The organism is bacterium, from assembly GCA_023228325.1.
Lineage (GTDB): Bacteria > Auribacterota > UBA6266 > UBA6266 > UBA6266 > UBA6266.
On record JALOBK010000001.1, the window covers coordinates 922743 to 969538 of the forward strand.

Sequence of the window (46796 nt, forward strand, 5' to 3'; positions counted from 1 at the left end):
GCGCCATACTGCTCATGAGACACGGCGTATTAATAACCGAAGCAGCTATCATGTTGTTTGCAATAATAGCGTATTGGTTTATAATGGTCGTCGAAAACAAACCTGCGGGCGGGAGACCGGAAGTATAAATGAAAAAAACAAAAAAAGGCCTTAATACACAGTGCCTGCACGCCGGCCAGGAAGCCGATGCTTCAACGGGCGCCAGAGCTGTGCCCATATACCAGACAACATCTTATGTGTTCAAAGATACGGAACATGCCGCCGGACTGTTTTCGCTTGATGAAGTGGGGCATATATACACCCGGCTTTCCAACCCGACAACCGACGTATTTGAAAAACGTGTCGCGGCAATAGAAGGCGGAACCGCCGCCGTGGCAACCGCAAGCGGAATGGCCGCTATCAGCCTGGCCCTTTTAACGATAACATCGCCGGGAGATGAAATAGTTTCCGCCGACAATCTTTACGGCGGGACCTATCAGCTTTTCCACTACACATTTCCAAAGCTCGGCAGAAAAGTGACTTTCGTTAATTCCGACAAGCCGGAGGGATTCAAAAAAGCCATTACCGGAAAAACGCGGGCTATTTACGCGGAAACTATAGGTAACCCGAAATTAAACGTCCCGGACTTTGAAAAAATAGCAAAAATCGCGCATGCCGCGGGAATTCCCTTTATCGTCGATAATACGTGCGGGATAGCTCTTATAAAACCTTTTGATTTCGGGACGGATATAACGGTGTTATCCGCAACCAAATTCATCGGAGGGCATGGAACGTCTATAGGCGGCATTCTGGTGGATTCGGGCAATTTTAAATGGGATAGCGGAAAATTTTCCGAATTCATCAAGCCGGACCCGAGTTATCACGGGGTTAACTACTGGAAACAGTTCGGCAACACAAAGGAATCGGGCAACATAGCTTTTGCGGTTAAAGCACGGGTACAGCTCCTGCGGGATCTGGGGGCCTGTATCAGCCCGTTTAACTCATTCCTCTTCCTCCAGGGCCTGGAAACATTGCCGCTGCGCGTTAAAAAACACAGTGAAAACGCTTTTGAAATCGCTGAATTTTTAAGCCGCCACAAAGCTGTTGCATGGGTCAATTATCCTGGGCTTAAAAACAACATTTATCATCCAATCGCATCCAAATATTTAAAAGAAGGTTTCGGGGCTTTAGTCGGATTCGGGATCAAGGGTGGTCTCAGTGCCGGAAAAAAATTCATCAACTCCGTAAAACTGTTGTCACACCTTGCCAATATAGGGGATGCGAAAACGCTGGTAATCCACCCGGCTTCCACCACTCATCAGCAGTTGACAGCGGAAGAACGGAAACGCACCGGCGTTACTGATGATTTTATAAGGTTATCTGTAGGTCTCGAAAATATCGACGACATAAAAGAAGACATTAACCAGGCGCTGGAAAAAGCTGCCCGTTAATCAGCCACCGTGAATATATTCTTTTAAGTGCCTGTTCTCAAATTCAATATCTTCAAGCTGTGATTTGACCAGGTCCCCCAGAGATACAATGCCCAGTATCCTTTCTTTTTCCATAACCGGAAGATGTCGCATTTTGTTCTTGGTCATAATCCCCATGGAATATTGCACTGTATCTTCCAGAAGTCCTATAATCAGGTCTTTGGACATAGCTTCCTGCACAAGTTTTTTCGTTAGTTTTTCCACATTTTCGGCGCATTCCCTTAAAATGTCTCTTTCCGTTATTATCCCCGCAAGTTTCCTGTCGTCGCCCAATACAAGTAAAGCCCCTATTTTATGCTGACGCAAAAGTTTAGCGGCTTCATATACCGTGCTCCGGCTTCCTATGCTGACTACATTCCCGCTCTTTTTCTCAATAATATCCTGTAATTTCAAAACAAACCCTCCTTTTCGTTCTATTCAAAGCTTATCGCTTTACCGGAACTGTCGCAGCGCTGCGTTACATTGACGCTCGAAAGTACTTCTCCCGTTTCTATATCAATAAGTTTCTTTGAAAGCATGTCGCTGAATCCATTATATCCGGAAGGGAAGCGACTGAATTCCACAATAAGAAAATGTGTTGCCCCGGTGAGCTTTCCTATTTCAAGTCTCGCCCGCTCTGAAACATAACCTGTTGTCTGGAAATTCAGTTCGTCAAGAAGGCTTCTTATCCTGCTGCGGTCAACCACCGAGAAATTTTCCACCCCTGTGCACTGTGTATAAACAGCGGCGCATTCACTCTCCAATTGAGCCGTTATGGCGTTTTTCCATTCGTTAAGGTTCGCATTGGGAGGAAGCGCAACCGTATTCGATACGCGTCCAACCGCAATAACAAGGGCAACTCTTTTACCGCTGATAAGTTCTTGCGCGATAACATCTATTTCGGGAGTAAAATTCTTCCCTGTTACCACATTGTAAGTTCTGTCCTGGCCGTTTCTCTCAATCAGAACAGGTATTCTGGTGTTCGGCTGTATGTCCCGTAAAACCCTATCAACATCCTGCCGGGTAGAAACCGGCCGGTTATTCACCGCCTTGATAATATCGCCCAGCCGCATCCCGGACTTTTTCGCGGGGCTCAACCTCTCCTGTCCGGAAACATGCGAAAATTTTGTCACCGACATAGTCTCATTGTCAAGCGACACGCCTATACCGCAGTCCGCAAAAGAGAATAATGGCAGAAAAAAAATCAGAAGAAAAAAAATACTCGCCGTCATATTAACTGTTTTATATTTGCCGGCACTCATGATTATAGAAAAATTTTAACATGATTTTAACAGAGTGTAAATCTATTAGATTGGGCCCGTCACAAAGCATAGGCGCCGGCTGGCTGGCAAGGGCCTTGCTATGCTCGGTTAATTTTCTCCACAGCTCAAAGAAGAGTAAAGGCCGAATGAATACCCAATCGATACTGGAAATAGAACAATTAGACAATAGACCGCAATTAAGTTTTTTTGTTTTGTCTCTGGGATTGCTTTTGAACAATAGAGCAATCGGAAATAGATCACAATTGAAAATCTTGTTTTATCTATATCTATTGTTCTATTGCTCGATTTTCAATTGTTCTGCCATTCCGCCACAGGCGGAATGGCGGAGAGGGGGGGATTTGAACCCCCGGTACGGGTATTAGCCCGTACAACGGTTTAGCAAACCGTCGCCTTCGGCCACTCGGCCACCTCTCCGCGAAACTGTAACTTATGGAACGAAGTAAACATAGGCAAATTCGCATATATTATCTGAGAATAGCCCCTGTGTCAATAAAGACCGGCTAATCAATATACTCAAGCCCGCCCATATAAGGTTGCAATACTTCCGGGACAGCAATTTTGCCGTCTTCCGTCTGACAATTTTCAAGTATTGCGATAAAAGTTCTGGGAAGGGCGACGCCCGAAGCATTCAGCGTATGGACATACGCTGTTTTCCCGCTCTTAGCGCGGTAGCGTATGTTAGCTCTGCGAGCTTGAAAATCTTCAAAGTTACTGCACGAAGACACCTCAAGGTATTCATTGCAGCCGGGTGAATAAACTTCTATATCATAACACTTAGCCGCGGCAAAGCTCATATCTCCCGAAGCCAGCAGCCTTACCCTGTAATGAAACCCAAGCTTCTGAAGAATTATCTCCGCATTGTTTAACAGTTTCTCGTGTTCTTCATAAGAATTTTCCGGTAATACAAATTTAACCAGTTCAACCTTATCAAACTGATGAACCCTTTTCATGCCGCGGGTATCTTTTCCGTATGAACCGGCCTCTTTTCTAAAACACGCGGAAAAGGCAACATGATAAAGCGGCAGTTGCTCTTCAGAAAATATTTCACCGGCATACAGGTTTGTTACGGGGACTTCCGCCGTAGGAATTAAATAGAGGCTTTCCTTATCAACCGGGTACATATCTTCCTTAAGATTGGGAAGCTGCCCCGTTCCTGTCATTGACGCCTCATTAACCAAAAAGGGAGGAATAACCTCTTTATATCCGTGTTCCCTTATATGGATATCAAGCATAAAGTTTATCAGGGCCCTTTCCAGCAAAGCCCCCTTGCCTTTAAAAACAATAAAACCCGCGCCTGATATTTTGGAGGCCCTTTTAAAATCAACCATGTCTAATTTTTCACATAACTCCCAATGGGTCAGCGGGTTAAATTTAAAGTGTCTTTTCTTCCCCCATTCCCTGACAGTTTTGTTATTTGCTTCCGACCCCACCGGCACAGCTTCGTTGGGGATATTGGGGACGGAAAGCATAAGAGCGGTGATTTTTTGGTTGGTTTCCTCCACTTTTGAATCAATATCTTTGATTTTTTGGGAAAACACTTTCATTTCAGCCGATTTTTGAGAAATATCCTCCCCCTTGGCTTTGATTGTGCCCAATTCCTTAGATATGCGATTTCTATCCGCTTTCATAACCTCGACTTCTTTAAGCAATCCTCTTCTTACTTCATCCAATTGAAGAATTTCATCGAGGTCTGCTTTTGAATTTTTCTTCTTAAGCCCTTCTTTTACCTTTTTAATGTTTTCCCTGACAAATTTTAAGTCCAGCATAATCTCGTCCTTCGTTTTGTTTTCCGTACTTCGTGTTTTGTATTTCGGTATTAGTATTTAGAATTTTTCTATATTATCCTTTTATAACCCCGATTGGCCTCAACCTCGCAATTTTATCCGCCAACTTTGCTTTTACCACAACTTCAACCACTTTATCAATATCTTTATACGCCTCAGGCGCTTCTTCAGCTAACACTTTCATCCCTTTTGCCCTTACACTTATTCCCTTTCTCTCAAGTGATTCGCATAGCTTCCTGCCGTCTATATTTTTAAGAGCCCGGGAACGCGACAACATCCTGCCGGCACCATGACAAACAGACCCGAAACTTTCCTCCATAGATACCGCTGTCCCCGCCAAAAGATACGAGCTTGTCCCCATAGAACCCGGAATTATAACCGGCTGGCCTGTTTTCCTGTAAATCCGCGGCAGGGAATCATGTCCTGCGGGAAAAGCTCTTGTCGCGCCTTTTCTGTGGACACACAGTTCAACCGGCTTCCCGTCGATCTTGTGTGTTTCCATTTTTGCTATGTTGTGGGCAACATCATAAACCAGCCGCAACCCAAGTGTTTTTTCTCCCAAATTTAAACTTTTCGCAATGGCTTTTTCTGTAAGGCTCATCAATATCTGCCTGTTAGCCCATGCATAGTTGGCCGCCGCCGACATAGCGGAAAGATATTCCTGTCCCTCAGGGCTTGAAACGGGCGCGGAAACAAGTTGCCTGTCCCTGACACTAATGCCGTATTTACCCAAAGAGCGCGCCAATTTCTTTATAAAATCATCGCAGACCTGATAACCCAAACCCCTGGAACCCGAATGAATCATCACGGCAAACTGGCCTTTAAAAAGCCCGAATTCATTCGCGACTCCGGGATTATATATATCCGTCACTTCCTGAATTTCAATGAAATGATTCCCTGAGCCAAGTGTGCCGAGTTGAAACTCTCCTCTTTCATAAGCTCTTTCGCTTAGCGCTTCCGGGTCGGCAATTGCTATCGAACCCTTTTCTTCAGTCCTGTCAATATCTTCAGCGCATCCGTATCCACTTTCAACAGCCCACCCGGAGCCCTTTTTCAAAACCTTGCTCAAAATATTTCTCGGCGCCCTGATTGAGCCTTCGGATCCAACACCCAAAGGCACGCTTGCATAGAGAGTATTTACAATATCTTCCCTTTTATCCCTTAAATCTTTTACCTCAAGCGCTGTAACCGCCAGCCTTACTCCGCAGTTAATATCAAAACCTACGCCTCCCGGGGAAACCACGCCGTTTCCGGAATCAAATGCGGCAACACCGCCTATCGGGAACCCATAACCCCAATGTATATCAGGCATACCAAGAGCGTATTTTACAATTCCCGGAAGACAGGCTACATTCACAAGCTGTTTCAAAGCATCCTCTTTGATAATCTGCCCCAGCATCTCCCGCGATGCATAAAACCTCACCGGCGCATTCATTCCGGAATCATAATCACGCGGGATTTCCCACGTGAAGTCATTCACTTTTTTCAGTTCCTGTTCCTGAAAAGCCATTTTTACCTACAAATCAAAGAATATTCTTGTATAATACCCATGCCTGTCTTTTTTTATGCTTAAATCATGATAGGTCGCGGCTTTAACCTCCGTGTTAATATCACCCTCCGATAATTTCAGTTCCGCTTCAAGCCTGTTGCCCTCTATCGAAAGCCCGGGCCCATCAATAACGATTTTTTTCTTCTCCGCCAGAAATATTAATTCATTAAGCCATAAAACAAGAAGCTCCTCTATCGAAGGAGCTTCAAGTGAAATCTTCTTTAAAATAAAATCTCTGTTTTTGTGTTTCGGTTCTATCAGAATGTAGAGCGCCTTTAAAGAATTTAAAAACAGCTCCTCAATATTCCTGCCTTTTATTATGAAGCCCGCATCTGCCGTGTGCTCTATGGGCTTTATCCGGTTCCCAGGGCAGTCGTTCCTTTTAGGATTCATCAAACAATATTATTTTTACCTTTTTCCGCTTTTGGGGAATTTTCCCGCCTGTTTTTACTGCTTCTTCTTTCCTTCCCTGCTCTTCTTTCTTTCTTTGCATACTGTTTTTCGGAAACCCGCCGGTCCATGCCGCTTCTTCTTTCGCCTTTTCTTCTTTCTTCTTCCTCTGTTTCAGCCTGTTTTTCAACTTCTTCTTCGTTTTTAGGCGTAATAATCTTTGATACGCCTACAAGAAGGTCTCCCGCGCTTAAATTTATTACTCTGACACCCTGTGTATTTCTCCCGGTAATCCTTATCCCTTTCACCGGAGTCCTAACCATCTTGCCGCCTTTTGTCATAAGCATTATTTCGTCGTCATCAACAACAACGAGAACCCCCACAACTTTCCCGTTCCTGTCTCCGGCTTTTATGGCAATAATGCCTTTTCCTCCGCGCTTCTGGAGCCGGTACTCGTCAAATTCGCTTCTCTTGCCGTAGCCTTTCTCGCAAACAATTAAAATAGTCTTATCTCTGCCGACAACTTCCGCGGTGACAACGATATCTCCTTTTCTCAGATTTATGCCCTTAACGCCTCTTGTCGCCCTGCCCATGCTTCTTATATCGCTTTCCTTAAACCTGATGGAAATACCGTTTCTGGTAACAACAATGAATTCATCATTTGCTTCCGTCATATTAACGCTTTTCAGGGTATCCCCTTCATCTATCTTAATCGCTATAATCCCGCCTTTTCTCGGGTTGCTGAAAGCCGCCAGCGAAGTTTTCTTGACTGTCCCTTTTTCTGTAATCATCATCAGATGGCTGCCTTCTTCAAACTTGCTGACCCTTATAAGCGCCGCGACATTTTCGTCTCCTCTGATATCAAGAAGGTTTATAATCGCTTTTCCTTTGGAAAGCCTTCCTCCCTCGGGAATATCATAAACTTTCTTCCAGTAACATTTACCCATAGAGGTAAAAAACAGTATATAATCATGAGTTGAAGCGGTGAATACCCTCTCGACAAAATCCTCATCTTTCATTTCCATGCCGGTAACGCCTTTTCCTCCGCGCCTCTGCTGCCTGTAGGTGGCCACCCTGCAGCGCTTGATATACCCTGTGTGGGATATCGCTATGATGCAGCCTTCATTCGCTATCATATCCTCGATGGAAACTTCTCCCTCTTCAGCCACTATTTCAGTCCTTCTGCTGTCTCCGTATTTGTCTTTTATTTCTTTAAGTTCCTGAGCGATTATATTCAATACCATCCTCTCGCTGGATAATATATTTTTCAGATACGCGATCCTCTTTATCAATTCCTTGTATTCGCTGTCTATTTTTTCCCTCTCAAGCCCGGTTAACTGATACAGCCTCAGTTCAAGTATTGCGTTTGCCTGTGTATCCGAAAGCTTGAACTTTGAAACCATGGTTTTTTTGGCTTCATCTCTGTCTTTGGATTTTCTGATTATCTTTACAAATTCATCTATGTTGTCTAATGCTATCTTAAAACCTTCCAGTATATGCGCTCTTTCCTCGGCCTTCCTCAGCTCGAATTTCGTGCGCCTTATTACAACTTCTTTCCTGTGCTCTATGTAACATTCCATTATTTCCTTAAGATTCATAACTCTCGGGCGGTTTTTATCAAGCGCAAGAAGTATGGCGCCAAAAGTGGTTTCCATCTGTGTGTGCCTGTAAAGCTGATTCAATATCACCCTTGATATCTCTCCGCGTTTGAGTTCTATTACTATCCTCATCCCATCCTTATCGGATTCATCCCTGATATCCGATATGCCCGTGATTTTCTTGTTGTTCACAAGCCTTGCGATATCTTCTATAAGATTGGATTTGTTGACGTTGTAGGGTATCTCCGTTATTACAATGCTTTCTTTCCCGCCTTTAAGCGGTTCGATTCCGGCCCGGGCTTTGAGTTTCAATTTCCCGTAACCCGTCTCATACATACTTTTTATCGGGGCCTTGCCGCAAATAATACCAGCTGTAGGGAAATCAGGGCCTTTTACAAACTTGCACAATTCTTTGATGGTCGCTTCCGGGTTATTGATAAGATGAATTATCCCGTCTATAATCTCGGAAACATTGTGCGCCGGTATATTTGTCGCCATCCCGACGGCAATTCCCGAGGAGCCGTTAATCAAAAGGTTCGGTATCTTGGACGGAAGTATTGTCGGTTCCAGGAGAGATTCATCAAAGTTCGGAGAAAAATCAACCGTTTCCTTGTCTATGTCTTCAAGCAATTCCTCTGCAATACGCTCCATTTTCACTTCGGTATATCTCATTGCGGCCGCGGCATCGCCATCGATAGAGCCGAAATTTCCCTGCCCATCTATAAGAGGATACCTCAACGAGAAATCCTGCACCATTCTTACCATTGTGTCATATACCGCGGTGTCGCCGTGAGGATGATACTTGCCGAGAACTTCCCCGACGATTCTCGCCGACTTTTTATAGGTGCTCCTGTGTGTAATCCCAAGGTCTTTCATCGCAAAAAGGATCCGCCTGTGAACAGGCTTCAGCCCGTCCCTTACATCCGGCAATGCCCTTCCCACAATAACGCTCATCGAATAATCAAGATATGAATTTTTCATTTCCAGGCTTATCGACCTTGAAATAATTTTTTCGTTTTCCGTATACATCTACTCGCTCCTTACACAAATCTATTGATGAGTTATTTACGTTTTAAACATCGAGATTCTTGACTTCCGGCGCAAATTTCTCTATAAACGCCCTTCTGGGAGCCACCTGGTCCCCCATAAGAGTTGTAAACATCCTGTCCGCTTCAAATGCATCCTCAAGGATGATCTTTACAAGCGTTCTTTTATCGGGATCCATTGTTGTTTCCCACAGCTGTCCCGGATTCATTTCTCCCAGGCCTTTATACCGCTGAATCATAAGGCCTTTCTTTCCCTGCTCTTTCACATAGTTTAACACCCCGCTCAGGGTCTTCAGTTCTATGGGGTTTCCTTCCGCCGGTATGATCTCATAATTCACTTTTGAGGAATCTCTTTTCTTGCCGGTATCTATCAGCCCTTTTCTTTCCAGTTCCCTGACTATCTTGGTCAGTTCCCGGGCTTCATAAAGCTCCCTTACATCAATAGCTGAAGTAACGGGTTCCTTCTCTTTATCCCCGTTTTCAACAACTATTTCCATCTGTCCCCCTTTTTCCTTTTCCGCTCTCTTGCTGACCTCAACCAACTCTTTGTCGTTATACAGAAAAATTTCCTCCTCTTCAATCCTCACCCTGTATATGGGAAATTCTCCCGTTTTTTCATTTCTCAGCGCCATAAACGCGTCAAATTCTATACCTTTCCTGTGAAGCAGTCCGGCAATCCTTTCCAATCCCATAATTAACTCAAGTATTTCCATAAACTGTTTGGAATTGTATTCATTTTTATTGGATAGTTTTCTGAGTTTTAAATCTTCCGTTCCCAGTTCGAGAATCATTTTATTCATCTCTTTATCGCTCTCGATATAAGACTCTTTTTTCTTTCTCTTTATCTTATAAAGCGGCGGCTGGGCTATATAAATATACCCTTTTTCTATAAGAAGCGGCATCTGCCTGTAGAAAAACGTGAGGAGAAGCGTTCTTATATGAGAACCGTCTACATCGGCATCGGTCATTATCACTATTTTCTTATATCTGGCTTTGTCAATTTTAAAATCTTCTTCGCCTATGCCGGCGCCGATAGCTGTAATCATAGTCCGTATCTCATCGTTGTTTAATAATTTGTCGAGCCTCGCCTTTTCGACATTCAATATCTTTCCCTTAAGGGGCAGTATCGCCTGATATCTGCGGTCTCTGCCCTGTTTTGCAGACCCGCCGGCAGAATCTCCTTCGACAAGGAACAATTCGCACAGGTCGGGTTCTTTTTCGGAACAATCCGCCAGCTTTCCCGGGAGAGAAGCCGTATCAAGCGCTCCTTTTCTTCTTGTTAAATCCCGCGCTTTCCGCGCCGCCTCGCGGGCTCTGGCCGCCGTAAGGCATTTATCTATTATCTTCCTCGCTATCGCCGGGTTTTCCTCAAAAAATATTCCCAGCTGTTCATTCACTATAGACTGCACTATCCCGTCAACCTCTCCGTTCCCCAGTTTCGTTTTTGTCTGCCCCTCAAACTGGGGATTCATCACTTTACAGCTTATTACCGCCGTCATCCCTTCCCTGATATCCTCGCCCTGCATGGATATATTATCCTTTTTAAACAGTTTGTTATCCGACGCGTATTTGTTTACAGACCTTGTAAGCGCGGTTTTAAAGCCGCTTAAATGTGTCCCGCCTTCTATGGTATTTATATTATTCGCAAAAGAAAAAATGTTTTCCGCGTAAGACCCCGTATACTGCAGCGCGAGTTCCACCTCAACATCTTCCTTCTCGCTGTGCATATACATGACTTTGGAATGTAAAACATCTTTATTCGTGTTCAGATGTTTCACGAATTGAACGATTCCGCCTTCATACTTAAAATAGTTCTCGCGATCGGAATCCTCCTCTTTTATTTTGATTTCAATGCCTTTATTAAGGAAGGCCAGTTCTCTGAGCCTTTTTGATAATGTTTCAAAACTGAATTCTATTTTTTTAAATATTTCCGGGTCGGCCTTAAACGTTATTTTCGTCCCGTTGCCCTTCGATTTCCCTATAACCGCAAGAGGAGATACTGTTTTCCCCCTCTCAAATCTTATATGATAGACTTTCCCGTCGCGCTTGACCTCGGCTTCCATCCACTCCGACAGAGCATTAACACATGAAACGCCCACGCCATGCAGTCCGCCGGAAACTTTATATGATTCATGGTCGAACTTGCCGCCTGCATGCAAGGTCGTCAAAACAACTTCGACCGCGGGTTTCTTCTCTGTGGCATGAAGATCCACGGGTATTCCCCTGCCGTTGTCACTCACGGAAACACTCATGTCGGAATGTATGATAACTTCAATTTTGTCGCAGGCCCCGGCAAGAGCTTCGTCTATGCTGTTATCCACAACTTCGTAAACAAGATGGTGAAGCCCCCTTTCGCCGGTATCCCCTATATACATAGCCGGCCTTTTTCTTACAGCTTCAATTCCCCCTAATACCTTAATGGTTTTCGCGTCATACTTGTGCTGTTCGATTTTTTTCATCTATCTTCCATCCTCTTTCGTTCCAAAATCCGCAATCCTGAATTTTATATCTTTTATCTTCTTTAAACCCGTATGTTTTTTCAGCGAGCTTAACATCTTTGCTTTAAAAAAAGTATTCAGTTCCGCCATCCACGCCGAATTATCAACTTTTATATATAAAACATTCTTATAAACTTTGTCGGGAAAAGCATGCTTTGATATTTCTTTTCCCACAATATCATCCCATTTCTCAAACACCGTGGCCTCGTCAAGCCTCTTCTCGAGATCCAGGTCTTTCAGGACATCCCTTACGATGTCCTTTATGGGTTTATATCCTCTCTCCTGCAACATTTCCGTTAAACACCCTGAAAATTTTAGCTTTAGCGCCGATAGACTCTATCTCTTTCTTGTCGGTACAGGTAATAAATATCTGCGCGTTTCCCTTCAGCGACGGCAAAAAAGCTCTTTTTCTTTCCCTGTCCAGAACAGGCAGAACATCATCCGCCAATATCAACGGGGTCTCGTTCGTTTCCTGTTTCATCAATATAAACTCTGCGTTTTTAAGAGATAAAACAGCGCTTCTCTGCTGGCCTTCCGAACCAAACAGCCTTACATCCTTGCCGTTTATAAAAAAATCGATGTCATCCCTGTGCGGCCCTGTCGTCGTACACAATTTCTCGGCGTCTTTTCTCCTGTGCTTTTCGTAATGGATAAATATTTCTTTTTTACTTATTTCTTTTACTTTTATCGACGGCCTGTATTCGATGCGCAACCGTTCTTTCCCGCTTGTTATATCTCTGTGATATTCATCGGCTTTTTCCGCGAGCCTTGCTATAACCTTTTCCCTTTTGCCCATTATAAAAGCGGCGCTTTCCGCCAGCTGCTCATCCCATAAAAAAGAGTTGTTCTTATTCCCGTATTTCCTTACAGCAAAATTACGCCTTATAAGCACCTGTTTGAATTTTTGCAGAACGCCTACATACTTTCTGTCAATCTGAGAAATACATATATCCAAAAACCTTCTTCTCTTGAAAGGGTTACCCTTTAAAAGAAAAATATCCTCGGGGGTAAAAATAACCACCCTTAAAATCCCTATCAAGTCCGAGAGCTTGCTTACCCTCTTGGAATTTAAACTGACTTTTCTTTCTTTTTGGGAAAACAGTATTCTTAATTTTTTTTCGGTACCGTTGGAGATTCTGCATCCCAGTAAAAACTTATCGCTATCCCAGGATATCAGGCTTTTCCTTTCGAGTGTCCGAAACGATCTCGCTGTGGCAAGAAAATATATTGCTTCCAGTATATTTGTTTTGCCCTGGGCGTTCTTTCCCCATAAAACATTTATGTCATCGGAAAAATCAATTTTAAGCGACTTATAATTTCTAAAATCCCTGAGTTCAAGGGACTTTAACCTCATTAAGAAATCCTCATCGGCATTATCACATATATAAAACTATTTCCTGATTTAACAACCCCGGGGTTTAAAGAATCGTTGAATTCAAATGTTATTTCTTCTTCTTCCAGGCTCTTAAGCACATCCGTTAAAAAATCAGGGTTGAAAGCCATTTTAACTTCCTCGTCTTTATAACCGAGCGGTATTTCCCCTTTGTACTCCCCTACGTCAGGGGCATTGGACTCAACCAGAAGTTGTCCTTTTGAAAAAGTAAGTTTTACGGATTTGGATTTATCACTGGTTATCAACGATGCTCTTTTTATAACAGCCAGTATTTCCTCTCTCGATATTTTAACCTGCTGTTTTGATTTTTTCGGTATTACCTGTTCATAGTCGGGAAACCTTCCCTCTATAAGCTTAGAAACCAGAATAATGCTGTCAAACTCAAACATTATCTGGTTTTCTGAAATTTTAATCTTGATTTCATCGTCTCCGGTTAACATTCTCATAAGCTCGTTTATCGCCTTTGACGGCACAATGACACCATCCCTGTTTTCACCGTCATCCGATGTAACCGCCGATGCCAGCGCCAGCCTCCTGCCGTCCGTGGCGACCATTGTCATATATCCATCCTTAACCATAATATAAATTCCGTTCAGCGTATACCTGGTCTCTTCCTGTGAAACGGCGTATGATGTTTTTTTGATAAGGTCTTTTATCGCGCTCTTCTTCATTGTAATAGCGCCGCTGTCCTTAAAAATAGGTATTTTGGGGAAGTCATCCTTAGATAAACCCATTATCCTGAAATTATCTTTTTTTGATGTGATTGTGGCAATATTATTTTCCGTTATGTCTATCTCTATAACATCGCCGGGAAAGTCTTTTACTATACCGAATAACCTTTTTGCGGGCAGTGTCGTTCCTCCTTTTTTCTTAATCTTCGCCTCAACCCTGCTTTTTATCCCTATTTCAAGGTCTGTCGTAGAAAGAGAAACCGACTCGTCTTCTGTTTCAATCAAAACGTTGAGTAAAATCGGCAAAGCGCCTTTTGTGCTTACAATGCTCTGAACGCTCTGTAATCCATTTAAGAGAGCATCCTTTGAGCATGATATCTTCATTACATCCTCCTTTTTCCACAGTACTATTAATACTTTATATTATATAGTTATTAAATAATACTAGTAATAGATTGTTAGTATATCAAACAAGTATACTTTTTCCGAGTAAAAAAATACTTTTAACAAGTTGTGAAAAAGATGTGTATAACAGGCCGCTTATCAACATATTATCTTTTTATTCACATTTATTAACAACGCATTAACATCCGGTTCACAGGTTATTCTTTTATCTTTTTTATTATCAAATCCATATTTCTTGAAAAAGATTTATCTTTATCTATTTTTTTCTGAATCTGGCTTACGGCATACATTACGGTAGTATGGTCTCTTCCGCCGAATGAATTCCCTATTTCCGGCAGCGAAGCTTTTGTGAGAAGCCTTGATAAATACATAGCGACTTGTCGCGGGAAAGCTATTTGTTTCGGTTTTTTCTTGCTCTGCATGTCTGCGACGCGGATATCATAATATTCCGCCACCTTTTTCTGTATGAGCTCAATATTGATACTTTTTTCTTCTATATCCGTGAGGAGGTTTCCGAGAAGTTGTTCCGCTACATCTACGCTGAGATCCGAATGGCCTTCAAGAGAAAGATAAGCCACCACTCTTTTTAAGGCGCCTTCAAGTTTTCTTACATTTGATTTAATTCTTTCCGCGATAAATCCTATTATCTCATCGCTGATTTTCACTGAAAAGAACTTTCTCTTCTCCCTGAGAATGGCAATCCTTGTTTCCAGATTAGGGATTTGTATGTCACCCAGAAACCCCATTTCAAACCGGTTGACAAGCCGGTTTTCCAGGTTGGGTATTTCTGTGGGCGGCCTGTCACTTGATATGACTATCTGTTTGCTTGCGTCATAAAGCGCGTTGAAAGTATGGAAAAATTCTTCCTGCATCATCTCTTTTCCGCCGAGAAACTGCACGTCATCTATCAGCAGGACATCGATTTTTCTGTATTTATCCCTGAATTTATCCATTGTTTTTCCCTGAATAGCTTCTATCATCTCGTTCCCGAAGTTTTCACTGGGAGTATAATATACGCGCGCCCGTTTCTTGTTTTTCAGAACGGCATTCCCTATCGCGTGAAGAAGATGTGTTTTTCCGAGGCCCACCGTTCCATATATAAAAAGAGGGTTGTAGGCCGTTCCGGGAGACTGCGCTACCGCTGTGCATACCGCATGCGCAAGCCGGTTACTTTCGCCAACGACGAAACTCTCGAATGTAAAAGATTCATGAATATTCGTCTCGAAATCCCTATTTTTACTTACAAATAAAGGAACAAGTTTCTTTTTATGGTCATTTTCCTTAAAATACGAGTCTTTTCTGTCGGACAGCGTAAATTCAATTTCAATGTCGTTACCGGAACACTTCTTTGCAAGTTCTTTTAACACAGGAAGATAGTGATCTTTAACCCAATTCGCGTGGAATTTTATCGGAGATGAAAGTATAAGCTTCTTATTATTTAAAGAAACCGGTTTGAGGGGTTTTATCCAGTCGTCATATGCGTGATCCGGAAGCTCGTGCTCCATTTCTTTGCAAATTCTACGCCACAAAGCGTCCATGTTTGTAACCCTTTAGTAACAATTGATAATTAGCGGTTATCCACAAGATTTCCCCAAACGAATAGACAGCCATTTTTCCAAAAACTATGGGATTATGGCAATACCAATATATTTTGTCAAGGTTATAGTTTACTAAGCAGGTGAAGTGGAAAAAGCGTATGCGTATTACATAACATATTGTGTTGCAATATATTATATATATAAACAACCTGTGGATAAGTGGTTTTGGGTTCCATTTGCGATAAAAGGTTTCTCGTCATAAAAAAGAAAATCCGGAAAAAAATGTCAAAACATCAAAAAATAACCTGAATTAACACCTTTTCCACAGCTTTTTAACAGCATTAAAATATGCGTGAAACATCTGATTTTTACCGACGAGAGCCTTCTTTTTGTCGACGAAAGAACCTAATGCTCCATAGTTATCACCATGGCGTCTTTTCGGCATTTCAGGCGAAATTTGGAAACAGGCGATGCTCCAAAATGAAGCAATTGTAATATCATATGTGGCTAACTATGCCGGGACGCGCAATCGAGACCTATATTTTAATGCCGGAGCGGGTAAAGCAGGGGGTTACCGGCAGGCATATAGTTCTTGACAGTAATCTATGTGAAAAGTATAATTCGCAGAACCTAAATTTTCATAAGGGGGTTAAAAATGAAAAGGACGTATCAGCCTTCAAAAATAAAGAAAAAAAGAACTCATGGCTTCAGAAAAAGAATGAGCACGAAAAACGGAAGGCAGATTTTAAAAAACAGAAGGAAAAAGGGAAGAAAAAAGGTCTCTGTTTAACAGTTAAACCATGAAACAGGACTTTAAAAAGATAAATAGGTTAAGCGGTTCCGAGCGCTTCAGATCCATTCTTAATAATGGAAAAATCATTTCAACAACGTCGGCAAAAATATATTTTGCAGATAACGGCATACACACTCCTCGTTTAGGGATAATTATCCCGGCAAAAGCAGGGAATGCTGTCATAAGAAACAAAACCAAGAGGCAAATCAGAGAATTTTTCAGGAAAAACAAAGACAGATATACCGGATTGGATATAATAGTAAGAATAAACAGCGCGAAAAACGGATGGTTCAGCGAGGTTAAGGCAATAATGGAAAAAAGATTTGGAGAGAGATAATGGAAAAAAGACTCTTGCTTGCAGTTATTCTGAGTATGGCCGTGCTTTTTGTGTTCCAGTTTATGCAGCCGAAAAAAACGGGTGATATTGCGGAGCCGCAACCGCAGAATGTTTCGGTTGAAGAACAAAAGATAGCCTCTGTTGCCGAGACCGCCTCAATCAAGACAAGCGAATACCTGTCGGGAGAAAAGGAGAAAACTGTTTTGTTGGACAACGAAGATGTCCAGCTTACTCTTTCCACATTCGGCGCTTCCATAAAAGCCGCTTATATTAAAAACTATCTTTCAGAGCCCCTTAATCCAGACGACAAAACCCCCGTGAATCTGATTATTCCGGAGCAAGGCTCGGATTGTCCTTTGGCCGTAACCTTCAAATTAGACGGCAGTTACAACGATGAGACCTATGGCGCATGGAAAATATTGAAACAGGAGGACGAAGAGGTAATATTCCAAAAATTAGTTAAAGGCGGAATAATATTAACAAAAAAATACAGCCTGAACAAAGAGAACGCAAGCGTTCTGGATGTTGAAATCACGCTGAAAAACGAAGGCATAAAAGATGTTGATATAGAAGGGCCGACAGTTATATGGCCCAAAGGCCTGGGCAGCACAAGCGATCCGAAAGCGGAAAAGCTTGTGAGGATAAAAAGAGGCGGAGTGGCCAGAATAGACAGCAAACCGTTCACCAAAGATACGGGAGACAACGTAAAACAGGGGATTGTAAACTTTGCGGGCATTCAGGACCGTTATTTCATAGCCATAATAATACCTGAATCCACATCCCAGGGTTATATCAGCAGGCCATTAGATAAAGACCAAAGCCAGGTAGGCGTTATTTATACGGGGGGAACGCTCCAGGCGAACGAAAAAAGATTGTACAAAATGAAACTTTACATGGGGGCCAAGGAATACAATGCCCTGAAAAAGCTCAATGTCGGAGCCGAAGAGCTTGTTTTTTCCGGATGGACCTTTTTTTTCAGGGCTGATTTATGGTTCCCGTGGATGTGCAATATACTGCTTTTGCTGTTAAACTTTTTCAATAAATTTTTCCATAATTACGGAATTTCTATAATACTGGTGACAATTTTAACCAAAGTCATCACTTATCCTGCTATGAGAGCGCAGTTTAAATCAATGAGGAAAATGCAGGACCTGGCGCCCAAAATACAGGCAATCAAGGCCAAACATAAAGACAACCCGCAAAAACTTAATCAGGAAACGATGGAACTGTATAAGAAACATAAAGTTAATCCGATGGGCGGTTGTCTTCCGATGCTTGCCCAGATGCCGATTTTTATAGCGTTTTATATTGTGATTTACAGGGCTGTTGAACTAAGAGGCGCCTCTTTTATCAATTTGCACCTGAATCTTCCCGCATCCCTGGGGAGCGCCGCCCTGTGGATTACAGACCTGTCGATAAAAGACCCGACCTATATACTTCCGGTACTGATGGGCGCGACAATGTTCCTCCAGCAGAAACTTTCGGGCACAAGCATGGATCCTACCCAGGCAAAGGCGATGATGATAATGCCGCTGGTATTTACATTTATCTTTCTTTCTTTCCCGTCAGGGCTGGTTCTTTATTGGCTGATCAGCAATTTACTTTCAATCATCCAGCAGATTTATCATAATGTTGAAGAAGGAAAGACCTGGAACGGGAAACCGAAGGAAGTGGCCGCATGACCAACAGCCTGAAGGGGTTAGCCATGTTAATACGGGGCATTAGAGATTTTTAATTTAACTATGTTTTTTGTCTTTCTATCTATGTGTGTCCGTGAACATCTGTGGTTAAAAAAGCAAGTAATAAAAGTTAGAGCAGTATGTATAAAAGCGATACAATTGCGGCAATTTCAACTCCGCCCGGAGAAGGGGCAATAGGGATAATAAGATTAAGCGGTCCCGATGCCGGCAAGATTGTATCCGGGATATTCAAACCTCTCAATCCAAAAAGCTGGAAAAAAGCAACCTCTTACACCCTTCATTTAGGCGCCTTATCCTTCCGGTCCCAGGAATTAGATCAGGTAATTGTTTCTATTATGAAAGCTCCGCACACCTATACGGGGGAAGATGTCATAGAAATAAATTGCCATGGAGGCTGGCTGATATTGAACAGGATACTGGACACTGTGATTGAACTTGGGGCGCGCCTGGCAGAACCTGGTGAATTTACCAAAAGAGCTTTTTTAAACGGTAAAATGCAGCTTTCTCAGGCTGAAGCAGTTGTTGATTTGATCCGGGCAAAAACAGAGCAGGCGGCGCAAATTGCTATCCGACAGCTAAAACCGTCCGGTGTGAAGAAAATTATGGATATCAGGGATAGAATAGTGGATTGCCTGTGCCATATTGAAGCAAATCTTGATTTTTCCGACCAGAATTTAGCCACGAAACCGGCATCAATGATCTCAGCCAGCCTGGACAACGTGCGGAAAGCGCTTGAAAATACCATTGACAGCGCGAAAAAGGCAAGAATATTCAGAAACGGTATCCACATAACGATTGTAGGAAAGACAAATGCCGGAAAATCGAGCCTTGCCAATCTTCTGATGGATAATAAAAAAATTATAGTCACATCCGTACCCGGGACAACAAGAGATGTGATTGAAGAGGTTATAAATATTTGCGGTATACCCGTTGTTATAGCAGATACTGCCGGGATAAGGATTCATTCCGGCAAAGTGGAAGAGCTTGGTCAGAAAAAGACGAGAGAGAAGGTTAAAACCACAGATGTTGTCCTTGCGGTTTTTGACCTGGCGAGAAAATTCAGCCCGGATGACAAAAAAACGATAAGGTATATTAAAAATAAGAAGGGAATAATAGTTTTCAACAAAAGAGATTTAAAACAGAGGCTTGAAACCCCTGATATTACAGAAAAACTGCCCGGTTGGCCCGCAGTGGAAATATCCGCGAAAAAACAGCGGAACACAGAAAAAGTAAAACAAACAATATACAAGCTTCTGATGGAAGACAGAGATTTTGATATTGACAATGTGTTTATTTCAAATTCCAGGCAAATTAACATACTGGAAAGCGCCTTAACAGCCTTAACCGGCGCGAGTAACGCGCTTAAAGAAGGAATTCCGGAAGACATTATATCAATCGAGCTGAACGAAGCATTAAAGGCAATAGACCGGCTCACAGGCAGAGAAGCGGACGATTCTGTTCTGGACAGGATCTTTTCAAAATTTTGTGTCGGGAAATAATCATTCTTTCTCGCAAAAAAGCCAAACTATTATAGTGAAAGTCGTCAAAATATTATAAAATATGCCTCTATTTTATAAAAAAAGAGCAAGTTTTGGCGAAAAATCCGGGGGTTTGATATAATTTTGTAAACGGATGATATATTTATAGGACAGCGTAATTATAGATAAAAAATCTGAAAATAGCTATAAAATACGCAAAACATAGCATATTTTTATGAAAACATAGGCATAATCATTATAATATGAGTTAAAAATGGAAAAAACATTGAAATATGATGTAATTGTAATAGGCGGCGGTCATGCGGGCTGCGAAGCCGCGAATATTATCGCGCAAATGGGAAAAACGGCGGCATTACTTACGATGTCAGTCAAAAACCTTGCGAAAATGTCGTGCAACCCTGCAATCGGAGGTCTTGCAAAAGGGCATTTGGTGAGGGAAATAGACAGTTTAGGCGGCATAATGGGTATAATTACGGATAAAAGCGCCATACATTATAAAATGCTTAACAGGAAAAAAGGCCCCTCCGTATGGTCTCCCAGGGCGCAGATAGATAAGCAGAAATATTCATATATAATGGAGAAAACGCTTTCAGATAACAAAAGAATAAGTTTGACGGAAGCCGTTGCAGAGGAACTGATAATAGAAGACGGAAGCGTTAAGGGTGTGAGAACCGCAAAAGGCGATGTTTACCTTGCGGGCGCTGTAATTGTGGCAACAGGCACTTTTTTGAACGGGATGATTCACATTGGAGACAAATCATTTCCCGGCGGCAGGGCGGGAGAAGAAACATCCACCGGCTTATCAGAAAGTTTAAAGAAAGCCGGGCTTGAATTAGGAAGGCTAAAAACAGGAACACCTCCGCGCGTCAAAAAAGACACCATCGATTACAGCAGATGCCTTGTCGAGCCGAGCGAAGTCCCCCAGGGTTTTTCTTTCAGAGTTCCATTTCTAACATATTCTACCATAGATTGTTATATAACAAAGACCACAGCTGATACAAAAAAAATACTTACGCAAAACATAAAAAAAACGGCTATGTACTCCGGGAAAATAACAGGCAGGGGAGTAAGATATTGTCCGTCCATAGAAGATAAATTTACTAAATTCCCGGATAAGGAATCGCACCAGGTATTCATCGAGCCCGAGGGATTAAGCACAGATGAAGTTTATCTGAATGGCCTTTCGACAAGCCTGCCGGAAATTTTACAGCTCGATATGGTCCATTCAATCCCGGGATTAGAGAAGGCTGTGATAATTCGTCCTGCATATGCCATAGAATATGATTTTATATATCCTACTCAGCTTTGCGCCACGCTTGAAGTGAAGAAAATCAGAAATTTATTCCTTGCCGGACAGATAAACGGGACTTCCGGCTATGAAGAAGCCGCGGCGCAAGGTTTGATTGCGGGAATAAATGCTGTATTGAACATCGAACACAGGGATCCTTTTATCCTGAAGCGTTCCGATGCATATATAGGAGTGTTGATAGATGATCTTGTAACTAAGGGCACAGAAGAACCTTACAGGATGTTTACTTCCAGAGCCGAATACAGGTTGATTTTACGCCAGGATAACGCCGATCTACGGCTGATGGAATATGGATACAAGGCAGGCACAATAACAGATAAAGAAATATCCTTATTAAGGAGAAAAAGGGAAAGGATTGAAGAAGAAAAAGCCGGAATTAAAAGAAATAAAAAACTTTTGGCAAACATTAAAAGCGGAAAGGATTATTTTGAAATACTGCGGGAGGGGAAACCTGAGGCTGCGCATAATATTACAGAACCCATTCTCTCTCAGGTAATTATAGATTTAAAATACGAAGGCTATATTGAAAAACAATTAAAGCAGATAGAAATGTTTAAAAAAATGGAAGATTTTAAAATACCCGCGGATTTTAATTACAGAAAGATTGCCGCCCTAAAAAAGGAAAGCATAGAAAAGCTTTCCGCAATTATGCCTGCGACATTAGGCCAGGCATCAAGAATATCAGGGGTGAGCCCCGCGGATATCTCCATTATTATGATACACTTAAGGAAAGAAGGAACCGCTAAATATTAGAACAGGCAAACAACAATGAGCGAAAGATACTATTCACTTAACACATATTTTAAAGGCCTTTATGGGAAAAAGGTCAGAAAAATATGTGTAGATGCCGGTTTTACCTGCCCGAACAGGGATGGCAAGTTATCGCAAAAAGGATGTATCTTTTGCGACGAGAAAGGATCAGGGGCTGACGATATTTCCAGGAAACTCCCCGTATGGGAACAGGTCAACAAATACATTGAATCAAAAGCAAAGGATAATGAGTATTATCTCGTTTATTTCCAACCCTTTACAAATACGTATGCCGGTATAAAAATACTAGACACAATCTATAAAAGCGTATTTTTGGACAAAAGGATCATAGGCATTTCTATTGGAACCCGCCCGGATTGCCTGGACGAAGAGAAGATTATGCTTATAGCAGAAATATCCGGCGGGAAAGAAGTGTGGCTTGAATTAGGCCTGCAGAGTTCAAACGATGCGACATTGAAAAGAATAAACAGGGGACACAGCAGGAAAGATTTTGAAAAAGCTGTGATAGCCTCGGATAAAGCAGGGATTAAAGTTTGCGCGCACATAATATTAGGCCTGCCCGGAGAAAGTCCGGAAGATTATGCCAATACAGCGGACTTTATATCATCATTGCCCGTTAAAGGAGTGAAAATACACCATTTATATATAGCGAAGAATACAGAACTCGAAAAATTGTATGCCGGGGAAGAAATAAGCCTGATAACCAAAGATGCGTATATTAAGGAGGCCGCAAATTTTTTAGAAAGAATAAGACCGGATATCATAATCCACAGGCTAATGGGTGATTGCAGGAAAGAAAGGCTGATTGCCCCCGACTGGACACTGCAGAAATCGGAAATAGTCCGGAATATTAACAGAGAACTGGCCTGCCGGCATTCATGGCAAGGGAAAAGAGCGCGCCGGATAATTGTTCCACGTGGAACAATCTGATCATTTTCCCGAACGAAATCACTTTTCTGTTGATATGCATTTTTAATTGTGATATTTTTTTGTTCTACGTAGAACATTTTATTTTTCACATATTGAAAAGGACAGATTTATGGGTAAAATAATCACTGTCGTCAATCAAAAGGGCGGCGTGGGCAAAACAACTACCGCGGTAAACCTGAGCGCGTGTCTCGGCAAGTCCGGGCAAAAAGTTCTTCTGGTTGATTTAGATCCTCAAAGCAATGCGACAAGCGGTGTCGGTATAGATAAATCTCAGGTAAATGAAGGAATTTATAAGGCTATAATAGGACACAGACCCCTGGTGGGCGTTATAATGCACACGGAATTTGAAAATCTCGATGTTATTCCGTCGACCCCTGATCTTGCCGGAGCGGAAGTGGAACTTCTTGAGCTGGATAACAGGCATTATCAGCTTAAGAGCGAATTAGTTCCCCTGAAAAACAATTACAATTATATTATTATTGATTGTCCTCCTTCTCTGGGGCAGCTCACAATGAATGCCTTATGCGCCGCAGATTCGGTTCTTATACCGATACAGTGTGATTATTATGCGCTGGAGGGACTTATTCAATTAATGAAAACAGTTGAGCTGGTTCAAAAACAAATGAATACAAACCTGGAAGTCGAAGGTCTTGTTATGACAATGGGCGATCTTCGCACAAACCTGGCAAAACAGGTAGTTGACGAAGTGAAAAATCACTTTGGGGATAAAGTGTTTAAAACTATAATTTTTAGAAATATCCGTCTTAGCGAGGCCCCCGGTTTCGGCAAGCCAATTGTTTATTATGATATAACTTCGGCAGGGGCTGAGAATTACTTATCCCTTGCGCAGGAAATAGTTACAAAAAACAAGGAGGCTGAACTTGGCCAAGAAAGCGTTGGGTAAAGGACTGGGAGCAATAATTCAACACCCTGTAGAAACCTCGGAACAGGTTGTGCATATCCCTGTGGAAAAAATCAAAGCAAATGTGTATCAGCCGAGAAGAAAATTTGACCAGAAAAGATTTACAGAGCTTGTGGATTCCATAAAGGAAAAGGGGATTCTCAATCCTGTAACCGTGAGAAAAGCCGGAGACGGATATGAGTTGATAGCGGGCGAGCGAAGATACCGGGCGGCGAAACAGCTCAATATGGATAAAATATTTGCTATCGTGAAAACCGCAAACAATGAAGAATCCCTTGAGCTGGCATTGATAGAAAACCTGCAAAGGGAGGATTTAAATCCCATAGAGGAAGCCGAAGGGTACAAGAAACTTATGGATAGCTTTGGATTAACGCAAGACCTTGTGGCACAAAAGGTTGGGAAAAACAGAGCTACTGTGGCAAATATTTTAAGATTACTTTCTCTGCCTGTTAAATTGAGAAAATATATTGAAGAGGGGGAATTGTCGCCGGGCCACGCAAAGGTGATTTTGGGTATCAAAAATCCGCAGAGGCAGATTGAAACGGGAGAAAAAGCGGTTAAAGAAGGCATGTCTGTCAGGCAACTGGAAGAATTCATCAGTGAAAAGTCTCAGGCGCCGGGTGTTGCGAAGGGAAAGATATCGAAAGAAACTCCATCTCATATAAAACATCTGGAGGACAGGCTTCGGGAAACATTAAAGACAAAAGTGAAAATTAAAGACAGGAAAAATAAAGGCAGAATAGAAATCGAATATTATTCCCTTGATGAACTTGACAGAATACTTGAATTTTTTGATGTTGGAAAGTAATATAGATGTTTCATTCCGGTAGGTATATAAACAGGAGTACCCGTTATGACAGAAAAACTGCAAAGCCTTTTAGACAAGATTAACCGCGAAGGTATCAAATCCGCGCAGGAAAAAGCCGACAAAATCATTTCCGATGCCGAGGGAGAAGCAAAACAGGTGCTGGTTTCGGCTCAGCAGAAAGCCGCGGAAATAAAGGAAAGCGCTGAAAAAGAAGCCGGCCGCATCAGCGAAAACGCAAAAAAAGCGATAGACCAGGCATTCCGAAACGTGATGCTCTCCCTGAAAGAGGAGATAATAAACCTTTTCAACAGCGTGCTGAAAGAAGAAGTATCAAAGGCGATGGACAAGGATGTGATACAGAAAATAATAATAGACGCGGCTTCATCTTTTGTAAAAAGCGGCGGGGAAATATCGAAGGTGCAAATCAGCGTGAACGCAAAAGAAGCCAAAGACATAGAAAAAGGACTGATTGAATTATTCAAAAGTAAATTGAAGCAGAAAGCGGAAATAAAACCCGTTAAAAACTTAGATGCGGGTTTCACGATAAGTTTTGACGGCGGGCAGTCTCATTTTGATTTTTCGGATGAGAGTATCACCGAATGCCTGTCAGCTTATATAAGCCCGCAGATAAGAGAGATTATCGGCAGAACCGGAAAGAAAAAATAAGCGGGGGAATTTTTTGTGAATCGTAATTATTACTATTTATGCGCTTCTTTGCCGATGCTCTCTTTCGGGACGAAACCTCCGATGTCCAATGACCAATTTTTAGACTACACCGCCCGGCATCTTTCCGGAAAAGACTTTTTTGCGCTTAACAACTCTTCGCTTACTCCGTCCGAAGAAAGGAAAACAACCCAAAAAGCTCTCGAAACATGGAAACATTTCGAGATATCTTTGAGGAATGAGCTTGTTAATATAAGGGCGAAGAAATTGGGCAAAGACGGCCATGCTTATTTCCGGGGCGAATATGTTCCCGACCCGTTTATCGCGGCGATGGTAGCAGAAGCCGCGGGAGAAGAGACGCCGCTTGAAGTCGAAAAAAGGATTGATACGGCGCGATGGGAAAAACTTGAGGAAATAGAAAAACAGCATTTTTTCGATTTGCATTTTCTTATTATCTATTTTCTGAAAATCCAGATTTTAAATAAATGGGATAATATCAAAGCCGAAAAAGGCAGAAAAATAGCGATAGAGCTTTTACAGCCCCGGAAGGAGCTTAAGGAATGAGTGACAGAACAGGGAAAATATCCGGCATAAACGGCAACATGATAGTAACTGAATTTGAAGATTATGTCCTTCAAAACGAAGTCGCGTATGCTGTTACGGGAGAAGAGAAATTAAAATCCGAAGTAATAAGAGTGAGAGGCCGGAAAGCGGACCTGCAGGTGTACGAGAATACCGAGGGCTTAAAAGTCGGGGATAGAGTTGAGTTTTCCGGAGAACTCCTGTCTGTTGAGCTCGGCCCGGGGCTTTTGACGCAGATTTACGACGGGCTTCAAAACCCCCTTCCTCAGGTCGCGGAAAAATGCGGCTATTTTTTAAAGAGGGGAGTTTATTTAAACGCCCTTTCTTATGAACAGAAATGGGAATTTACTCCCGAAGCGAAGAAAGGCGACAAAGTCAAAGCCGGGGATTTCCTCGGCTCGGTGCCCGAAGGAATCTTCAAGCACTTCATAATGGCCCCTTTTTCGCTTAGGGACGAGTATGAGATAGTGAAAATGGCCCCAAAAGGCGGCTATGCGGGAAAAGATACAATTGCGGAACTCAAAGATAAAAAGGGAAATATCGAGAAAGTTTCCATGATTCAGACATGGCCGGTTAAACTGCCTATCAAAGCATACAGCGAAAAGTTAAAACCGGCGGATCCTCTTATTACCAAAGTCAGGATTATTGATACACTGGTGCCTGTTGCCAGAGGAGGGACTTATTGTATCCCCGGGCCTTTCGGAGCGGGGAAAACGGTTCTCCAGCAGATTACAAGCAGACATGCGGAAGTGGATATAGTGATTATTGCCGCATGCGGCGAAAGAGCGGGAGAAGTTGTCGAAACCCTGCGTGAATTCCCGGAACTCAAAGACCCGAGAACGGGAAAGTCTTTGATGGAGAGAACTATAATTATATGTAATACAAGCTCGATGCCCGTTGCCGCAAGGGAATCAAGTGTTTATACCGCGGTGACGATTGCGGAATATTACCGTCAGATGGGTTTAAATGTCCTTCTGCTTCCGGATTCCACATCGCGCTGGGCGCAGGCTATGAGAGAAATGTCGGGGAGACTTGAAGAGATCCCCGGGGAAGAAGCGTTCCCCGCTTATCTGGAATCGCGTATAGCTTCGTTTTATGAGAGAGCAGGGAATGTCCGTCTTAATAACGGCAAGATCGGTTCGGTCACTATCGGCGGGACTGTGAGCCCGGCGGGCGGCAATTTTGAAGAGCCCGTGACACAGGCGACGCTGAAAGTTGTGGGCGCGTTTCTCGGTTTATCCCGCGAGAGGTCCGATGCGCGGAAATACCCCGCGATAGACCCTCTCGATTCGTGGAGTAAATATAAAAGTGTTGTTAACCGGGAACATGTCGAATACGTAAAATATGTTTTGCGTAAAAGCGCAGAAGTCGAACAGATGATGAAAGTCGTAGGCGAAGAAGGCACCGCGATGGAAGATTATACGGAATACCTTAAAGGCGAATTTATCGACGATGTTTATCTGCAGCAAAATGCTTTTGATGAAGTTGACGGGGCGACGCCGGCGGAAAGGCAGGAATATGTCTTCGGTGTCCTGCATGAAATTCTGAAATCGGAATTTGATTTCGGCACAAAAGACGAGGCAAGGCATTTTTTCCACGGGCTGAGACAGGAGTTTAAAAACTGGAATTCAGACCCGTGGGAAAGCGACGCATTTAAAAACCGGGAGAAAACCCTGAAAGAGAAAGTTAAAAAGCAGATAAAAGATAAGGGATAAATTATGCGTAAAGTATACAGCAGAATACTGCAGATAGTCGGGGATGTTATAACCGTTGAAGCGGAGGGAGTAGGCAATCAGGAGCTTGCCGAAATAAATACTTCGAGAGGAAAATCGCTTGCCCAGGTGATAAAGCTTGACGGCAATAAAGTCTCTCTCCAGGTATTCGCGGGAAGCAGGGGAGTGTCTACCGGCGATGAAGTGAGGTTTCTGGGACACAGGATGCAGGTTTCTTTCTCGGATGATTTAATGGGCAGGATTTTTGACGGCAGCGGAATCCCGAGGGACAACGGGCCTTCGCTTGCCGACAGCATGGTTGAAATCGGCGGCCCTTCCGTCAATCCCTCAAAAAGGATTATTCCCGACAGGATGGTCAGGACGGGAATCCCGATGATAGATGTTTTTAATTCCCTTGTAGTATCACAGAAACTTCCGATTTTCTCTGTCGCGGGAGAACCTTACAATGAGCTTCTTTCCAGAATAGCCATGCAGGCGGAAGTTGATGTGATAATACTCGGGGGTTTAGGGCTGAAATATGACGATTTTCTTTTTTTCAGGGATACGCTCGAAGAACACGGGGCGCTGTCGCGTTCAATATTATTTATCCATACCGCGTCAGACCCTACGGTGGAATGTATTATGGTTCCCGATATGTGCCTTGCGGTCGCGGAACAATTTGCCATTAAAGGCAAAGATGTTCTTGTCCTTTTGACGGATATGACGAATTTTGCCGATGCCCTGAAAGAAGTAGCGATTACGATGGAACAGATACCTTCCAACAGAGGTTACCCCGGAGACCTGTACAGCCAGCTTGCCTCGAGGTATGAAAAGGCGGTTGATTTTTCCGACGCGGGTTCAATAACCGTGCTGGCGGTTACCACTATGCCCGGAGACGATGTAACTCATCCCGTGCCGGACAATACAGGATACATTACGGAAGGCCAGTTCTATCTCAGGAACGGAAGAATCGAACCTTTCGGTTCGTTAAGCAGGCTTAAACAGCAGGTTAACGGAAAAACAAGGGAAGACCACAGGACCGTTATGGATACAATGATACAGCTGTACGCCGATTTCAAGGATACAAAAGAAAAACTCGCCATGGGTTTCCAGGTGAGCAAATGGGATGAAAAACTGCTCAGGTACGGGAACCTGTTTGAAGACAAACTCATGTCTCTTAAGGTAAACATCCCTCTTGAGAAAGCCCTTGACCTGGGCTGGGAAATAATGGCTGAATGTTTTTCTCCTGAAGAAACCGGAGTGAAAACGGAGATGTCGGATAAATTCTGGCCTAAAGAAAAACCCGCCGCGGAGCAGGAAAACCGGGCGGATGAAACAGAAGAAGAACAGGAAGAAGGGCCAAAAACAGTTGAGGATCTTAACAAACAGGAATAAGAGCATAAACAGTTAGAAGATAAAAAAAGAAATACCGGATAAATGGCGAAGAAAAAAATCAAATTTACAAAGGGCGAATTAAAAAGCCAGAGAGATTCTCTCGGCCAATTCCAGAGGTATTTGCCGACGCTTCAGTTAAAACAGCAGCAGTTACAGGTGGAAGTAAGAAAGACCGAAGCCAAACTCAGCAAACAGCGCGAAGAGATAGAAGAAATTAAAAAAGATATGGTGGGATGGATAGGCATTCTTGCGGAACCCGGAATAGACCTTTCCGAATGGGTAAGGCCCCGGGATATCATCACATCCACCGGGAATATCGCCGGAGTAAGCATACCTGTTTTCAAAGGCGTTGATTTCCCCAATACGGAATACGACCTTTTTGTCACGCCCCTGTGGGTGGATTCCGCCATAGAGCAGATCAGAAAGCTGGCGGAACTGCTTGCGGAAAATAATGTTGTGAAAAAACAGTATGAATTATTGAGCAGGGAACTGAAAACTACAATGCAGAGAGTGAATCTTTTTGAAAAAATCAAGATACCCGAATGCAGGGGAAATATAAAGAGAATAAGGATATATATAGGAGACCAGGAAACCAACGCGGTCGGAAGAAGCAAGATAGCGAAGAAAAAAATAGAAAAGGTGCTGCAGGCCGCCTGACAGCGGAGCCCGGAGATTGTTGAATGATTGTCCCGATGAAAAAAGTTAATATTGTTGTGCAGAGCAAAGACACATCGGATGCTCTGGAGCGGCTTTCTTCTCTGGGTCTGGTCCATGTGGAAAATGTTGAATCTCCGCACAGCCAGGCGGTTGATGAAGTCCAAAAAGATATGTATATGATATCGAGGGCGATAGAAATCCTTCCCCCCGCGGCGGAACCCTCCTCACGGGAAAACATTGAGGACTGGGGGAAAATAATCAACGAGATTCTGGATTTAAGGGATTACAGGAGCAAGCTCGCGGAAAAATCCGTAAAACTGCAAAGGCACATAGATACATGGGATGACTGGGGGGATTTTGATATTTCCCTTATAAGAAGGCTCAGGTCAAAAGATGTGTATGTTTATCTCGCCGAACTGCCGGTAAAAGAATTCAATTCTCTTCCCCCTGATATTTTTGCCGAGATTATTTCCAAAAGCAGCGGCCTGGCGCGATGCGCGCTTATTTCCGGCGAAGAACGGGAATTTTCTTTTAAAACGGCGGCCTTGCCGGACAGAAGGCTTTCCGAAGTGAAAGCGGAAAAAAAGGAGATCGAAGACAGGCTCGGGGAAACAAACAGAAGCCTTGAAGATTATGCCCGGTACAGAAAAGAACTCAAGATGATGCTTGAACACCTGGAAAAAGAAATAGAATTCGAGAAAGCCAGCGCCGGGATGGGCAGTCAGGGCGAGCTCTCTTATTTAAAAGGATACTGTCCCTTCGATAAGGTCGGCGCCCTGGAAAATGCCGCGGATGAGAACAACTGGGCGGTCCTGGCGGAAGACCCGGCCGCCGGCGACAATGTCCCCACACTTATAAAAAATCCGAAATGGATTGAGATTATCAGTCCGGTTTTCAACATAATAAAGACAGTGCCCGGATACAGGGAAGTGGATATAAGCGTGGTTTTCCTTTTATTTTTCTCCGTATTTTTCGCGATGCTTATCGGGGATGCGGGTTACGGCGCTTTGATACTGGCCGCCGTAATTTTCTTAAGCGTTAAATCGGGAAATAAGATGAAGGATAAGACCCCTTTGTTCCTGATGTATGTTTTGAGCATTGCGACGATTATCTGGGGAGTTTTGACAGGCACTGTTTTCGGGCAGGTCTGGATAAAACAGACATTTAAACCGCTGATGCCCTGGTTGACGGTGGATTCCAATATGAAAGAATTATGTTTTATAATCGGGGCTGTGCAGCTTACCATAGCTCATGCATGGCAGGCGGCGAGAAAGATGCCGTCGGTTGTTTTTATCGCGGATTTAGGCTGGATTTCTGTAATATGGGGGGCCTTCTGTCTTGCGAGGACATTTATTGTCGGCACGGAGTTCCCTGTTTTTGCGGGGTGGCTCTTTGCGTGCGGGATATCCGCGGTGTTGTTTTTTACCGTCCCGTTCAAAAGTTTTTTCAAGGACCTTTTCCCGAGGCTTATCACCACGTTTTTAAGTATTATAGGCAGTTTTTCCGACGTAGTTTCTTACATAAGGCTTTTCGCTGTCGGGATGGCTTCGGTCGCTATTGCGGATGCTTTTAACCAGATGGCGGAAGGTTTCGGCTGGTCTTCGGCGGCAACAGGCCTGGCGACTGTGCTGGTTCTTCTGATAGGACACGGGCTTAATATTGTGTTGGGCGCCATGGCTGTGCTTGTGCACGGCGTGAGACTGAATGTTTTGGAATTTTCAAACCATTTGAATATGGAGTGGTCGGGAATAGAGTATAATCCTTTTAAGGGAAAGAGGGCGGATTTAATAAAAAATAATCTTGAAAGAGGAGGAAGAGAATAATGGCCGGGAATATTTTATCGCAGTTTCAGGATTTGGGTTTTTCTGCGGCGCTGGCATTGGCTGCAATAGGTTCCGCATTGGGAACGGGCGCTGCCGGGATGGCGGCGGTCGGAGCATGGAAAAAATGTTTTGCGCAAAGCAAAGCGGCGCCTTTTATTCTTACGGTTTTTGTCGGCGCGCCCCTGTCGCAGACGATTTACGGTTTTATCGTTATGAACACCCTGTCGGCAAAGGCAGGTTCCGGCGTGTATTTATGGTCAGCAGGTATTTTTGCCGGCATAGCTTTGGGAATGAGCGCTTTAATGCAGGGGAAGGCCGGAGCCGCGGCTTCCGACGCGATGGCCGAAACAGGAAAAGGGTTCGGCAACTATATTATGGTGCTGGGAGTGATAGAGACAGTGGCGCTTTTTGTGATGGTATTTATTATGATGGGTGTCGCGAATATAAAATAGAGTATTATAGAGAATCCGAATAAAAATAAGTTTATAAATCCGGAAGTAGCTTCGTATTTTTTAACCGGTAAAGCTTTTTAAATAATCAAAGGATATCAAGTAATGGCTGAAATGAAAAGAGACCCGAAAAAATACGAGAAAATCAACAACCTGGTTTTCCTCGCGGATATTATCCTGACCATTTTCATACTTCTTTCTTTTTTCATAACGCCCCTTTCCTTGAACCTCATGAAGGTAATTGAAAAGAATATACCCGAAAGTTACGGGCAGATAGTTCATTTCATTTTACTGAACGCAGTTTATCTGACAGCGTTTGTTTTTATTAACTGGGCCGTGTTTATGCCTCTTCATTATTACGCTTCCTACCATATAGAGCATAAATACGCCCTTTCCAATCTTACCCGGCTTAACTGGTTTAAGGATGAGTTAAAAAAAATTATCATTGCCGTATTGACAAAACTTATTCTTATAGAAGCCCTGTATCTTCTTCTATGGAAACAGCCGGGAAGCTGGTGGATATGGACGGCTGTGGTGTGGATAGTGTTCAGCGTAATCATGAGCAAGGTCTATCCTTCGCTGATACTTCCTCTTTTTTATAAGTTGAAACCGATTGGAAACGAAAGCCTTGAGAAGAGAATAAAGACTTTCATTGAAAAAGAGGGAGGCAGTGTCCTCGGAGTTTATGAATGGGTATTAAGCGAAAAGACGAAAAAAGCCAATGCGGCTTTTGCCGGTATGGGAAACACCAAGAAGGTGATCCTGGGAGATACCCTGTTAAAGGATTATTCGGAGGAGGAGATTGAAACGATAGTAGCGCATGAATTCGGCCATCACCGGTTCAGGCACATCTACAAATTTTTATATATCGGGGCTATCTTTTATGTCGCCAGTTTTGCTTTGATAAATATGATTTTCAAGGGACTTATCGATATGAGATATCATGGTGATATTGAATTTTACAATATCGCCACATTCCCGCTTATCGCCCTGTTGATATATGTTATCCAGCTTGTGTCTATGCCTACATTTAACGCAATTTCACGGTTTTTCGAAAGGCAGGCCGACAGGTTTGCCCTTGAAAAAACAGGCAAACCGGACGCGTTCATATCGGGCATGACGAAACTGGCCGAGCAGAATCTGGCGGACAAAGAGCCCAACGGGGTAATTGAATTCCTGCTTTACAGCCACCCGGCAATTTCAAAAAGAATTAAAGCGGCCGAAAAATATAAGAAGAACGTTCCCGCAGGACAGCAAAACAATTGAAGATTCCTGTTCTATATGTTGTGGCAACGCCCATCGGCAACCTGGGGGACCTTGCTCCCCGGGCAATAGAAATCCTCATGGATTCCGGCCTTATCATTGCTGAAGATACGAGAACAGCGGGGCTGTTACTGGAAAGATTTAAAATACCGCGAAAGAGCATCGTAAGTTTTTTTGAAGGCAATGAGCGGAAGAAACTCAGTTATATAATCCAGAAAGTCAAAGCGGCGGGAAAAGCCGCGCTTATAACCGAAGCCGGGACGCCGTGTGTTTCCGATCCGGGTTACAGGCTCGTAAATATGCTTAGAGAAGAAGCGGTGGAAATAATCCCCGTGCCGGGGCCCTGCGCCGCAATAGCGGCCCTGTCCGCTTCCGGGATAGCATCCGACAGATTTGCTTTTGAAGGTTACCTGCCTAAAAACAATAAAAAACTCAGGGATTATCTGAGCGGTTTAAAAGGAGAAAAAAGGACGCTTATTTTTTATGAGTCCCCCAAAAGGGTCCGCAATTCGCTTGAGATAATGAGGGATATCATGGGGGACAGGAAAGCCTGTCTTTTCAGGGAGATGACAAAGATTTACGAAGAGAGCATATTCGGGACGTTTTCCGAAATACTGGAAAAACTTCAGGGCGAGCCCCGCGGTGAAATAACCATGGTTGTCAGCGCATGCGGCGAAACGAATAAAACGGATTATGATTTTGAGAAGATATTTTCGATTATCCGCGATGAAGCGGGCATTTCCGGCAGCAAAGCCGCGAAAATCGCCGCGAAAATCACAGGTCTCAAAAAAAGGGACATCTACAGGGCGGCAGCGCGAAAAGATTGAACTAAGAAACGTTGGCAACAAAAGCCTTTACGACTTTCGGGTCGAAATAAGTTCCGGCAGCTTTTTCAACTATGTTCAACGCTTTATCATCGTTGAAAGCCTCCCTGTAAGGGCGGTCCGAGATAAGGGCCTGGTAGGCGTCGGTAACCGCTAAAACTCTCGCGCCGATCGGTATTTCTTCTCCTTTAAGCCCGTTCGGATAACCGGTGCCGTTGTAACGCTCATGATGGTGCAGTATACTGGGCAGTGAGCCGCTCAGCATGGATGAAGCCTTTACCATATCAAAAGCTATTTGAGGATGTTTTTTGATAATCCGGCATTCTTCCACTGTCAGAGGCGACTTTTTTTGAAGGATTGAGTCGCTTATAAATATTTTGCCGATGTCGTATAAAGCCGCGGCGTTTTTTATGTCATACACTTCTTCGGGGCTTATTTTGAGTATATCCGCGACTCTTTCTATCGTCGCTATCATCCATTCAAAGTGTTCGCCGACAAACGGGTTTCTGGTATCAATATTCCTTGCCACAGAGTAGATTTCTTCCAGGTTTGATATTTTTTTCGCTATTGTGAATATTTGTTCGGTGCTTTTCCCGTTTATGTATTCGTTGTTCTCAAAAGAGGAAACAAAATCATAAATTGATTCCACGATAGTTTTTTTTGAGCGGTCACCCAGGTCCGTAATGGTTTTTTTCAATGTTTCAATGTTTGCGGATTTGTAATTACCCTCTATTATCGGGGTTCCTTTATTCTGGTAGAAAACAGCCCTGCCTTTTCCGAAGTCCTTTGCTTCAATAAGCGCGGCGTCGGAAACCCTTAAAAGGTCTTCGGCGGTTTTCAGGCTTCTTTCCGGGTAACAGGCGGCGCCTACGCTGATAGAAGACCTGATTTCCTCATCGCTTATATTGAATATATGAGCCCCGATCTTGTTTATAATGTGTTCGGAAAATCTCTTTGCCCCCGCATAACCGCTTTCTATAAGCAGCGCGGCAAGCCGTTCTTCTTTATAGCGGAAAAAGACATCCTCTTTCCGGCCCTCGTCTTTTATCAGGCCGGCGACTTCTTTCAGCAGTGTGTTTGCCGTAGTGTGCCCGTGAGAATTGCTTATCCGGTCAAAATTCTCGACCTCAATAATAAGCAGGGCCATGGGAAGGACGCTTCTCTGCGCGCGGCTTATCTCCGCGGCAAGCCTTTCCGTAAGGTATCGTTTGTTATAAAACCCGGTTACCGGATCTATTCTTGTTATTTCCGCGATTTGCTGTTTTTCCTGGAAGACCTCTGCCTCGGCTTTTTTCCTTTTTGTGATATCCAGCACATATATCGCTATCTGGGAAATCCTCTTGTTGTCATCAAAGATGGGGTAAATGTGTATTTCTATATCTTTTCTTTCACCTGTTATATCCGTTGTGGCAAATTCGCGGTTCAGGGTCTTTCCGGAATCCTTTACTTCTTTTATAATGCTGTTGATATTTTCTTTAATGGCGGGGATATCTTCGAATTCGGATTCTATATATGTTTTATCGCCTGCGTTCAGCCCGGTCGCGGAATTTGCTTTTATTACATAACCGTTATGAGAACTCACTATGTAAAAAGGATAAGGCAGCGCGTCAAAGGCGTTTTCCAACGGCTCATGGGATTCATCATTCTTATTGCCTTCAGAATTATGAAACTCATGATTAAGGATATAGCTATCCTCTTTGTTTACATCCTCGACCATATTTATTTCCTCTAAAATACAAACGCCGGGCGCAACCCGGCTTTTTGCTCTCGCAATCCCCGAAAAAGGGATTGCATAAAAAACAGAGTCGCTGAAAACTAAGTTACAATATATTAAAAAAATGTTAAAAAATACTGGGTATTTATAACACGAAAGCTTTCGGATTGTCAAGTGTCCATTTTGGATTCGGAACGCTTTTCCCGACGGTAAAAATACTTTTTCCCGCGCGGATATTCAAAAAATCCGCGGCCTAGATAAAGGCCTTGTTTTGCAGAACATCTTTGCTTTTAAGGTGTTGCGGTTCGAATATTTCATCAACGAGACTTTCCCCGACATAAACCCTTATAAGATAACCATAAAAGACAAATCCGGCGCCGGTGGCCGGATAAAAACTGGTGCTTATGAAAAGCCTGTCATTTTTATCCCAGGGTAGAAAAGGCGTAAGATCCTGGCGGGCCGCGAGAACAATGTTTTTATTTTCTATCTCTTTGCCTTCCAAAGTGTTAGGTATTTCAAAGAAGTATATAACAATTTTTATTCTGCCTTCTATCTTGGGGACGTTCTTTTTCAGCGTTATTTTAAAATAGGAGTGCAGTTCTTCGAATTCACCCGAAATCTCTTCGGTTTTGCCGACGCTTTCTATAGATATGGACCGTTCTTCGGCGGCTGAAAAGAAAGCAAACAGCAATAATCCGGCAAACAGGGAACACAACAATACATAAGACTTATTCATATACCCGAAATTATTATAGCATTAAATATATTGGCTGACAAGTTTTTACTATTGTGTTAAAAAAAAGGCGGTATCTTAAGATACCGCCTAAAGAGGGGTGAACGGATATAATTATTAACTTCTTTTCATCCTGCTGAACATAACCAGGCCCGCGATACCTATAGAAAGCAATGTAATGCTGCTTGCTTCGGGTATGACTTCGTCCCTGGCGAAATAAAGGTTATCCCAGTAGAGAACCTGTTCCCCCAGCGGGTCAGGATAGCCTCCCGATACACCAACTGCTACTGTAAGCACCGCCCGGACAGCTTCTTCAGGCGCTGTGCTGCTTGCGTTGAAGAGTGCCCAGCCGTCAGTTGGCTCCGAAAAGCTTCCGACAGACTCGATTTTTATCGGGCTTGTTCCGCCTTCCGCCATATAATATACGTATGCGTATGTATGATAGCCATGCCACAGCTCCGTTGGTATATTATAATAGCCCGATATGGAATATGTGGTGTTGGGGGTGGCATCCATTCCCTGCGAGAACCCCGTATAAAGAGTGTTGCTGGTCGCGCTGTATTTCATCATATTCTCTCCATAAGGGGTTTCGGGGTTGACGCCGCCGGCAGAAACCATCTCCCAGTTCCCCGAAGAAGATGTGCTCCATCCGCCTGCTGATTCAAAACTCGGGTTTACCAGAAGATTTGCGTGAGCTGAAAGAGGGATAAATAGAACAAGGACCAGGGTACTTATAATTGCTGTTTTCATATCCGTTCCTCCTCTCAAAGATGTCTTTTTTTGGCGTAGGGTATAAGGAACTTCTTATGAATTCCGCGCAATCTGTGACACGTTTCGATATACCTTACAAACATATCATATATTTGTGGGGTTGTCAAGTCAGGACGGGAGAAAAATCCGCGGTGAATTTATATACACAACTTGCTTTGTATCAATTGGTTATATGATTATGCAGACAGATATTTTTTCGATAGAACCAGGGCTATCACAGCAACTCCGGACAGGGCAAAAATCCCCGGTTCAGGAACAGCGGAAACATCGTCAAAACAGACCATTCCCTCACCGTCCCCGACCATTACAAAATCTACAAAAGCGGTTCCCGCTGGCGCTGTATAGGAAATGGAATAAAGAGTCCATGTTTCCACTACTTCGCTGAACAGCTCGACTTTGTAATCATATATCGATTCATCTGATGCATTTTTAAAATTGATTTCAAGATAGCCCGTCGGAGTTCCCCAGTCGGTTTTCATCCACGCGCTGAAGGTTATGCGTTCGTCAGGCACTACAGTTGTTGTTCTTTGCCACATCCACGCGGCTGCCTCAGCTTGCCCTCCCAGGGACATATATTTACTTCCGCTGTGGGCCAGCTCCGCGTCCTTTTTCCAGTCCAGATACCATGTTCCCGCTCCGCTTTTTCCGGTCCAGCCATCGGGCAATCCATCTATGGCCCACGTTCCTTCTTCAAATCCCGGGTTCAACAGGAAATTTGCAAACACGTTTTGAGGGGATATAAGCAATAAAATAAAAAATAAAGAAAATATGAATTTTTTAATCATACGGTTTTTCCTTTGAATTTTTTGTAAGCGGGGATAATCAAGAGGCCCATTGCTCCCGGTTCGGGAACCGCGGAAAGGTTATCCCAGTAAACAGTGTTTAGTAAAGTTTCAGAAGTTGTGCCCCATATTATAGGCACGAACCTTACAGAAGCTGTATTTGCCGGCGTTGTGCCCGATAACTCATAAAATGTCCAGCCGTCGGTCAGCGCTGACATTTTAACGCCTTCAGTCGCCGAGATATAGGTTTCGCTGGCATTATAATATTCAACTTTTAAAAAAGTGGTATAATCGGCGGGAAGCTCAGCCTCTATCCGGTAATATCCCGTGAAGGTGTAATCCGTGTTCTCCGTCCAATTGCAAATCTGGAAGGCGCCGTTGCCGTCGCCGCCTGTTCCCTGGGTATTTATCAGAAGCATATAACTTCCGTCCTGGGCAGAGGGATGGGCCCCGCCTTCCGCTACGCGGTAGGCTTCCCCGAACTGTGTCCAGTTTTCTCCGACATTCCCTCCGGCAGTTTCAAAGCTGTTGTTTAACAGAACATTGGCTGAGGAAAAAGCGCTATGGAAAAAAAATAAGCAAAACACAAAAAGAAGAGCGTATTTTTTCATATTATGCCCCGTTATCCTGTTTGAATTAACAACTCGAGTGATTATAAAGGAATATCCGTGAAAAGGGAAGAAAAATTATTGTTTAAATTTGCGGCCGAAGAAAAGAAGCGCGGGAATACCTAAGGCGAATAACGCGTTTACGCCGGGTTCCGGCACTGCGAAAAAATTTGCGCCGAAGATATTGTCGCTTTCAGATACCGAAAATGGAGAATACCCCGAGCCGGAAGTGCCAAGAATGGCGACTCCGAATGTATCCGAATCAGTCATATCCCAGTTTGTTTCGTCTATAGTAAAGGTTGCGTCCCCGCGTTCATAATCATCTGTAATTGTCTCCCATCTGCCGTCATTATCGTACTGCGCGAAAACAGTGTGCGAATTCGCGTCGTAAAGCAGGCGTATGGTCGCGGAAGAAAGATATGATTGTTCAATGAACACCTCTTCAGGCATGCCGTCGGTAAATGTTTCGAAGCTGAAATCATAATTGAAACCTTCCCCCATCCATACGGCTACGATGTCGAGAGTGGCCCAGTCGCCGCCGATTTCTATGCCCTGATAGGGGTCTGAGTTGTTTTCAAGTGCGAGCCCGAAGGATATTTCATCTCCGTAATTAAGTTCGGTAAGTGTTGAGCAAAGGACAGAAACATCAAGCTGCACCGTCCAGCCGTCGCTGTAACTGCCTTCATTATAACTCCATTCATGATAAGCGTATCCGTCATAAGTTGCGGAGGATGTGGAATAATACATCCCGTCATCCTGGGAAAGAACCCCGTTGTTCCTTGAATAAAGTTCGTGCCACTTGTTTGTGTCGTAATTTGTGCCCGCGAAATCATCCGAGCCGAAAAAGTTCGAGCCTTCGCCGGAAGTGATGTTTCCGGAAGTAAGAAACATGGATAGCGTTAAAGCCACATTAAATTTTAAAAGTTTATTCATAATTTAAGATCCGAAACAAAAACAAGCGGAGATTCATTGAAACACAAGAAGAGGCCTTTGTCAAGGGGGTCGCCGGATTTATCCTCCCGGCGCGGGTTGCTCCGGCATCTGGGAATTGTATTGACAAATAGTGACGATAAAAATAAAATTAACAAATCGTAAAAGCTATATTTAGATATTTTATAATAATAAAAACAGAAAAATTACAACCACAGATTACTCAGATACACACAGATAGAGAAACAGGAAGCTTGTAAATTATCAAGATTTTTTATATTAAAATGGTATTTATCTGTGCTATCTGTGGTTAAAAAGGAATTAATAATTAAAATTATTGAACTATTAAAACGGAGGATGATGTGACGACAATATTAAGTGTTAAAGGACGGGAAATTCTGGATTCGAGAGGTAACCCGACGGTTGAAGTCGATGTAACTCTCGAAGGAGGGTTTTTAGGCCGCGCGGCTGTTCCTTCGGGCGCTTCGACGGGAGAACACGAAGCGGTGGAGCTGAGGGACGGGGATAAAAAAAGATATTCCGGCAAAGGGGTGTCAAAAGCCGTAAAAAATGTTAATGAAATAATCGCTCCCGCCGTTGTCGGGATGGATGCGACCGATCAGGTTTCCCTGGACAGAAGGCTCCTGGAACTTGACGGCACGGAAAACAAAGCCAAACTCGGCGCCAATGCCGTGCTTGGCGTTTCCATGGCCGGCCTTAAGGCTGCCGCGGCGATTTCAGGACTTCCTCTTTACCAATATATAGGCGGGGTCGGAGCGAAAACGCTTCCTGTCCCGATGATGAATATTCTTAACGGAGGCGCGCATTCGGACGCGCCTGTAGATCTTCAGGAATTTATGATTATGCCTAAAGGCGCCTGTTGTTTCAGGGAAGCCCTGCGGATGGGAGCCGAAGTCTTTCATGTGCTGAAAAGTGTTTTGAAGAAAAAAGGATATTCAACCGCGGTCGGCGATGAAGGAGGCTTTGCCCCTTCCCTGAAAAGCAACGAAGAAGCGGTTGAAGTTATACTGGAAGCGGTTGACGGGGCAGGATATAAAATAGGCAAAGATATTTTTATCGCGCTTGACCCCGCGGCGTCCGAATTGTGGAACCATGCGGCCGAAGAAGGTAAAAAAGGTTATAAATTCTGGAAATCAACGGGGAAAATAATTTCCTCCGAAGAAATGGTTGATTTCTGGGTCAGGCTTGTAAAGAAATATCCCATGATAATATCTCTTGAAGACGGCATGGCGGAGGATGACTGGGCAGGCTGGAAGCTTTTGACGGAACAGCTCGGCAGCGAGAAACAGCTTGTGGGAGATGACCTGTTTGTGACAAATACAAAGAGGCTTCAGGAAGGAATAGAAAAAAATATCGCTAATTCAATACTGATAAAAGTTAACCAGATAGGCACCATTTCCGAAACTCTCGACGCTATAGAAATGGCTAAAAGAGCGGGTTATACGGCTGTCGTAAGCCATCGTTCCGGCGAAACGGAAGACTCCACGATAGCTGATATCGCTGTCGGGACGAACTGCGGGCAGATAAAAACAGGGTCGGCATGCAGGACAGACAGGATATGCAAGTACAACCAGCTGCTCAGAATCGAGGAACAGCTTGGAGAAGCGGCCTGTTACGGGGGAACGATATGAGGAGGCAGGATTTACTTCTTCGCCTCAGAAGTATATTGATTTCAACTGTATTTATTGTTATTGTATTGTTAGCGGCCGCGCTTTTAGTGCCGAAATGGATAGGAAGAAGTTCTTTAATAAAGCAGGAAAAAGAGTTAAAAGAGACGGTGGCATCTCTTGAGGAGAAAAACCTTAAGTTAAAGCAGGAGAAAGACGGCCTTGAAAACGACCCTGTTTATCTGGAGAAGATCGCAAGAGATGAACTCGGACTCAGGCGGGCAGACGAAATAATCTATAAATTCGAAGGTGATTAATTTCAGCGGGCTCTTATGAAAAGCAAAAAAAATTTTAGGATCGGGGAATCTCTGAGCGGTTATCTTTTTATCCTGCCGAATTTTCTCGGTTTCTTTTGTTTTACTTTTTTCCCTGTGCTGTTTTCTTTTTATCTGGGTTTTGTCGACTGGGATATAATAAAACCCATGAAGTTTGTTATGTTCAAGAATTTTAACAAACTGATGTTTTTCCATATCAGGGAAATTGCCGAAAGCGGACTGCGGTTTCCCTGGACGCTTGAAATGGATGTGATTTTTTGCTGTATGATGTTCATCGCATCCGCGCTGCTTGTCCTGAGATTTTTCCTCCAACAGATGCAGCACTGCCGCCAGGCGACCGGCAAATATTTTTTCAGAGGAACTTTTAATTTGCTCCCCGCGATATTGATCCTGGTTTCCGCCGGCCTTTTTGTCAAATGGATGTCAATTCTGGAGATGCTTCCGGGAAGCGCTTACAACAGCTATTTTATCAGGGAAAACCTGATTTTGAACGCCGGAACTTTCCTGGGGTTTTCGCTTTTGCTTCTTTTTATAGCGATGCTTTTTTCTTTTCTCGGCGCATATTTCCGCGCCTATGATTTCAGGTTTGAAAAGTCTTCCGATGTTTTCCTGGCCTTTCTTCCGGGGATTGTAATACTTTTAAATATTTTTCCCGTCTGGGGGTTCTCAAACGACATATGGGGAGCCAATGACCCTTATTTCTGGCAGTTTTTGGGCAATACATTATTTATGATGCTGGCTATCCCCATAGGGATGTTCGCTTCGCTGGGGCTTGCCCTTTTAATGAACAAGAAACTGAAAGGGATAGTGTTTTTCAGGGCTGTTTATTTTCTGCCTTCCATCTGCGCCGGCGTAGCGTTATATGTTTTGTGGAGATGGATATATAACACCGACCTCGGCCTGCTGAATACGATGTTAGGTTACATCGGCATACCCAAGGTGGAATGGCTGACGAGCACGGCGTGGTCAAAACCGTCTTTGATGTTGATGAGCATATGGACCGGGGTGGGCGGATATAACATGATACTTTACCTTGCGGGCTTGCAGGGAATTCCGCTTGACCTGTACGAAGCCGCGGATATAGACGGAGCCAGCGGCTGGCAGAAATTCTGGTCGGTGACCTGGCCGATGCTTTCGCCTACGACTTTCTTCATTTTTGTGATGAGCGTCATAGGAGGTTTTCAGGGCGGGTTTGACGCCGCTTATATCATGACCGGCGGCGGGCCTGCCGGTTCGACAACAACATTGAGTTACTATATTTATAATAACGCGTACGCATGGTTTAAAATGGGGTATGCGGCGTCAATCGCATGGGTGCTTTTCGCGCTTGTTTTTGTTGTTACCCTGTTTAACTGGAAGTTCGGGGGAAAGGTGGTTCATTACTGATGGTCAAGCAAAAAACAAAAACCAGATTTGTGAGCTCTCTTAAGGAACTGGGACTTCTGAAAAAAGTTTTTTACTATGCCATGCTTTCTTTTATAGGTATTACCATGCTGCTTCCCTTCTTCTGGATGGTTTCGACATCATTGAAGGATGAAGGAGAAGTTTTTTCATTCCCGCCGACATGGATCCCTTCCGAAACAAACTATTTTACATCCTATGATAAAGCCCTGGTTGGCTCGGTTATCGAATATAGGGAAGAAAAAAACCTTACCGCCGGCATTGAAGACATCCGGGCTCTTGCGGCGGAAGCCCCTGATTCGGCGCAAACGGGCCTTAATATAAAAATTATCAAGAGAACATCAGAGGTAAAAATACTCAGCGGAGAATATGAAGGCAGGAAAGTCGATATTGACAGTTCTCTCGTTTCAAATTATGTGCCTAACTGGCTCACTCCGTGGAAAAAGGAGCCTGCGGTTCCGGTCGGCGAAATAATGAAGAGCATGGGGTTTATAGAAAGAGGAGACAGGATTCCCGTCGGGCTCAGGGTTAAAGTCCCCTGTGAAATCCTGAGCGTTAAGCTTTTTGTGAAAATTGCCGATGAAAAGAACCCCCTGCTGGATGAAAAATGCTGGATCCCCGCCGATAAACTTAAAAAAGAATGGAAGCCGGCTCTCAAGTGGGATAATTATCCGAAAGCGTGGGATGCCCTGCCGTTCGGCAGAGCATATATAAACAGCATCATAGTCGCCTTGCTGGTCACATTCGGACAGGCATTCACAAGTTCTATGGCGGCGTACGCTTTCGCGAGGCTTCATTTCCCGGGCAGGGATAAGATATTTTTGCTTTATCTTGCCACTATGATGATTCCGGGAGCGGTCACTATGATACCTGTTTTTATCATTATGAAGCTTGCTCCCGATATGCTGAATCTGGTGAGCGCCAAGATAGGGACTTTTTTCTACCAGCTTTTCGGAGGGTCGCCCGATGTTCAGATTCTAACCGAATTCTGGGACAGCAAATTTGAGATATTGGGACATTATATAGGACGACCCATAGGGCTTGATTCCTACTTTGCGCTGATAGTCCCGGGACTTTGCAGCGCTTACGGCACATTTATGCTCCGGCAGTTTTTTATGAGCATACCGGTTGACCTTGAAGATGCGGCAAAAATCGACGGCTGCAGCCTCTTTGGCATATATATAAGGATAATACTGCCTCTTTCAAAACCCGCTCTTGCCACACTTGTAACATTTACGTTTATGGCTGTGTGGCGTGATTTCATGTGGCCGTTGATAGTCTGTTCCAGCGACCAGATGAAGACACTTCCGGTTCTGCTTGCCTCGTTCCAGGGGGTTTATAATACCCAGTACACTCTTCTGATGGCCGCATCCCTGATCGTCCTGATGCCGGTGATACTCGTATTCCTTTTCAACCAGAGATTTTTTATCGAGGGAATTCAGCTTGGAGCTATTAAAGGCTGATGTCAGACAAAAAAAAAGAGTCATCTTTACTTATCCGGTTAAGTTTTTTTGATGTGTGTTCAAAAGGGTTCTGGCTTTTCTTCGACAACCTGGGTTTATTTCTTGCCTTAAGCCTGATGTGGTTTATCCTTTCCTTATTTATTATTCCGATGCCCGCGGCCACCGCGGCTCTTATTTATATGTCTGACCGGATAAGTTTCGGGGAAAGCGTCGGTGTAAAAGATTTTTTCAGGGCGTTTAAAAAGTATTTCCTGGCTTCCACCCTCGGGTTTCTGGCGCTGGCGTTTATCAGTTTCCTGTCGCTTATCGGTTTTCTGTTTTATGGTTTCCAGTTCGGGATATTAGGCAAAATAATAGCCGCTTTTATGGGATGCATCTTTATAATCAATATGATTGCGTCATTATATATTTTCCCTCTGTGCTTCAGGATAAAAAACCCTGCCGCCGTTATTAAAGGGGCGGTGACGCTGGGGATATGCCATCCGGCGTTTTCCGTTATGCTGTTGGTTTTTCTGATACTGCTTTTTCTTGCGGGAGTTGCGACCGGCGGCGGAATTGTCCTTGTGACGCCGGGCCTCAGCGCGGCGGTAATAAGCAGCGCGATCAGGGAGCTTTCTTATAAGTACGGGTTTTCGGAAATTCCCCGGAAACAGGAAAGGACTTTGAAGGAAACTTTTTTCCCGTGGAAGGAGTGAAACTTTGAAAAGCCCATTTGTTGACAGCCTGAAAAATATATTCGCCAAGCCTGAAGAAAACAGGCCCGCAGAAAGCGCGGAAGACAGGATAAGGCTTGCGTCCTGCGTTCTTTTTATCGAGGCCGCTGCTACTGACGGACATATAGACAAAGCGGAAGAAAATGTTATTTCGGATATATTGCGGAAAGATTTCGGGCTCGGCGGAAAAGAGATAACAGGCCTTCTGGAAAAAGCGTATCAAAAAAGAAAAGACAGCGTTGATTTGTATGAGTTCACGAAAGTAATTGACAGGAATTTTTCTTATGACGAAAAACTGAAAGTCCTGAAAAATTTCTGGAAAATAATATTCGCCGACAGGCGCCTTGATAAATATGAAGACCAGCTCATCCACAAAATCGCCGGCCTCCTGAAAGTCTCGCACAGGGACTTGATTGACGTTAAGATGCAGGTAAAAGAGGGATCCGGCAGGGAGTAGCTTTTTCGGGGACGTTTGAAAATCCCGCCGAGTTTTTCTACACTTGACTTTTTTGTTCGCTCGCCCTTCGGGCACCGTGGCCGCTCACAAAAAAGACACCCCTTAAAACCTACTCCCTGCCTGATCTGAGATGAGCAAAAAGAGGGAGGGGATAAGGAAGTGTTTCGAATGGATTCGGGAACTGAATGTTTTTCTCAGTGACTGCCTCGGAGTCTCGCCAAAGGCGGGACGAGAATGAGTGAGAAATACTTACTTATCTTCTCCCGAGGAAAGACTCATCAGCCATGGCTTCTATTAAAGGAAGCACAGATGAATGGTACCGGAGGAGGGACTCGAACCCCCGACACGCGGATTATGATTCCGCTGCTCTAACCACCTGAGCTACTCCGGCGCCGATTTCTGATGAAACGATAATATAATAGAAAGACTGTTTTTCTTCAACTGTTAATTTAAATGAAAAAACCAGCTTTCGCTGGTATATGGTAGCGGGGGCAGGATTTGAACCTGCGACCTCCGGGTTATGAGCCCGACGAGCTACCTGGCTGCTCCACCCCGCGTCTGTTTTGCAGAGGGTATTATATAATCCGCTATTACACGTGTCAATCCATTTAATTTTACCGGAAGAAGAAGATGGATTGCCGAGAATAAAAACCGCAGAATTTTATCGTCCATACCCCGACGCAAAAAATAGAGGTTTTTACTTGACATATAAAAGGCGGGTGATAAGATAGATTAATAAATAAACCTTTAATAGAAGGAGGTTATTATGGCTCAAGTAGTAGCGAAGGCAGGAGTAAAAAAAGTAAAGGGATATCTTTACTTTATCGACAAAAAGGGAGATGTTTCGAGAGCCAAGATGGCGCGCGGCGGCAAGAGAAAAGGGAAAAAAGCAGCACCTGAAAAAGTTGCAAAAGTCGGCGTTAAGAAAGAAAAAGGGTATCTTTATTTCCTCGACAAAAAAGGAAATATTTCGAGAGCTAAAATGGCGCGTGGAAGATAATTCAGTTTTTTATATAACCGAAGAGCCCCGATATCTATCGGGGCTTTTTTTTCCGCGAAACTGTAACTTATGGAACGGCAGTGAACATAAGTTGCCAAGTTGAGCGGATCCCCGGCGCATTGATTTGCGAAGCAAATCAGCGGGGGATAAGCCTTAATAAAATTATATATCAATTTAGTTTTATGAAACTGTAACTTATGGAACGGCAGTGAACATAAGTT

Annotated in this window: 43 protein-coding genes and 3 tRNA genes (1 of these 46 only partly in view); 26 read left to right on the plus strand and 20 right to left on the minus strand. The window is 43.6% G+C overall.

Translation table 11 applies throughout. The annotated features are described in order from the left end of the window. Together M0R36_04390 and M0R36_04395 are read left to right on the plus strand one after the other, a co-directional pair. Window positions 1-128 carry the end of a YhfC family intramembrane metalloprotease gene (locus M0R36_04390; GenBank protein ID MCK9555041.1) on the plus strand. 667 nt of this gene lie to the left of the window's left edge, so only the last 128 of its 795 coding nucleotides appear in the window; its start codon lies beyond the left edge, outside the window; its stop codon occupies window positions 126-128. Continuing rightward, complete coding sequence (locus M0R36_04395; protein MCK9555042.1) at window positions 129-1430, plus strand: O-acetylhomoserine aminocarboxypropyltransferase/cysteine synthase; 1302 nt, start codon at window positions 129-131, stop codon at window positions 1428-1430. It abuts the gene before it with no gap. Here M0R36_04395 and M0R36_04400 read toward each other — a convergent pair whose 3' ends face one another. The 12 genes from M0R36_04400 to dnaA form a co-directional block, all read right to left on the minus strand. Then, the gene (locus M0R36_04400) at window positions 1431-1862 is read right to left on the minus strand and encodes a CBS domain-containing protein (GenBank protein ID MCK9555043.1); all 432 of its coding nucleotides are present in this window, start codon (window positions 1860-1862) and stop codon (window positions 1431-1433) included. Between the two features lie 20 nt (window positions 1863-1882). Further along, window positions 1883-2710, minus strand: coding sequence for a PDZ domain-containing protein (locus M0R36_04405; protein ID MCK9555044.1), 828 nt, complete (start codon window positions 2708-2710; stop codon window positions 1883-1885). Window positions 2711-3051: 341 nt separating this feature from the next. Continuing rightward, window positions 3052-3145, minus strand: a tRNA-Ser gene (locus tag M0R36_04410). Window positions 3146-3231: 86 nt separating this feature from the next. Next, window positions 3232-4497: a serine--tRNA ligase gene (gene serS / locus M0R36_04415; GenBank protein MCK9555045.1), complete on the minus strand. Its 1266-nt coding sequence runs from the start codon at window positions 4495-4497 to the stop codon at window positions 3232-3234. 73 nt (window positions 4498-4570) lie between these two features. Beyond that, the gene (locus tag M0R36_04420; protein ID MCK9555046.1) at window positions 4571-6025 is read right to left on the minus strand and encodes an RtcB family protein; all 1455 of its coding nucleotides are present in this window, start codon (window positions 6023-6025) and stop codon (window positions 4571-4573) included. Window positions 6026-6031: 6 nt separating this feature from the next. Then, a complete protein-coding gene (locus tag M0R36_04425; protein MCK9555047.1) occupies window positions 6032-6457 on the minus strand; it encodes an archease in 426 nt (141 codons plus the stop codon). After that, window positions 6457-9081 (minus strand): DNA gyrase subunit A, encoded by a 2625-nt coding sequence (gyrA, locus tag M0R36_04430; GenBank protein ID MCK9555048.1) that lies wholly within the window; start codon window positions 9079-9081, stop codon window positions 6457-6459. The genes M0R36_04425 and gyrA overlap by 1 nt, the downstream gene beginning before the upstream one ends. A gap of 43 nt (window positions 9082-9124) precedes the next feature. Next, window positions 9125-11557: a DNA topoisomerase (ATP-hydrolyzing) subunit B gene (gene gyrB / locus M0R36_04435; GenBank protein ID MCK9555049.1), complete on the minus strand. Its 2433-nt coding sequence runs from the start codon at window positions 11555-11557 to the stop codon at window positions 9125-9127. Beyond that, window positions 11558-11887, minus strand: coding sequence for a DUF721 domain-containing protein (locus M0R36_04440; protein ID MCK9555050.1), 330 nt, complete (start codon window positions 11885-11887; stop codon window positions 11558-11560). Continuing rightward, on the minus strand, window positions 11865-12950 hold the full coding sequence (gene recF, locus M0R36_04445) for a DNA replication/repair protein RecF (GenBank protein MCK9555051.1): 1086 nt from the start codon (window positions 12948-12950) through the stop codon (window positions 11865-11867). Before recF ends, M0R36_04440 begins: the two co-directional genes overlap by 23 nt. Further along, window positions 12950-14044, minus strand: coding sequence for a DNA polymerase III subunit beta (gene dnaN / locus M0R36_04450; protein ID MCK9555052.1), 1095 nt, complete (start codon window positions 14042-14044; stop codon window positions 12950-12952). Before dnaN ends, recF begins: the two co-directional genes overlap by 1 nt. 218 nt (window positions 14045-14262) lie before the next feature. Continuing rightward, a complete protein-coding gene (gene dnaA / locus M0R36_04455; GenBank protein ID MCK9555053.1) occupies window positions 14263-15603 on the minus strand; it encodes a chromosomal replication initiator protein DnaA in 1341 nt (446 codons plus the stop codon). A 655-nt stretch (window positions 15604-16258) separates the two neighbouring features. Between dnaA and rpmH the strand changes: the two genes are divergently transcribed. From rpmH to rsmI, 17 genes are all read left to right on the plus strand, one after another. Continuing rightward, window positions 16259-16393: a 50S ribosomal protein L34 gene (rpmH, locus tag M0R36_04460; protein MCK9555054.1), complete on the plus strand. Its 135-nt coding sequence runs from the start codon at window positions 16259-16261 to the stop codon at window positions 16391-16393. A gap of 10 nt (window positions 16394-16403) precedes the next feature. Further along, window positions 16404-16733: a ribonuclease P protein component gene (gene rnpA / locus M0R36_04465; GenBank protein ID MCK9555055.1), complete on the plus strand. Its 330-nt coding sequence runs from the start codon at window positions 16404-16406 to the stop codon at window positions 16731-16733. Beyond that, window positions 16733-18415, plus strand: coding sequence for a membrane protein insertase YidC (yidC, locus tag M0R36_04470; GenBank protein MCK9555056.1), 1683 nt, complete (start codon window positions 16733-16735; stop codon window positions 18413-18415). The genes rnpA and yidC overlap by 1 nt, the downstream gene beginning before the upstream one ends. A 137-nt stretch (window positions 18416-18552) precedes the next feature. Continuing rightward, the gene (gene mnmE, locus M0R36_04475; protein ID MCK9555057.1) at window positions 18553-19932 is read left to right on the plus strand and encodes a tRNA uridine-5-carboxymethylaminomethyl(34) synthesis GTPase MnmE; all 1380 of its coding nucleotides are present in this window, start codon (window positions 18553-18555) and stop codon (window positions 19930-19932) included. A gap of 253 nt (window positions 19933-20185) precedes the next feature. Next, window positions 20186-21994 (plus strand): tRNA uridine-5-carboxymethylaminomethyl(34) synthesis enzyme MnmG, encoded by a 1809-nt coding sequence (gene mnmG, locus M0R36_04480; protein ID MCK9555058.1) that lies wholly within the window; start codon window positions 20186-20188, stop codon window positions 21992-21994. A 15-nt stretch (window positions 21995-22009) separates the two neighbouring features. After that, on the plus strand, window positions 22010-22942 hold the full coding sequence (locus M0R36_04485; protein MCK9555059.1) for a TIGR01212 family radical SAM protein: 933 nt from the start codon (window positions 22010-22012) through the stop codon (window positions 22940-22942). 109 nt (window positions 22943-23051) lie between these two features. Continuing rightward, a complete protein-coding gene (locus M0R36_04490) occupies window positions 23052-23846 on the plus strand; it encodes an AAA family ATPase (protein ID MCK9555060.1) in 795 nt (264 codons plus the stop codon). After that, entirely contained in the window at window positions 23824-24672 is an 849-nt protein-coding gene (locus tag M0R36_04495; GenBank protein ID MCK9555061.1) for a ParB/RepB/Spo0J family partition protein, read from the plus strand. The genes M0R36_04490 and M0R36_04495 overlap by 23 nt, the downstream gene beginning before the upstream one ends. A 45-nt stretch (window positions 24673-24717) precedes the next feature. Continuing rightward, complete coding sequence (locus M0R36_04500; protein MCK9555062.1) at window positions 24718-25338, plus strand: hypothetical protein; 621 nt, start codon at window positions 24718-24720, stop codon at window positions 25336-25338. A 15-nt stretch (window positions 25339-25353) separates the two neighbouring features. After that, window positions 25354-25899, plus strand: coding sequence for a DUF2764 domain-containing protein (locus M0R36_04505; GenBank protein ID MCK9555063.1), 546 nt, complete (start codon window positions 25354-25356; stop codon window positions 25897-25899). Further along, entirely contained in the window at window positions 25896-27632 is a 1737-nt protein-coding gene (locus tag M0R36_04510; protein ID MCK9555064.1) for a V-type ATP synthase subunit A, read from the plus strand. The genes M0R36_04505 and M0R36_04510 overlap by 4 nt, the downstream gene beginning before the upstream one ends. A 3-nt stretch (window positions 27633-27635) precedes the next feature. Next, window positions 27636-29024 carry a V-type ATP synthase subunit B gene (locus M0R36_04515; GenBank protein MCK9555065.1) on the plus strand — a complete coding sequence of 463 codons (1389 nt, stop codon included), beginning with the start codon at window positions 27636-27638 and terminating at the stop codon, window positions 29022-29024. Between the two features lie 42 nt (window positions 29025-29066). After that, a complete protein-coding gene (locus tag M0R36_04520) occupies window positions 29067-29681 on the plus strand; it encodes a V-type ATP synthase subunit D (GenBank protein MCK9555066.1) in 615 nt (204 codons plus the stop codon). Window positions 29682-29716: 35 nt separating this feature from the next. After that, window positions 29717-31504, plus strand: coding sequence for a hypothetical protein (locus tag M0R36_04525; protein MCK9555067.1), 1788 nt, complete (start codon window positions 29717-29719; stop codon window positions 31502-31504). After that, on the plus strand, window positions 31504-31956 hold the full coding sequence (locus M0R36_04530; protein ID MCK9555068.1) for a V-type ATP synthase subunit K: 453 nt from the start codon (window positions 31504-31506) through the stop codon (window positions 31954-31956). Before M0R36_04525 ends, M0R36_04530 begins: the two co-directional genes overlap by 1 nt. A 102-nt stretch (window positions 31957-32058) precedes the next feature. After that, complete coding sequence (locus M0R36_04535; protein ID MCK9555069.1) at window positions 32059-33219, plus strand: M48 family metallopeptidase; 1161 nt, start codon at window positions 32059-32061, stop codon at window positions 33217-33219. Continuing rightward, complete coding sequence (gene rsmI, locus M0R36_04540; GenBank protein MCK9555070.1) at window positions 33216-34043, plus strand: 16S rRNA (cytidine(1402)-2'-O)-methyltransferase; 828 nt, start codon at window positions 33216-33218, stop codon at window positions 34041-34043. Before M0R36_04535 ends, rsmI begins: the two co-directional genes overlap by 4 nt. Before the next feature lies 1 nt (window position 34044). Here the strand turns inward: rsmI and M0R36_04545 are convergent, their stop codons facing one another. The 6 genes from M0R36_04545 to M0R36_04570 form a co-directional block, all read right to left on the minus strand. Continuing rightward, window positions 34045-35757, minus strand: coding sequence for a diguanylate cyclase (locus M0R36_04545; protein MCK9555071.1), 1713 nt, complete (start codon window positions 35755-35757; stop codon window positions 34045-34047). Between the two features lie 250 nt (window positions 35758-36007). Next, on the minus strand, window positions 36008-36490 hold the full coding sequence (locus M0R36_04550) for a hypothetical protein (protein MCK9555072.1): 483 nt from the start codon (window positions 36488-36490) through the stop codon (window positions 36008-36010). 114 nt (window positions 36491-36604) lie between these two features. Then, complete coding sequence (locus tag M0R36_04555; GenBank protein MCK9555073.1) at window positions 36605-37237, minus strand: hypothetical protein; 633 nt, start codon at window positions 37235-37237, stop codon at window positions 36605-36607. A 197-nt stretch (window positions 37238-37434) separates the two neighbouring features. Beyond that, window positions 37435-38043, minus strand: coding sequence for a PEP-CTERM sorting domain-containing protein (locus M0R36_04560; GenBank protein ID MCK9555074.1), 609 nt, complete (start codon window positions 38041-38043; stop codon window positions 37435-37437). After that, window positions 38040-38651, minus strand: a complete 612-nt coding sequence (locus tag M0R36_04565; GenBank protein MCK9555075.1) for a hypothetical protein — start codon at window positions 38649-38651, stop codon at window positions 38040-38042. The genes M0R36_04560 and M0R36_04565 overlap by 4 nt, the downstream gene beginning before the upstream one ends. A 75-nt stretch (window positions 38652-38726) precedes the next feature. Beyond that, a complete protein-coding gene (locus M0R36_04570; GenBank protein MCK9555076.1) occupies window positions 38727-39581 on the minus strand; it encodes a hypothetical protein in 855 nt (284 codons plus the stop codon). A gap of 359 nt (window positions 39582-39940) precedes the next feature. Between M0R36_04570 and eno the strand changes: the two genes are divergently transcribed. The 6 genes from eno to M0R36_04600 are packed head-to-tail and all read left to right on the plus strand — an operon-like array spanning window position 39941 to window position 45575. Further along, window positions 39941-41230, plus strand: coding sequence for a phosphopyruvate hydratase (eno, locus tag M0R36_04575; protein MCK9555077.1), 1290 nt, complete (start codon window positions 39941-39943; stop codon window positions 41228-41230). Next, the gene (locus M0R36_04580) at window positions 41227-41523 is read left to right on the plus strand and encodes a septum formation initiator family protein (protein ID MCK9555078.1); all 297 of its coding nucleotides are present in this window, start codon (window positions 41227-41229) and stop codon (window positions 41521-41523) included. Before eno ends, M0R36_04580 begins: the two co-directional genes overlap by 4 nt. Before the next feature lie 15 nt (window positions 41524-41538). Continuing rightward, window positions 41539-42927, plus strand: a complete 1389-nt coding sequence (locus M0R36_04585; GenBank protein ID MCK9555079.1) for a sugar ABC transporter permease — start codon at window positions 41539-41541, stop codon at window positions 42925-42927. Then, on the plus strand, window positions 42927-44405 hold the full coding sequence (locus M0R36_04590) for a carbohydrate ABC transporter permease (GenBank protein MCK9555080.1): 1479 nt from the start codon (window positions 42927-42929) through the stop codon (window positions 44403-44405). Before M0R36_04585 ends, M0R36_04590 begins: the two co-directional genes overlap by 1 nt. Continuing rightward, window positions 44405-45100 (plus strand): DUF624 domain-containing protein, encoded by a 696-nt coding sequence (locus M0R36_04595; protein ID MCK9555081.1) that lies wholly within the window; start codon window positions 44405-44407, stop codon window positions 45098-45100. Before M0R36_04590 ends, M0R36_04595 begins: the two co-directional genes overlap by 1 nt. A gap of 4 nt (window positions 45101-45104) precedes the next feature. Beyond that, entirely contained in the window at window positions 45105-45575 is a 471-nt protein-coding gene (locus tag M0R36_04600) for a TerB family tellurite resistance protein (GenBank protein MCK9555082.1), read from the plus strand. A gap of 314 nt (window positions 45576-45889) precedes the next feature. On the opposite strand, the gene M0R36_04605 is transcribed toward M0R36_04600, so the two are convergent. Then, window positions 45890-45966: transfer RNA gene (locus M0R36_04605), tRNA-Met, on the minus strand. 89 nt (window positions 45967-46055) lie between these two features. Further along, window positions 46056-46132 (minus strand) — tRNA-Met (locus M0R36_04610). A gap of 209 nt (window positions 46133-46341) precedes the next feature. Here M0R36_04610 and M0R36_04615 point away from each other — a divergent pair. Further along, window positions 46342-46575 carry a hypothetical protein gene (locus M0R36_04615; protein ID MCK9555083.1) on the plus strand — a complete coding sequence of 78 codons (234 nt, stop codon included), beginning with the start codon at window positions 46342-46344 and terminating at the stop codon, window positions 46573-46575. Window positions 46576-46796: the final 221 nt, after the last annotated feature.

Bases quoted from the DNA above. Each gene is read 5' to 3' on its own strand.
- M0R36_04395 (MCK9555042.1), top strand. From the start codon at position 129: ATGAAAAAAACAAAAAAAGGCCTTAATACACAGTGCCTGCACGCCGGC.
- M0R36_04405 (MCK9555044.1), bottom strand. From the start codon at position 2,710: ATGAGTGCCGGCAAATATAAAACAGTTAATATGACGGCGAGTATTTTT.
- serS (MCK9555045.1), bottom strand. From the start codon at position 4,497: ATGCTGGACTTAAAATTTGTCAGGGAAAACATTAAAAAGGTAAAAGAA.
- M0R36_04420 (MCK9555046.1), bottom strand. From the start codon at position 6,025: ATGGCTTTTCAGGAACAGGAACTGAAAAAAGTGAATGACTTCACGTGG.
- M0R36_04425 (MCK9555047.1), bottom strand. From the start codon at position 6,457: ATGAATCCTAAAAGGAACGACTGCCCTGGGAACCGGATAAAGCCCATA.
- gyrA (MCK9555048.1), bottom strand. From the start codon at position 9,081: ATGTATACGGAAAACGAAAAAATTATTTCAAGGTCGATAAGCCTGGAA.
- gyrB (MCK9555049.1), bottom strand. From the start codon at position 11,557: ATGAAAAAAATCGAACAGCACAAGTATGACGCGAAAACCATTAAGGTA.
- M0R36_04440 (MCK9555050.1), bottom strand. From the start codon at position 11,887: ATGTTGCAGGAGAGAGGATATAAACCCATAAAGGACATCGTAAGGGAT.
- recF (MCK9555051.1), bottom strand. From the start codon at position 12,950: ATGAGGTTAAAGTCCCTTGAACTCAGGGATTTTAGAAATTATAAGTCG.
- dnaN (MCK9555052.1), bottom strand. From the start codon at position 14,044: ATGAAGATATCATGCTCAAAGGATGCTCTCTTAAATGGATTACAGAGC.
- dnaA (MCK9555053.1), bottom strand. From the start codon at position 15,603: ATGGACGCTTTGTGGCGTAGAATTTGCAAAGAAATGGAGCACGAGCTT.
- rpmH (MCK9555054.1), top strand. From the start codon at position 16,259: ATGAAAAGGACGTATCAGCCTTCAAAAATAAAGAAAAAAAGAACTCAT.
- rnpA (MCK9555055.1), top strand. From the start codon at position 16,404: ATGAAACAGGACTTTAAAAAGATAAATAGGTTAAGCGGTTCCGAGCGC.
- yidC (MCK9555056.1), top strand. From the start codon at position 16,733: ATGGAAAAAAGACTCTTGCTTGCAGTTATTCTGAGTATGGCCGTGCTT.
- mnmE (MCK9555057.1), top strand. From the start codon at position 18,553: ATGTATAAAAGCGATACAATTGCGGCAATTTCAACTCCGCCCGGAGAA.
- mnmG (MCK9555058.1), top strand. From the start codon at position 20,186: ATGGAAAAAACATTGAAATATGATGTAATTGTAATAGGCGGCGGTCAT.
- M0R36_04485 (MCK9555059.1), top strand. From the start codon at position 22,010: ATGAGCGAAAGATACTATTCACTTAACACATATTTTAAAGGCCTTTAT.
- M0R36_04490 (MCK9555060.1), top strand. From the start codon at position 23,052: ATGGGTAAAATAATCACTGTCGTCAATCAAAAGGGCGGCGTGGGCAAA.
- M0R36_04500 (MCK9555062.1), top strand. From the start codon at position 24,718: ATGACAGAAAAACTGCAAAGCCTTTTAGACAAGATTAACCGCGAAGGT.
- M0R36_04510 (MCK9555064.1), top strand. From the start codon at position 25,896: ATGAGTGACAGAACAGGGAAAATATCCGGCATAAACGGCAACATGATA.
- M0R36_04515 (MCK9555065.1), top strand. From the start codon at position 27,636: ATGCGTAAAGTATACAGCAGAATACTGCAGATAGTCGGGGATGTTATA.
- M0R36_04520 (MCK9555066.1), top strand. From the start codon at position 29,067: ATGGCGAAGAAAAAAATCAAATTTACAAAGGGCGAATTAAAAAGCCAG.
- M0R36_04525 (MCK9555067.1), top strand. From the start codon at position 29,717: ATGAAAAAAGTTAATATTGTTGTGCAGAGCAAAGACACATCGGATGCT.
- M0R36_04530 (MCK9555068.1), top strand. From the start codon at position 31,504: ATGGCCGGGAATATTTTATCGCAGTTTCAGGATTTGGGTTTTTCTGCG.
- M0R36_04535 (MCK9555069.1), top strand. From the start codon at position 32,059: ATGGCTGAAATGAAAAGAGACCCGAAAAAATACGAGAAAATCAACAAC.
- M0R36_04545 (MCK9555071.1), bottom strand. From the start codon at position 35,757: ATGGTCGAGGATGTAAACAAAGAGGATAGCTATATCCTTAATCATGAG.
- M0R36_04550 (MCK9555072.1), bottom strand. From the start codon at position 36,490: ATGAATAAGTCTTATGTATTGTTGTGTTCCCTGTTTGCCGGATTATTG.
- M0R36_04555 (MCK9555073.1), bottom strand. From the start codon at position 37,237: ATGAAAACAGCAATTATAAGTACCCTGGTCCTTGTTCTATTTATCCCT.
- M0R36_04560 (MCK9555074.1), bottom strand. From the start codon at position 38,043: ATGATTAAAAAATTCATATTTTCTTTATTTTTTATTTTATTGCTTATA.
- M0R36_04565 (MCK9555075.1), bottom strand. From the start codon at position 38,651: ATGAAAAAATACGCTCTTCTTTTTGTGTTTTGCTTATTTTTTTTCCAT.
- M0R36_04570 (MCK9555076.1), bottom strand. From the start codon at position 39,581: ATGAATAAACTTTTAAAATTTAATGTGGCTTTAACGCTATCCATGTTT.
- M0R36_04580 (MCK9555078.1), top strand. From the start codon at position 41,227: ATGAGGAGGCAGGATTTACTTCTTCGCCTCAGAAGTATATTGATTTCA.
- M0R36_04585 (MCK9555079.1), top strand. From the start codon at position 41,539: ATGAAAAGCAAAAAAAATTTTAGGATCGGGGAATCTCTGAGCGGTTAT.
- M0R36_04590 (MCK9555080.1), top strand. From the start codon at position 42,927: ATGGTCAAGCAAAAAACAAAAACCAGATTTGTGAGCTCTCTTAAGGAA.
- M0R36_04595 (MCK9555081.1), top strand. From the start codon at position 44,405: ATGTCAGACAAAAAAAAAGAGTCATCTTTACTTATCCGGTTAAGTTTT.
- M0R36_04615 (MCK9555083.1), top strand. From the start codon at position 46,342: ATGGCTCAAGTAGTAGCGAAGGCAGGAGTAAAAAAAGTAAAGGGATAT.